Origin of the sequence: Halosimplex halobium (genome assembly GCF_051414055.1) — an archaeon.
GTDB classification, from domain to species: Archaea; Halobacteriota; Halobacteria; order Halobacteriales; family Haloarculaceae; genus Halosimplex; species Halosimplex halobium.
Genome location: NZ_JBLKNX010000008.1, coordinates 1 through 52,962, shown reverse-complemented (window position 1 = coordinate 52,962; position 52,962 = coordinate 1). Strand labels below are relative to the sequence as shown.

Genomic DNA, 52,962 nt, shown 5'->3' with positions numbered 1-52,962 from the left:
CTTCTCTTCCAGCCAGTCGAACTGCGACTCCAGCTCGTGGCGTCGCTGGCGCTTGATCACCGTGGCGTCGAGCACCTGCCCGACCAGGGCGAGGTCGAGTTCGAAGTCGGTCGTCGCCGTGACCTCCGAGCCGCCGTCGACGGCCTCGACGCGGTACTCGGTATCCATGGTCTCGAAGAAGCCGTCGGCCTGCTCGTAGGCCAGGTCGGCCCCGGTGTCGACCAGACGCAGGTCGAGCGTCACCGTCGCGAGCCCGACCTGGTTCTCCAGGTGCATCTCGTCGCCGTCGACGGTCACCTCGGTGAACCCCGCGGCGAGCATGAACGCCTCCAGATCGTCCATCGCGTCGCGCACGCGCTCGGGCGGGGCGTCGACTCGACGCGAGACCGTGACCGTCTGCATGTCCGCCCGGACTCGCTCCAGCCACGTCAGTGTCACGCCGCACCGGTTCGGCGGGGTCGCCGCTCGCGCCCCCGGACCGCGCGGCGCGCGACGCGATGGACCCCCGGGCGGCGACGACCCGCCCGAACGTCTTCGGGACAACGCGCTCGCCCGCGGACCCGCAACTACGGGTATGGCCGACGTATCGGGAGAGGCGACGCGGACGCTCGACGCCCGGGAGATCGACGGCGAACCGTTCGGCGCCATTTTGGCCGCGCTGGAGGACCTGCCGGCGGATGGGACGCTCGAACTCGTCAACAGCTTCGAGCCGGAGCCGCTGTACGACGTGCTCGACGACCGGGGGTTCGTCCACGAGACCGAGCGCGTCGCCGACGACGAGTTCCACGTCTACATCAGCGTCGCGGAGTGACTGCGCGGCCGCGAGCGGTCGGTCGGCCCGCCCGTTCGCTCCGCGTATAGGCCCGAACGTATTCGGGACGGGACATAGCGGGACGGCGACCCAACGGTCGGTATGGTCAACGTTCCGTCGCCGTTCGGCGGGAGCGACGACACCTTCGACCCCTACGACGAGTTCGTCCCCGACCACGCGCCGGCGCCCGGCGACTTCCTCGCCGACCACGACGTGCTCGACGGCCGCGAGCACCTCGCGGTCCACCGGCTGGCGCGCGAGCTGTTCGAGGAGCGGGCGGTCTACGACATGACCTTCGGCTACAACCTCGCGCGGCTGAACAACGACCAGCGCCACCCCGACGCGGGGTACCGCTACGCCGTCGAGCGGGCCGGGGCAGTCGACGACGACCTGCCGACGCCCGACTGGTCGCGCGGAGACGACAGCGGGTCGGCCCGCGTCCTGCGCGCGGAGTTCACGCCGACGACCGCCTTCTGCCCGCAGAGCGACACGCTCACCAGGGGCTCGTTGCGCGCCTGGAACGGCCTGGCCGACCGCCACGAGTTCGACCTCGTGCGGGTCCGCGTCGCGCCGATGCACCAGCGCGCGAGCCAGATCAACGCCGCGCTCCGGGACCTGGAGGCGACGTTCGTCGAGACCGGCGAGTTGCCCGATCCCGACGACGGAGGCGACGCCGGAACGCCCGGCGACGGGTTCGACGACGACGCCGTCCCGGGGTCGGCGGGCCGCGACGGGTCGCGCGCGCCGTTCTGATCGGGGCCGGCGTCCGATGCGACCGTCCCGTCGCATCGGTTCCGACAGTAGGATATCCCACTGGTCCCTTCCGTACGGTAGATGACGGGCTCGCGCGACCGCGCCTGGCTCGCGGCGATGGTCTTCGCCGTCCTGCTCGCGCAGGTGCTGCTGTACCCCGGCGTCGACCGGCTGGTCGGGGCGCTCGGCGCGACGACGGACCTGGACGCGAGCATGTGGTTCCTCGCGGCGGAGTTCGCGGCGTTCGTCGCCTTCGCCGGCGTCTGGGGCGCCGCCAGCGACCGCGCCGGCCGGCGGACACCCTTTATCGCCGCCGGCGCGCTCGGGGGCTCGGCGGGCTATCTCGCGCTCGCCGTCCTCCCGGGGTTCACCAGCCTCTCCTTCGAGGGGGTGCTGGTCGTCCGCGCGGCCCAGGGCGCCGCCACCATCGGCGCCTTCTCGCTGGCGATGACGATGCTGATGGACCTGGAGGGCGGCCACGGCCGGAACATGGCCGCCGCCGGCGCGGCCATCGGCGGCGGCACCGCGCTGGGCGCCCCCCTCGGCGGCCAGCTCTACGAGGTCGGCCCGTTCGTCCCGCTCTATCTCGCGAGCGCGCTGCTGGCGGGCGTCGCGGTCCTCGCGCTGGCGGTCGACGACCGCGCGCCCGACGGCGAGCGCGACTCGCTTGCCCGCGCGCTCGCGAGCCTCCGCGGGACGCCGACGCTGGCCGTCCCCTACGCCTTCGGCTTTCTCGACCGGCTGACCGCCGGCTTCTTCGCCCTGGTCGGCACCCTCTACTTCCGGTCGGCGTTCGGCCTCGGCCCCGGCGCCACCGGGCTGATGCTCGCCCTCTTTTTTGCCCCCTTCGCCCTCCTGCAGTACCCGATGGGTATCCTCTCGGACAAGGTGGGACGGACGGTACCCATCGTCGCCGGGTCGGCGTGTTACGGCCTGGTCGTGATCGGCGTCGGCCGCGCGCCGACCGTCGCGCTCGCCGGCGCCGGGATGCTCGCCGTCGGTATCCTGGGCGCGCTGATGTCGCCGGCGACGATGGCGCTCGTGACCGACCTGGCCGCCGACACCGAGCGCGGCGTCGCCATGGCCGGGTTCAACATCTTCGGCAGCCTGGGCTTCCTGGCCGGCGTCGTCGTCGGCGGGAGCGTCGCCGGCGCCTACGGCTACCCCGAGGCGTTCCTCGTCGCCGGCGGCCTGGAGATCGTCGTCGCCGCCGCGACGCTGCCGGTCTTCCTGCGGCTGGACATCGGGCGGACCGCGACGTTCGCGGAGTGAGCGGACCGCCGCCGGCCACTCTGCCCCGAGAGAGGCTTGGAGCGAACGTTTATACGGGGTCGGAAGACCACTGTTCGGTACTGTGATTGCGGGTACCTGGGCCGATCCGCGGCGGATTTCGCCGCGTGTGCTACTACTGGGTGGGCTCGTCGGTGTCGCCCTGCTCGTCGCGAGTTTGCTGGTCGAGGTCCGCGTCGTCGTCACGAGTCCGGATCTCGGCGACGTTACCGGCGTTCTCCGGACGCTCTGGCGGACCCTTCTCGCCATCGCGACTCTCGGCTCGTTTCTCCTCGCAGTGCGCAACGCCAGAGATGACGGGACATCGTCGGATAGCCCGGCGCGCACGTTCGAGATCAAGGGTGAGAACCACGATATCGACGTCCATCTACACGGGATCGATCCGACCGGAGACGGTGCTCGAACGGACCGAGCGGACGGATCGACCGCGGACGGAAGTGAGCGCCGAACAACCGACGACGCCGAACGAGACGGAGAGAAGCGAGAGGGACGACGGGACCTCGATGAAGAACGAGGAGATGGGACCGATTAGGCCGCCAGCTCTCGTCCGATCCACTCCCGGGCCGCGGCCGAAAGCATGGCTTCCCACGAGTTGAACCCGGTGTGTTCGTCGACGTACGCATCGAACTGTTCCCCGGGAATCCGGTCGAAGTCCGCCTCGCTCTCGACAGTCCAGGGACTCGCTTCGAAAAACTGCCGGATCGACTCGAACTCCGTGTGCGTCTGCATGAAGTCCTCCGGGAACAGTTCTGCGAACGAAACGGCGGTCTCGCCGTCGACGGCCTCCGTGCGGTCCTGTAGCCGGTCGAGTTCGTCGGCGAGTTCTTCGAACCCCCTGATCTCCACGCTCATGGATACGTGTCGGTCCCGAAACCGTATAAATACTTGGAGCGACGGAACCGCGTTTCCGCGAGCTGTCCGGGTCTTGCTGACGCGGTCTCGCGGGGCGCGGTGAAACCTCCCGGTGTGGCGCTCTCGCCCGAACGGCAGACGGCGGGACTATGTACGCGGGAGAGACCTGCCGGGGAGGGTTCGAACGCTCACGATGGCGAGCACACGAGGTGCTCGCCGAAGTTATTCGCGTCAGAAGCGCCAGGACTGGGATTTGAACCCAGAATCCCAAAGGGAACACGCTTTCCAGGCGTGCGCCTTACCGTTCGGCCATCCTGGCTCACCTTGAGATACCGCAGTCGGGTGGTTAAGGGCTTTCGTTCTCGGTCGGCAGCCGGTCCCGGGTGAGGTGGGTCGCCGTCGCGGCGCCGACGGCGACGACCGCGGCGACCCCGAGTTTCGGCGCGAACCCGACGCCCAGGTCGCCGAGGAGTTCGTAGCCCTGCGCGAGCACGAGAAAGGAGAGGCCGCCGACCAGTCCCCACAGCACGCTCGACTTCGTCGCGGGGGCGACCAGCGGGTCGCGGTCGGCTCCCGAATCGTGGTCTGGCGCGCGACCGTCGCTCGGCGCGTCGGTCATCACTTCGTCGCGATGGCCTCGATCTCGACGCCGACGCCCTTCGGGAGTTCCTCGACGCCGACGGCGCTGCGGGCGGGCGGTTCGTCGTCGAAGAACGTCTCGTAGGTGTCGTTCATCTCGTCGAAGTCGTCGATGTCGTCGAGGTAGACCGTCACCTTCAGCACGTCGGTCATCTCGGCGCCCGCCTCGTCGAGGACAGCCTCGACGTTCTCCAGCGCCTGCCGAGTCTGTACGTCGATGGCGGCGTCGTCGAGGAGTTCGCCGTCCGGTGTGAGCGGGATCTGGCCCGCCGTGAAGACCAGATCGTCGGTCTCGGTCGCCTGGCTGTACGCGCCCACGGCCGCGGGCGCCGCGTCGGTGCTGACGATGCGCTTCATACCCGAACGGGCGACCGCGAGCGGCTTAAACTCCGTGGCGCCCGGGCGGAGCGAACGGGCTCAGGCGGTCAGCTTCGGTTCGAGGTCGCCCCGCTCGTCGAGCTGTTTGAGGATGTCGCTGCCGCCGACGAACTCGCCGTCGACGAACGTCTGGGGGATGGTCTCGCGGCCGCTGTGGCGTTCGAGCGCGGCGCGGAACTCGTCGAGCGACTCCAGCGTGTCGACGACCTCGATATCGTCGCGGTACTGCTTGAGCAGCGTCAGCGCGCGGTCGGAGTAGCCGCACTGGGGCATGATCTCCGTGCCCTTCATGAACAGTACCACTTCGTTGTCCTCGATGGCCTCGTCGACGCGCTCGTCGACCTCGTCCTGCGGGAGGCCCTCGTCGGGTTCGAACGTCATACCCGTGGTCTGGGTCCCCTCGTGGATACCTCTTGCGACGGGCGGGTCCGCGCCGCCCTCCCGACCGGAACGCGGCGGACCGAACGGGGCGGCCGCGGCTACGCGTCGAGGACCTCGACCAGGTTGCCCTCGGGGTCCCGGAGGAAGAGGATGGTCGTGCCGGTGCTGGAGGTCTGGGGTTCGCTGACCGTCTCCACGTCGTCGGGCAGGTCCTCGTAGAAGCCCTCCACGTCGTCGACGCCGAACCCGAGGTGTTTGGCGCCGCGGTCGTTGGCCGAGTCGGCGACCGCCTCACCGCCCGACGGCTCGTACTCGACGAGTTCGACGCGGGTGCCGTCGCCGTCGAGGTGGGCGAACCGGCCGGTCGCGTTCTCGACGCCGACGCCCCGCGAGAAGTTCTCGCCGGAGGACTCGAACTCGGCGAGCAGTTCGAGGTCGAAGACCTCGGTGTAGAATTCGACGGCCCGGTCCAGGTCGGCGACGGTCGTCCCGGTGTGGTGGACGCTTCCGGTCATGGGCGAGCGAGCGTGGGCCAGCGCCGAAACGGTGTCGGTCCGGAGCGGGCTGTCGACCCGATCGAACCCCGGCGAGACCGGGCGACTCCAGTCCGGTAGGGACGACCGAATCAGCGGTTATACGCCCCTGATCGCGGGTAACTGACCCGTAACAATGATCGGTGACGGCGTAGGCCGGGCCATGCGAGAAGAACGCTCGGAACCGCAACGGGGCCGGGTCGTCGTCGGGCCGCCGCCGCCACCGACGGCCGCACCCGACGACGTGCTCCCGGCGGTCGTCCGCACGCGCAGCGACGACAGCGAGCGCTACATCTGCTACTCCGCCGCCCCGGAGTACGACGGCGTCGCCGAGACCCGGCTGTCGGTCGACACCGACGCCGTCGTCGAGCGGGAGCTGTGGCGCTAATCAGCCGCCGGAGCGGGCCGAGTCGTCCCGCAATCGGTCGACGGCGGCCTCGACCCGCCGGCGGTCGACCGACCGGATACGGGCGTCGGTCGTCGACAGCTCCGCGAACGGCCACCAGCGCGCGTCGGCGGCCTCCGGACCGGGGTCGATCGATCCCGTCGTCTCGGCCCGCTCGACCGCGAAACAGATAGAGAGGTAGGAGCCGTCGGCCGGGTCGTCGATGTCGAAGCCGGTGCGGACGAGTTCGAGGGCGTCGGGGTCGACTGCGATGCCCGTCTCCTCTTCGAGTTCGCGCGCGGCGCCGACGCGGGCGGACTCGTCGACTTCGAGGATCCCGCCGGGGACCGCCCAGGCACCCCGGTGGGGTTCGTTGGCGCGCTCGATCAGGAGCGCCGCGTCGCCGTCCTGTGGCTTCGCCGCACTGCCCGAGGGACTCCGTCCCCCGCTGTCGAGGACGACGACGCTCCCCCCGGGCGTCGGGTTCTGGAAGATTATCTCCTCGCACTCCGGACAGAACCGCCGGTCCCGGCCCTCGAAGACCGTCGTCCCCAGCGCGGTCCCGCAGTACGGGCAGTAGTCGGCTCGGCGTTTGGTCATCCCTTGAGCCCCGTCCCGGTGAGCGCGACGACCACGTCGTCGTCGGGGCCGACGACGCCACGCTCGCGGTAGTCGGCGAGCGCCGCCGTGGCGGTCGCGCAGGTCGGCTCCACGTGGAAGCCCGCCCGGGCGAGGCGGTCGTGTTCGCGCTCGGTGGCCTCGGGGCCGACCGCGACAGCGTCGCCGTCCGTCTCCTCGACGGCCGCCAGGATCCCGTCCAGCCGGGCGGGCTCGCGGATCTGGATGCCGTCCGCGGCGGTGTTCGAGGGCGCGTTGTCGGGCGCGCCCCGGCCGAGCGCGTCGGCGACCGGCGCCGCCCCGGTCGCCTGCGCGCCGAGGAGCCGCGGCATCCCGTCGGTCCAGCCGGCCGCCCGCAGCGCCCGGAAGCCGCGGTAGGCGCCGAGGAAGAGCGTCCCGTGGCCCAGCGGGGTGACGACGGCGTCCGGGAGTTCCCAGTCGCGCTGGGCGGCGAGTTCGAGCGCGAACGTCGCCGTCCCGCGGAAGAAGGCGGGGTTCCAGGCGTGGCTGGCGTACCAGCCCTCCCCGCGTTCGACGGCTTCGACGCAGACGTCGGTCACGTCGCCCCGGGTCCCCTCGACGCGGACCACGTCGGCGCCGGTCCGCTCGATGGCCCGGAGCTTGCCGGGTTTGGCCTCGGCCGGGACGTAGATCTCGGCGTCGATACCCGCGCGGGCGGCGTAGGTGGCGATGGCGAGGCCGGCGTTGCCCGAGGAGTCTTCGAGCACCCGGTCGACGCCGACCTGTGCCGCCCGCGATATCGTCAGCGCCGCGCCGCGGTCCTTGAAACTCCCCGTCGGGAACACCGATTCGAGCTTGAAATCGGCGTCCCACGCGGGCGCGTCGACGACCGGCGTCCACCCTTCGCCCAGCGTGACCGCGCGTTCGGTATCGAGGAACGGTTCGAACGCCCAGAGGCCGCGGTCGCGGTCGAGGTGGTCGGGGGGGTGGTCGGCGTCGGGGAGCGGCCGGTCGGCGTAGTCCAGTGCGCCCCCGCAGTCGCAGCGCCACGGGGCGTCGGCGCCGTCGTCGTACTCGCGGCCGCAGTCGCCGCAGGTGAGCATACCGGCCGTTCGGGCCGGCCCGACCAGTAGGTGACGGTCCGGCCCCGCTCTCGGCCCGGCGGCCGCTCGTCGGCCCGCTCGGGCTTTACTTTCGCTCCGGCCGGCGGAGGTTCATGTCGGACCCGCCCGTGGGTCCGCTGCCATGGACGACCGCGTCAGGCGCCACGCCGGGATCCTAACCGACTACTGCACCGACGTATCGGCCGACGACGACGTGCTGATCCGGGCTCCGACCCCGGCCGCCGACCTCGTCGAAGCGCTCTACGAGCGGATCGGGGACCGCGGTGCTCGCCCGACGACCGAGTGGCGTCATCCCCGAGCCACCCGCGCCTATGGACGGGCGATCGATCCCGACGACGTCCGGACCGCCGACCACCGGCTGGCGGCGATGGCGGAGACCGACGTCGTCATCCTGATCAAGGGCGCCGAGAACGACGCCGCGGGGAGCGACGTCGACCCGGAGACGCGCGCGGCGCTCCGCCGGGCGAAGCGACCGGTCCTCGACGAGCGCCTCGAAACGCGCTGGGTGATCACCCAGTATCCGACCGCCGCGGACGCACAGCGGGCGGATCTACCGACGCGGGCGTGGGAGGAGTTCGTCTACGACGCCGTCGACCGCGACTGGGACGCCCAGCGCGCCTTCCAGGAGCGACTCGTCGACGTGCTCGAACCCGCCGAGACGGTCCGGATCGTCTCCGGCGACGACACCGACCTCCGCCTCTCGGTCGACGGGATGGGGGCGTTCAACGACGCCGGCGAGGACAACATGCCCGGCGGCGAGGTCGCGACCGTCCCCGTCGTCGACTCCGCCGATGGGACGATCACGTTCGACCTCCCGGTCGTTCGCGGCGGCCGGGAGATCCGGGGCGCCCGTCTCACCTTCGAGGACGGCGAGGTCGTCGACCACGCCGCCGAGCGCAACGAGGCGGCGCTGACGGCCCTGCTGGACACCGACGACGGGGCCCGCCGGCTGGGCGAACTGGGGATCGGGATGAACCGCGACATCGACCGGTTCACCAACAACCTCCTGTTCGACGAGAAGATGGGGGACACCGTCCACGTCGCCCTCGGGGACGCGATGGCCGAGTGCGTCCCAGACGACCGGGAACTGAACGAGAGCGCCGTCCACGCGGACCTGCTGGTCGACACGAGCGAGGACTCGCGGATCGAAGTGGACGGCGAGGTCGTCCAGGAGAACGGGACGTTCGCGTTCGAGTGACGCGGCGGCGCGTGCGGCTACCGGGGGGCGGACCGCGTTACCGCTCGTCGATGTCCGGGAACGCCCGGTCCTCGGGCCCGGTGTACCGCGCACGGGGGCGGATCAGGCGATTGTCCTCGACGTACTCGGCGGCGTGGGCGATCCAGCCGGCGGCGCGGCTCATCGCGAAGATGGGGGTGTAGATGTCGACGGGGATGCCCATCTGGTAGTACGTCGACGCCGAGTAGAAGTCGACGTTGGGCGCCAGTCCCTTCTCCTCGGCCATGAACTGCTCGATCTTCGTGGAGTACTCGTACCACTTGGGGGTGCCGGCGGCCTCGCCGAGTTCCTGGGAGCGCTCGCCGAGGATCTTGGCGCGGGGGTCCTTGACGTTGTAGACGCGGTGGCCGAACCCGGCGATGCGCCGGCCGTCTTCGAGGGCCTTCTCGACCCACGCGACGGGGTCGCGGTCACTCTCGTCGACCTCCTTGAGCATCTCCATCACGTCCTGGTTGGCGCCGCCGTGCAGCGGGCCCTTGAGCGTGCCGATGGCCGAGGTGACGGAGCTGTGCAGGTCCGAGAGCGTCGAGGCGGTGGTGATGGCGGAGAACGTCGAGGCGTTGAACCCGTGGTCGGCGTGGAGGACCAGCGCCATGTCGAAGGTCTCGGCGAGCACGTCGTCGGGCTCCTCGCCGTTGAGCATGTAGAGGAAGTTGGCGGCGTGGCCCAGGTCCTCGCGGGGCTCGACGGGGTCGTCGCCGTCGCGCATCCGCGTGAAAGCGGCGAGAATCGTGGGGATCTTGGCGGTGATGCGCCGGCCCTTGCGGAGCGTCGCCTCGCGGTCGGTGGCGGGCTCGCCGGCGTCGGGGTCGTACGCCGAGAGCATCGAGACCGCCGTGCGGAGCGCGGCCATGGGGTTCTCGTCGGCGGCGGCCAGCTGGCCCACGGTCTCGAGCACGTCCTCGTCGACCGACCGCTCGGCGACCATCGAGTCGGTGAAGGCGTCGAGCCGGTCGGCGTCGGGCAACTCGCCGTGCCACAGCAGGTGGATGACCTCCTCGTAGCTCGCGTGTCTGGCGAGGTCCTCGATCTCGTAGCCGCGGTAGATGAGTCGCCCCTCGTCGCCGTCGATCTGGCTGAGATCGGACTCGGCGACGAGCACGCCCTCGAGGCCTTTCCGTAGCTCGTCGGTCATACCCCACTCGTTCGCCTGGACCGGCCAAAAGGGTTACCGTTCTCCGGTGGACGCGTACGGAATCACCGAACGCTCGCTGGACGAACGTACACCGCCCCGACCGCGACGCCCCGCGCGGATCGCCGCCCTCCGCACCGCAACCTCCGGCGAATTGCCGATCCAGTCGTCGATACGTAGTTCGTCGATCGTCGTTTCGCCGGCGACGGACGCCGGAGATGTTCGATTCTCGCGAACGCCGTGTCGCGGCGAGTCGGACCGGCCCCGCGGGCCGGCTACGTGGGCGGTTCAGGGTCGATTTACCGGCGATTCGCGGGTCGTCGGGCCGGTCGGGCGCGAGCGCGGTCGCGTCGGGGAGAGCGGTCACAGCCGCCGCGAGAGGCGGACGGCGCGACCCAGCGTGAGGAGGAAGGCGACGAGGCCGGCCGTCGACATCGCGAGGACGAACCCGAGGCCGACGTACAGCGCGGGCGAGCGCCGCGACCCCGGGAGGGCGACGAACAGGACGAACGCCGCGAGCGCCAGCGCGAGGCCGGCGGCCAGGCCCACCTTGGCGTTGCGGCGGACCCGGAGCGCGGCGACGAAGGCGGCCTTGCCGCTGTCCGCGTCGGCGGCTTCTGCCGGGACGGCGTCGGCCGCCTCGGTCGGAGCGGCGTCGCCGTCCGGTCGGTCGCCGGCCATACCCGTCCGTTTGGTCACGACCGGCAAAGTCGCGTCGATCGGCGGGCGCAACAGACGGTCGGGCGGCGCGAAGCGCCGCGGTGTGACTGCGGCGGTACCGGTCCCGGCGGCCGGGAGACACCGAACCGCTAAAGAACGGGCGGTCCCGCAGTGATGGTAATGACGACGCTCGGTACGGCCCAGGCGGCTCCCGGCGAGACGGACACGGGGCGCCTGCCGGTCGGCGAGACGCGGGACGGGACCGAGGTGGGCCTCCCGGTCGCGGTCATCAACGGCGCCGACGACGGCGACACGCTCTACGTGCAGGCGGCCAGCGACGGCGACGAACTCAACGGCGTCGGCGTCGTCCAGCGGGTCGTCCCGCAGCTCGACCCCGCCGAGCTGTCCGGGACGGTCCTCGTCGTCGGGGTCGTCAACTACCACGCCTTCCAGGTGGCCGAACACCGCAACCCCATCGACGACACCAAGACCAACCGCGCCTACCCCGGCGACGAGACGGGCACCTCCACCGAACGCATCGCCGCCGCCACCTTCGAGGCCGCCCGCCGCGCCGACCTGATCCTCGACCTGCACCAGGGGTCGACCTCCCGGATGATCGACGAGTGCCGCGTCCGCTGTGGCCCACGGCACCGCCTCCACGACGCCTGCCTCGAACTCGCGAAGGTCTTCGACTGCGGCTACGTCTTAGACCAGAAGGGCCCCGACGGCCAGCTGGCCCGCGCGGCCCCCGACGAGGGCATCCCCACCATCGACCCCGAGTTGGGGGGGTGCGTGGGCTGGAACGAGGAGTCCATCCAGGCCGGCGTCGAGGGCGTGTTCAACGTCCTCTCGTACTACGGGTTCGCCGACGGCTCGGTGGACCTCTCGCCGCAGACCCGCGCCAGCGGCTTCGAGCAGTACGGCGCCCCGGCCGGCGGCCTCGTCTCCATGCAGGCGGAACTCGGCCAGCGGGTCTCCCGCGGCGACACCCTCTTCGAGGTCACCGACACCTTCGGCGGCGTCAAGGAGACCGTCACCGCCGACTCCTCCGGCGTCTTCTGGCGCGCCCGCCGGCTCCCCCAGGTCGCCACCGGCGAGTACGTCTGTTCGGTCGGGACCGACGTGGACAGCTACTAGACCATCTTTTTCCCACCGGGGTTTCCTCGGCGCGCGGAGCGCGCCTGCGGGAACCCCGGCGGGAAAAACATGGGTGAAAAAGCCGGAATCTCGCTTCGCTCGATTCCGGTGAACCGGCGCTCCGCGCCGGATGCTTGCCCGCACCGCCTCCGCTACCGCCCCGGTTCCGCCCACCGCTCCCACGTCTCGACGGTGAAGTGCTCGTACTCGTCGGTCTCGACCAGCCGCCAGTCGGCCTCCTCCCACTCGGGGTAGTAGGTGTCGCCCTCGTACTCGCCGGGAACCCGTGTCAGGACCATCCGGTCGAGGTGGGGCTGGAAGAGCGCATAGATGCCGGCTCCCCCCAGCACGTAGGCGCGCTCGGCGCCCAGCGATTCGAGAATCTCGACGGCCTCCGCGACGGTCGAGGCGTGATACGCGTTCTCCCGGTCGTACTCCCGTTCGGAGCGGCTGAGGACGACGTACGCCGACCCGGGCGGGTCCGAGAACATCTCGTAGGTGCGCCGCCCGTAGATAGTCGGGTGGCCGGCGACGCGTGCGCGGTACTGCTCCGTGTCCGCGGGGAGGTCCCAGGGCACCTCGTCGTCGTCGCCGATGACGCCGTTCTCGGCGACCGCCGCGACCGATATCAGGTCCATGGGGCGAGTTGGAACGGGATCGGCTTAATCGCCCGCCTCCGCGTCGGCCTCGGCGCTCCCGTCGCCGCCGCTCGCGCTCCCCCGCTCGTCCATCATCGCGGCGGCCTTCGCCGCCCAGTCGCCGCGGGCGAACCCCCAGGTGACGACCGCGAGCGCCCAGAACTGCTGGAGCACGACCGCGGCGTAGATGCCGGGAACGCCCCACCCGAGGACCACGCTGGCGAGGTAGCCGAACCCGAGCAGGAAGCCGAACATCCCGGTCGTCCGCGCGACGAAGGGGGTCCGGGTGTCGCTACCGCCCTGGAGCGCCCCCGAGATGGCGAGGTAGGCGCCGATCGCCGGGACTGCGATTGCGTACGCACGGGCGAACCCGACCGCATAGTCCGCGGTCGGCGGGTCGCTCGTGAACAGGGAGACGAGCCAGTCGGCGCCGAGAAAGAGCGCGACAGCGATGGCGCCCATCGTCAGGACCGCGAGGGCGGTCGTCGCCCACCCCTGGAAGCGCGCGGCGGCTACGTCGCCCTCGCCCAGCGACTGCCCGACGACGACGCTGGCGGCGGTGTGGTAGGCCCGCCCCAGCGGCGAGGTGACCTGCTGGTACATCCGCCGGCCGATCTGGTAGGCGGCGTTCACGTCCGTCCCGAACGTCAGCAGCAGCGCGTTGAACGGGAACTCCGCGAGCGTCGTCGCCAGCCCCTCCCCGATCCGGGGGGCGCTGACGGCCAGCAGTTGCCTGGCGATGACGAGGTCGCGGGGCCGGGCGAACGACGCCTCGGTCCGGTCGCTCCAGATGGCGACGGAGAGGACGCCCGCGGTGAACACGTTGCCGACCGCGGTCGCGATCCCGACGCCGACGATGGCGAGCCGGGGCGCGCCGAACAGCCCGAGCCCCAGCACGAGCGAGCCCGCGATGTTGAGCATCGAGGAGGTCACGTCGACGTACATCGGCGTCCGGGTGTCACCGGTGCCCTGGAGCGCCCGCGCGGCGACCAGCGCGACGTGTCGGGCCGGCGCGCTCGCGAAGACGATCGCGAGGTAGGTCCCGCCCATCGAGGCCACGTCCGCGGGCGCGCCGAGCAGCGCGATGGCCTGCTCGCCGAAGAGGTATCCGAAGGCGACGAAGGGGACCCCCGAGAGCAGTCCGAGCAGGACGGCCTGGGTGACCGCCTGGTCGCGGTTCTCGACGGCGGCGTCGCCGGTGTCCTGGCTGGACAGCGCGATGGCGCCGCTGCCGAGGCCGAGGCCGATCCGCAGCGGGAAGCGGGCGTAGAGATCCGCGAGGCCGACCGCCGCGACCGCCGCCGGCGAAAAGAGTCCGGTGACGACCACGTCGGTCGTCCGCATGAGCGTGCGGAAGACGTGCTGGACCATCATCGGCCACGACAGCGAGAGGACTCGCCGCCAGACCGCCAGCACGCGCTCGCGGGCGCTCGCCGCCGACATTGCCCGTGCTCCGGACTCGTCCGGATTCAAGCTATCGATGGCCGGTGCCGTCGGTGGGATCCGCGACCGTCGGGGCCCATACCACCGCAACGCCGATACGGCTCGCCGGCCATCCACCCGCCCATGGACGTGTTCGTCTACGGGACGCTCACCGATCCCGAGCGCGCTCGCGCGGTCCTCGACGACTTCGAGTTCCGCGGGTCGGCCGTGCTGGACGGGCTCCACCGCGTCGACGGGGCGTACCCGACGCTCGCCCCCGGCGGATCCGGCGAGGGCCGGATCCTCCGGACGGACGACATCGCGGCGCTCGACCGCTACGAGGGGGTCGATTCGGGGCTGTACGTCCGCGTGTCGGTACCGCTGGCGGACGAGGGAGCGGACAGCGACGGGAGCGGCGAGGACGCGACCGTCGAAACCTACGTCGGCGACCCCCAGCGGCTGGACGCGCCCGCCGAATGGCCCGGCGAGGAGGGGCTCGCCGAGCGCGTTCGGTCCTACGTCCGTGAGGAGGACGCCGTCGTCCGACCGCAGCGCGGCACGTTCGGTGATTTCGACGTGTACGAGGGGGACGAACCGACCGACGTGACCGCGGATCACGACGAGTGGGGGCTGGAGTAGACGCCGCGAGCGCGGCACTCGACGCGACGGATCCGACCCCTCCGGATTCCCGCGGTTTCACTTTCACTCCGGGTGGCTCGGGTTCAAGTACCATCGCGCGGTAGTCGGCGGTGTCACACGCTCTTTCCCCCACATCTAACTCCCGTCGAGCGGTAGCTGTGGTATGATCGAACTCGCGGACGTGCTCGACGCGCGCGAGCGGGTCGCGGCGACCGCCCGGCACACGCCGCTGGACTACTCGCACACGTTCTCGGCCATGACCGGCGCCGACGTGCACCTGAAACTGGAGACGTTCCAGCGGACCGGCTCGTTCAAGATCCGCGGCGCGACCAACAAGATCGCGACGCTCTCCGACGACGAGCAGGACGCCGGCGTCGTCACCGCCTCGGCCGGCAACCACGCCCAGGGCGTCGCGCTCGCGGCCACCCGCATCGGCGTCGACTCGAAGATCGTGATGCCCGAGCACGCCCCCGTCTCGAAGGTCAAGGCCACCCGCAACTACGGCGCGGAGGTCGTCCTCCACGGCGCGGACTACGACGAGGCGGCCCAGCGGGCCCACGAGATCGAGCGCGACGAGGGCCGCGTCTACGTCCACGCCTTCGACGACCCGATGGTGATGGCCGGCCAGGGTACCATCGGCCTGGAGATCCTCGAAGACCTCCCCGAGGTCGAGACGCTCGTCGTCCCCATCGGCGGCGGCGGCCTCATCAGCGGCATCGCCACCGCGGTCAAGGCGAAAAATCCCGACGCCCGGGTCGTCGGCGTCCAGGCCGAGGGAGCCTCCAGCGTCGCCGACTCCCTGCAGAAGGGCCGGATCGTCGAGCGCGACAGCGTCGACACCATCGCCGACGGCATCGCCACCCGCAAGGTCGGCGAGCGCACCTTCGAGGTGATCCGCGAGCGCGTCGACGAGGTCGTCACCGTCACCGACGACGAGACCGCCGTCGCGCTCACCACGCTGCTGGAGCGGGGCAAGACCCTCGTCGAGGGCGCCGGCGCGGTGCCGCTGGCGGCCCTGCTCGAAGGGAAGTTCGACTACGACGACGACGAGGTGATCGTCCCCTGTCTCTGCGGGGGCAACATCGACCTGAACGTCCTCACCACGGTCATCATGCGCGGGCTCGTCGAGACCGGCCGCTATCTCCGGATACGGACCACGCTCAAGGACCGCCCGGGCGAACTCGAACGGCTCGTCGAGGTCATCAGCGACGCACGCGCGAACATCCACGCCATCGAGCACGACCGCGCCGGCAAGGACGTGGCCATGAACGCCGCCGAGGTGGAACTGGACCTGGAGACGAAGGGGCCCGACCACGCAGACGCGCTGCTGGAAGCGTTGCGCGAGGAAGGCTACGAGGTCGACGTGCTTGTGTAGACCGGCCGAGCGACCGAACGTCTCGGTCACTACGACCCCGACAGCAGGTACTCGACCTCGAACCGCAGCCCGCAACTCGGACACAGCGTCGGCGACGACCCGTCGACCGGGTCCGCGCCGTCGGCGACCGTGCTTCCGGCCGGGAGCGGGACCCCCGTTGCCCCGTCACAGTCCGGGCACGGGACGACCCGTCCGGTGGTTGTCGGGGTCGTCCCCTTCCGACGGCCGTCGGGTGGCGCTGTCATCGGTTCGGATGTCTCCACACGGTGGGAAGGAATGTATACCGACATAGTGGGGTGGTCGTCCGGAGCAGCGACCGTCGGCTCGCCGGTCGGAGACGTGGCGGCTCGGAGTCCCGTGTCGTCACAAGGGGCTCGGAGGGGTAACCATTCGTCATCGCCGCCACGCGGAGCGAGGCCGCGCGAGCGTATGAATCTCCCGTCTCCCGAGCGGGGACAGTGACAAGCGTTTTTCCGCTCGCCCGCCTCGCTCCGGGCATGGATCTCGCCGACATCGAGGCGCTCATCGAGGAGTCGATCCCCGACGCCGACGCCACCGTCTCCCGGGCCCGCGGCGCCGACGACGACGACCACCTCGCCGCAACCGTCGTCTCGCCAGCCTTCGCCGACGAATCGCTCGTGGATCGGCATCAGATGGTCTACGACGCGCTGGGCGACCGCATGACCACGGACATCCACGCGCTGGAGGTCGAGACCTACACGCCCGAGGAACGCGAGTAAGGGGATCCGAGGTTTCCGGTCTGACCGCTACCGCGACTGCCAGCAGTATCGTAGCGCAGAACGGCGTGAAAGCCCCGACGCGCTCGACTCGGGCGTCTCGCTGCGGTCCTCGGCCTTCGGCCTGCGGTCCTTGCGTCGCCGGCCTTCGTCGAGCGCGTCGCCCCTTTCATTCCCGCCCGTTTCGGCTGACCGGCCAGTCTGTGCGGGCGGGAATGAAAGGGGCCGGCCGCTGCGGTTCCGGGGCTCGCTGCGCGCTTCACTCGCTCCGCTCGTTGCAGTGCTTGCGTCGGCCGGGTTCCCGCAGCGGCCGGGGGCTTTCACGCTGTTTGCTGCGGTTGCAGTCGAGACGGTCGCCGTACTAACGACGGAACACCCACCGAGAACTCCGCGTCTCACGACTCAAAGCCGTGGGTACTCGTCGAGCACCCGTTCCAGCTGTTCCGTCGCGTCGCGACAGGCCGCCAGTTCGTCGGCCACCTCCCCGCTCGCCAGTCGCTCGCGCTCCTCGGGCCCCAGCTGGGCGCGGGCCTGCGCGCTGTTCCGGAGGCGCTCGTAGTCCGTCTCTCGGGGCAAGTCCCGCACATCCCGCAGCGCGACCAGCGCGTCCTCCCCGTCCTCGACGCGGTCGGCGAACCGCGCGACGACGCTGGTCAGCTCTCGCGCCCGGAACCGGAGCGTCTCGGCCTCGACCGGGGGCCAGTCGACGGTCAGCGGCTCGGCGTCCAGCCGCCGCAGGTACGTCCGCTGCGTCGAGACGTTGCGCTTCAGCGCCGCCGGGTCGTCGACGTAGTGGTCGAGTTTCGACTGCGAGTACTCCGCGTACTCCAGCAGTTGCCCGACCGACTCCTCGCCGGCGGCGTGGCTCTCGACGTACTCCCGGAGGTCCGCGGGCGGCGACTCGAAGGGCACGAGCGGGTACGCCCCGGTCTTCGCGACGAACGCCAGGAACTCGCGGGCGCTCGCCGACGAGCGGAAGTCGGCGAACGCGTCGCGGACGCGGTCGTTGTAGGTCTCGATGGGGTCGCGCAGCCGGTCGGTCGGGGCGTCGAGGTCGGCGTCACCCAGGCGTTGCAGGTCCTCCAGGTCGTCGATCCGGTCCGCGAAGTCGTCAAGGCGGCGCTCGACGGCGAACCGGGCGTCCTCGTAGCGCTCGCGGGCCTCGTCGCGCTCGTCGATCCGGCGCACGTCCTCGCGGACGGGCTCCAGCGCCGAGCGGACCTTCGCCCAGTCCGAGTCGGTGAGCCGGCGCTGCTGGAGCAGGTCGTCGACCTCCTCGAAGACCTCCTGGTGGCGGATGTCGTCGGGCATCTCCTCGACGACGGCGGCGATCTGGCTCTGGAACTCGATGAACGTCTTGAAGTCGCCGTCGCCGGTCACCTCCTCCTCGTAGCGGTCGAAGAGCCGGGTGAGGTCGTCGTACGTGTCGGCGACGGTCCGGAGTTCGGACTCCCCGACCTCGTCGACGCGCTCGCGGGCGCGCTGGAGGGCGTCGCGAGCCTCCCGCAGGTCGGCGACGAGGTCGTCGGCGACGGCGCGGGGGTCGTCGGCCGGGGACTGGGCGGCGTCGCTCATCTCACTCGTAGACTTCGTCGGGGTCGAAGACCTGTTCGCCGACGGTCTCGCCGTCGACCGTGCGGTAGAAACACGACTCGTAGCCGGTGTGGCAGGCCCCGCCCGTCTGGTCGACGAGATACAGGAGGGCGTCGCCGTCGCAGTCGACGCGGATCTCCTCGATCTCCTGGACGTGGCCGCTGGAGCCGCCCTTCTGCCAGAGCTCCTCGCGGCTGCGCGAGTAGTAGTGGGCCAGCCCCGTCTCGCGGGTGCGCTCGACCGCCTCGGGGGTGACGTACGCGAGCATGAGCACCTCGCCCGAGTCGGCGTCCTGCGCGACCGCGGGGAGGCGCTCGTTCTCGTCGAACGCCAGGTCGATGTCGCTCATACCCCACCTGGGTCCGACCGTCGAATAGGTCTTTTGTCGTCGGCGAAGCCCCCGAGCCGTGGACGGACCGACCGTCACGGTGCGGTCGGCGCGCGCTGGAGCGCGCGTTCATGCGCGCGACGACACCGCGCGAGGGATTCGCGACTCGCGTGTCGCGAATCGGCTGGGGAGGCTCGTGGCCGTCTGCGGTGCTGTGCGGGGCGGTCTGGGGTGCCGTGCTGTGCTGTCCTGGCGGACTGAAAGGGCGAGGCGCGCTCGCGCTTGCCTGGTCGCCTGAGCGGGCACTATCCGCGCGGTGCGAGGCGCTCGCGCCTCGAAGCGAACGGCTGTGTCGTGAGCGGGCGGTGCGGAGAGCGCGGATATCTCGCTTGGTTCGAGAGAGCGAAGCTCTCTCGTCATCCCGAAAATCTTCGATTTTCGGAGACAGCGACCGCGAGCGCGCTGAGGGCTTTCATCGCTTGCTATCGTCTGTGGTCGATCCAACTCCTAGGGAACGCGGCGAGGGCTTTCATCACTCGCTGTCGAGTGCAGTAGAGACGACAGCTAGCGAGCGCACCGAAAGCGTTCAGCGCTCGTCGACGATCGCAGTCGCTGTTGTCTCCCAAAGCAGCGCGAATCGAACAAACCGTTCCGGGAGAGCGACCACACTTATGACGGACGGGGGACAACCGACGGGCGATGATCGGATCCGTCCGGCGGTTCCTCGCGGCACTGGCCGAGGAAGACTCCCGGACGAAGGCCTTCCTGCTGTGGAACGCGAGCAATACCGTCGTCGCGGTCGGGCTGCTCGTCGGCGCGTTCGCCCTGTTGGTCGTGACTTCGGCGCCCGGGTTCCAGCGCGGGGTCCTGCTCGCCTACATCACCGTCGCCGTCCTGTGGCTCGTCTCCATCTTCACCATCGGACCGCTCTACGAACGGCTCGTCCCCGAGGAGTAGCGCGGACAGCCCGTGCAAGCGCCCATTCACACGACCATAGAGACGAGCTGGAAGAAGAGGTCGCCGTAGACGAGGCTGACGACGAGGGCGACGAACATGGGGACGATGAACGGCATCCCCGGGGAGATCCACACCACGTCCTCCTCGGCGAGCACGTCGAGGCCGTCGCGCAGCCCCTCGGGGGTCGTCCCGTAGGCCGACCCCTCGATGTCGTCGAGGAACGCCCCCGCGCCCCAGGGGTCGTCGTAGTCGCCACCCCCGTCGGCGGCCGGCTCGCCGTCGTCGCGCCCGTCGGCGGCCGGCTCGCCGTCGTCGCGCCCGTCGGCAGCCGGCCCGTCGCCACCGCTCGCTTCGCTCCCCCGGCCGCCGCCCGCGGTCGTTCCGCCGTCGCCTTCGGCCGCCCCGCCGTCGCCCTCGGTCGCGAGTGCACCGCTCTCGGGGATTGACCCGTCGCCGGGCGGGTTCGGGTCGTCGGGGAGGCTCGCGGGGTCGCGGTACCGCTCCGGGTTCTCGCGGAGGGCGGCCAGCGTCGTCCCGCGCCAGCGCAGGTACATCCGGAGGGCGTCCAGGTCGAGGCCGCCGCGGGTGAAGCCGTCGGGCGTCTGGAGCAGCGAGCCGTACTCGGCGGTCGCCGCTTCGGCGCGGATCGGCTTGCCGATGAACATGATCGGGGCGAGGTGGCCCGAGACGGCGTTGCGCAGCGTGACGGCGACGGGGTAGGCGGCGCCGACCAGCACCGTGTTCGAGAGGACGGTCAGCGAGAAGACGCCGACGGTCGTCCGGGTCAGCGGCAGCGACTCGGCGGGAAAGTAGTAGGTCGGAAAGGTCGGGAAGAGGACGGCGAGGACGATCAGCGCCTTCGCGTCGGCGCCGCCGAAGCCGCCGAACCAGTAGAAGAGGTAGCCGATCGAGCCGACCATCCCCAGCGAGAGCGCGACGCGGAGGTAGAACCGCTCGCGGGCGACGATCCCCCCGGGGAGGTCGCCGGCCGACACCCGCGAGACGTCCCAGGCGAGCAGGGCGATCCCCAGCAGGGCCAGCGGCAGCCACGTGGCGTTGGGCACTCGCCGGGTGCGGATGTCCCGGTAGGCGGCCCAGGCGAAGACGGGGACGGCCGCCAGCCGCAGCAGGTCCGGCGGCGAGCTCTCCGTCAGGACGGTTCCCAGCCAGTCGAGCACGACCGAACCAGCGCGCCGGCGGCAATTAGTGGTTTCGACGGCGACGGACCGCGACCGGGGACGGCCGCCGGGCCCCGACGGGACGGTCACCCGGCCGCGAACCGACGGCGCGGCCGCTGGGGCGGCGGAGAGTGGGGGCGAGTCGCCCCGCCCAGAAGCGTCGGACCGGCGCGATTATATGACGCGGTTCTGCAGGTAGTCGAGGTGCTTGGCGTTGTAGACGATCTTGACCTCGTCGGTGGCGGCGCTACCGATGCAGGTCAGGCGGACGTTCTTCTCCTCGACCTCCTCGTCGGAGAGGATCTGCTGCATGTCCATGTCGATGTCGCCCTCGACGGCAATGGCGGCACAGTTGGCACACGCGCCGGCGCGACACGAGAAGGGCCAGTCGTAGCCCTGGGCCTCGGCGGCCTCGAGGATGTACTCGCCTTCGTTGACCTCGAGTGTGCCGTAGTCCTCGTCGTCGAGGTCGGCCTCCGCGGCCTTCTCGAAGGTCTCGTCGTCGTACATGTCCCAACCCTTGTCGTCCAGTACTTCGTAATTCAGGTACTCTACGGTGGGCATCACTTGCCAAGTTCGCCCCCCTGACTGTTAGACCTTGCTGTTCGTCGCACCGTTTCGCGGCCGCGATCGCAATATCTGCCGGCCGTGGGGCCCCGTTGCTGGACGTACGTCCGAACGTGTTCCGACCGGGGCGGACCGGTGCACAGGGGAGCGAGCCGGCCGACGGGAAGACGAACCGGGCCGGTCTACAGGGGGACGAACCGGAAGAGGAGGAACGACGCGACGGTCGCGATCCCGGGGACGACGTTCTGGAGGAAGATGACCCGGGCGGTCGTCTCGGGTTCGAACAGATCCGCGGCCCGCGGGATGTCCTCGCTCTCCTCGTCGCCGATGGCCGGCGAGTCGGTCTGCTCGGGCGTCCCGCCCTCGCCGCCGACGGTGGGGGCGTCGGGCGCGTCGGCGGCCAGGGCGCCGACCGAGACCTCCGGGGCGTCGCCCTTCCGGGCCTCGGAGAGCGTGACCGTCCGGGTCGCGCGGCCCCAGCCGAGCCCGACGATGCTCATCGTCGCGATGATGACGAAGCTCGCGGGCACGCCCAGCGCCGAGAGGCCGGTGACGATGGTCGAGCTGACCGCGGCGACGACTAAGGCCGCCAAAAGCGGCAGGTCGGTCAGGTCGTTGCCGACGGTGTCCATCGTCCGGCGGGCGATGGTGAAGGCGCCGAGGCCGATGGCGCCCCCGCCGAGCAGGATGGCGGGGTTCATCCCGACGGACTCGCTGCCGACCAGCGGCGCGACCGCGTTGGCGACGTTCGAGGCGCCCGCGGAGAAGGCCATGTAACAGCCGATACCGACGACCGAGAGCGTCCCGACGAACTCCCGGCGGGTCGTGTTCGGCCCCAGCACCGGCCGCGGGAGCCCGCCCGAGCGGTCGACGACCAGTAGCGCCCCCTCGGTCTGGGTGACGGCGAACCACTCGACGAGCCGCGGGTAGTAGTAGCGGCCGACGACGGCGCTGACCCAGAACGCCAGCACCGGCGAGACGAGCCACCAGGTGACGATCTGGCCCATCTCCGCCCAGTTGAGCGTCCCGCGGGCCAGCCCCAGCCCCGCCATCGCGCCGACGGCGGTCATCGACGTGGAGGCGGGGACGCCGGCGACGTTCGAGAGGAACAGCGCCAGCCCGATGAAAAAGAGGACGCCGATGCTGATCTCAAGGGTGAACGTCGTCGTGACGATGTCGCTGCCGAGCGTGTCGACCACCTCGCGGCCGACGGTCCAGCCGCCAAGCAGCGCGAACACCGTCATCAGCCCCGCCGCCGTCACCTTCGAGATCGTGTCGCTGCCGACCGCCGGGCCGAACGCCACGCCCGTCGAGGAACCCCCGATGTTGAACCCGACGAAGACGGCGACGGCGAGCCCGACGAGGAGGAGGGCCTCGACCATACCGATCCCCTGACCCACCGGCGAATAAAATCTACCGACAGCGAACGGTATCGCGCGCCGGCCGGGCCGGCGGCCGCCGACGGGAGCGAACCCGACCGGTCGAGCGCGGGACGCGGTCGGCTGGGCGGCCGCCCGTCTACGGTGACCCGGCGTCGTCGGCGTCGAGTCGTCCGACCGTCTCCCCGATCTCGCGGACCATCTCGACCTGCTGCTCGCTGGCTGCGGCCACGTCCGACACCTCCGCGGAGACCTCCTCGGCGCGGTCGACCAGGTCGTCGAGCATACTCGCGACCTCCTCGGCGCTGGCGGCCTGGTCGTCGGTGGCCTCGGCCACCTCGGCGATCCCCTGGGCGGCCTCGGCGACGGCGTCGACGATGTCGTCGAGGTTCTCCATCGCCGCCTCGACGCGGTCGATCCCCTCGTCGACCCGCTGGGTCGTCGTCGCGAGGCTGTCGACCGTCTCGTCGGCGTCCGCCTGGATCTCCGCGACCATCCGCTCGATCTCGCCGGCCCGCTCCTGGGACTCAGTCGCCAGCGACTTCACCTCGTCGGCGACGACGGCGAACCCCGAGCCCGCTTCGCCCGCACGGGCCGCCTCGATGGAGGCGTTCAGCGCGAGAATGTTCGTCTGGTCGGCGATGTCGTTTATCACCTCGACGGCTTCGTCGATCTCCCCGATCCGGGTCTGCAGCGCGTCGACGTCGTCGGCCACGTCGTCGACGGCCTCACCGACATCGCCCATCACCTCGACCGCCCCGTCGGCCTCGTCGCGACCGTCCTCGGCCAGCGACCGCGCCCTGGCGCTCGTCGTCTCGACCTCGTCGGCGGTCGCCGCCACCTCCTCGACCGTCGCGCTCATCCGCGAGACTTCACCCGCGATCTCGTCGATCCGGCCGACTTGCTCGTCGGTCAGGTCAGACATCTCACCGGCGCTGTCGGCGATGTCCCGGGACGCATCGAGCAGCTCGTCGACCGGCTCCTCGATGTCGGCTTTGACCTGTTCCTGGAGACGTTCGCGGTGCTGGATCTCGTCCTGGAGCCGCTCGTTGTACGAGTGGATGTAGGTGTCCGCGACCACCTGCATGTCGAGGTTTATGATCCGCAGCACCGACAGCACCTCGTCCATCCCCGCCTCGACCTCCGACTCGACGACCTGCTCGACCGCGTCCATGTCGACGGACGGGTCCGCTGGTCCCGGACCATCGTCGGCCGGTTCGCCCGACGAGTCCAGGGCGTCGTCGGTCTCGGCGTCCCCGGTAGCGACGCCGCCGTCGGTCGCGGTGCCGGTGAGTTCCGCCCGGAGCGAATCGAGGAGGTTCTCCTGCAGTCGCTCCCGGAGCAGGTCCAGGACGAGGTCGTAGTAGACGCCGTACTGGCCGATGTAGTGTTTCATCGGCATCTCCAGCACGTCGTGGATCTTGCCGATCCGCGCGCGGTTGGCGAAGTACTCCTCACCGTAGTCCCCACCCGCGAGCGTCGCGAAATACGCCGACTGCGTGCGCTTGAGCTGTTCGACGGTCTTCGGCGACCGGTCGAAGACGGCGGTGGTCTCCTCGTGGCCGGTGAGGTTGTCGTAGAAGTCCTCCGCTATCCGGTCGGCGTTCTCGGCGAACAGCGGTTCGAGCGACGCGAGCCGCTCGGCGTCGGCCTCGTCGAAGCCGATGAACCGCTTGCGCCAGGCGATCTCCTCGCTGTCGAGCCCGATACCGGCCAGGAGCGAATCAAGGTCGACTTCCGAGTTCAGTCCGCCACGGCCGAATTCGTCAGCGTAGTCGTTCATCAGTAGATACCCGAATATGTACGCGACCGTTCCCCGCTGGTGTCCTTAACACTACCCACCGAGTTTTCGCGCGTGATACTGCCATCGGGCGATTCGAGGGAGCAGTCGCGCGTCGACGCCGGCGACCGACACGCTTTCGCCCCCCGCTCGCCCACGGACGGGTATGTTCCCGGAGTTCGAGGTCGTCCCGGCGGTCGACGTGCAGGACGGGCAGGTCGTCCAGCTGGTCGGCGGCGAGCGCGACAGCGGGACGGCGTACGGCGACCCCGTCGAGGCCGCCGAGGGGTGGGTCGAGCAGGGCGCCCGCACCCTCCACCTCGTCGATCTGGACGGTGCCTTCGAGGGCGAGCGCGAGAACGCCGACGCGATCCAGTCGGTGGTCGACGCCGTCGACGTCGAGACCCAGCTCGGCGGCGGCATCCGCACCGTCGACGACGCCACGAGCCTGCTGGCGGCGGGCGTCGACCATGTGATCCTCGGCACCGCCGCGGTCGAGAACCCCGACATCGTCGCCGAGATCAGCGAGGAGTACCCGGAGAGCGTCCTCGTCAGCCTCGACGCGAAGGACGGCGAGGTCGTCGTCGCCGGGTGGACGGAGGGAACGGGGCTGGACCCCGCCGAGGCCGCCGCGCGCTACGAGGAGCTCGGCGCCGGCGGGATCCTCTTCACCGACGTGGACGTGGAAGGGCAACTGGAAGGGGTCCGGACCGAGCCCGTCGAGCGGGTGGTCGAGGCGGTCGACATCCCGGTGGTCGCCAGCGGCGGGGTCGCGACGCTCTCCGACGTGCGCGCGCTCGAGGACGCGGGGGCGGCAGCCGTCGTCGTCGGGAGCGCGCTCTACGAGGGCGAGTTCACACTGGCAGAGGCGCTTGACGCGGTCTGAGCGGTCGACTGCACCGCAGCTACGCTGCCCGAAGCGTGACCCGCCGGGCGGCGAAGTCCTCGAAGTAGGGGTCGAAGCCCGGCGAGTCGCCGCCGACGCTGACCGGACCGCTGTCGGTCTCGACCACGAGGGCGTTCTCGACGGGGAAGGAGCTGGTGACCGGCGGGACCAGCGTCTGGTTGGCCTCCCGGACGGGGACGCCCTCGAAGTCGAGTTCGTGGTCGCCGCCGGTGTCGGCGACGGTCAGGTCCGCGACGAGGTCGCGGTCGGCCGCCAGGTACTGGGCGGCGGTCGTGACGCCGTTGCGGAAGTACTCGAAGGTGGCCGGCAACTCGGGCGGGTCGGCGACGTGGCGGGCCTCGCCCATCGGCCAGACGTTGCTGACCATGTTGCCGTAGAAGCCGTTGGCGACCTCCGGCTGGCCGACGGTGACGGCGTACTCGTCGCCGTGGCGGCCCGTCAGCACGCCGTGGGAGCCGACGAGGCCGGCGCGGGCGTCCCGGAGGACGAACACCTGCGGGCGGGCCTCCCACGTCCGGACGACGTGGGCGTACCGGCCGAAGTCGTCGACGGCGTCGGCGACCACGTCCGTGTCGGGCGCCAGGAGCAGACAGTAGACGAAGACGCCGCGGTCGACCGCCGCGGCCATCGCGTCCCTGACGCTGGCGAAGGCCGTCGCGGGGACGACGACGAACGCCTCGTGGGTCGCGTCCGCGAGGAAGCGCTCGGCGCGGCGCTCGACGGTCCGCCGCGAGCGCACCACCTCGAAGCCCACGTCGGCCGCGGCCGGCTCGCTGTACACGTCCGCGATGGCCGACTGCAGGTCAGACACCCGCGTCGACAGGTCAGCGACGGCCTCCGCGGCCGGCCGCGCGCGCAGCACGGTCGGGCTCGCGCCCTCGTCGACGGTGACCAGCCCGCGGTCGACCAGGGCCTCCGCCACGTCGTAGACGTACCCCTGTGACACGTCCGCCGCGGCCGCCACGTCGCCCGTCGTCGCCTCCCCCCGCCGGAGCACCGCCAGGTAGGTCTCCACCTCCGTCGCCGACAGCCCGAACGCCTCCAGGTGCTCGCTGATCCGCGTCTCGCTCATCTTCGATGATTCTTGGACTGTCTACAAAAACGTTTTCCGGATCGAACGGGGAGGGAGGGGTATGTATCCGAGGAGCGAGCGGCACGGACCGCGACCGGGGAGGCGCGCCCGGTGAGCGGGTCGACGCCGGACGGCGACGGGACTGGCGGCGCGCCCGCGGACGGCGGCACACCTCCCGGCGGCGACGGCGACAGCGACGGCCCGACCGGGACGGACGCCCGCAACCGCCGGCTGTGGACGGCGGCCATCTTCCTGACGATGGCGTGTACGGGGGCCGTGATGCAGATCCGCGGCGCGGTGTTGCCGACCCTGGAGACCTTCTTCACCGTGCCCGAGTGGCAGCTGGGGCTCGTCGCGCCGGCGGGGACGGTCGGCTACCTGCTGGTCATCCTCGCCGTCGGGTCGAGCGCGGGCCGGGTCGACGCGCGGCGGTTCATCGCCGGCGGCGCCGCCCTCGCCGGGGGCGCGCTGCTCGCGATGGGGCTGGCGCCCTCGTTCCCGCTGTTTCTCGCCGCGCTGGTCGTCCAGGGGGCGGCCGTCGGGGTCTTCCGCGCGCTCGACCGCCCGCTGCTCAGCCACTTCTACCCGAGCCAGCGCGGGCGCGTCTACAACCGCTACGACGGCACCTGGGCGGTCGGCGCGGCACTGGGCCCGCTGGCGGTCGTCCTCGCGCTGCGGGCCGGGTCGTGGCGGCTCGTCTACGGCGCGGTCGGGTTCGCCGTGCTCGCGCTCGCGCTCGTCTTCCGGTCGCTCCGCTCCCCCGCGGTCGAGTCCGACGAGGAGCCGCTCACCCGCGCGGACCTGGCCGAGCTGGTCCGCCGGCCGGAGGTGCTCGCGCTGCTGGCCGCCCTCTTCTTCGTGACCGGCGTCGAGGGCGGACTGTTCACCTGGTTACCCTACTACGCGCAGTCGGCACTGCCCGACGCCTGGGCGGAGCTGACGCTGACGGCGATGCTCGTCGCGTACGTCCCCGGCCGGTTCGTCTGCGGTGCGCTGACCGACCGGCTGGGGGCGCTGACCCTGCTCGTCGGCGTGCTCGGGCTGCTCGTCCCCGCGTTCGCGTTCACGTTCTTCGTCGCCGACGGCCTCGCCGTGCTGGCCGGCGTCGTCGCCATCGGCCTGCTGATCTCGGGCGTGTTCCCGACGATGATGGCCTACGCGACCGACGCCGTCCCCGAGCACAGCGGCCCCGTCAACGCCCTGGCGTCGGCGGTCTCGTCGGTCTCGGTCGGGGGCGTGCCCGCGCTGATGGGCGTCGTCGTCGGCGGCGCCGACGCCGCGACCGCGATGCGGTTGCTCGTCGCGCCGCTGGTGGCCGCGCTGGGCGTGGTCGTGCTGGCGCGGCTCGCCGAGCGACGCCGGACCGCGCGGGCCGCGGGCGGCTCGGCGCCGGTCGACGACTGAAGCGTCAGCGGGGACTGGTCCGACGACCGGACGACAGCGCCGGGAGGAGGAGGGCGGCGGCGCTGACGGCGGCCACGCCGGCGGCGAGCCGGCCCGCGTCGCCGGCGGCGAAGATGACGGCGCCGGCGAGGACCCCCGACAGGGCGACCAGTTCGTGCGTCCAGTGTCGGTCCACGATCCTGTCATCGAAGCAACCCGAAATAAAACCCGGGCAGACGCGCGTCTGACGCGCGGCGGACGGGCCGCCGTCGGGCGGCCGACGGTCGCGGGGGACGGCGAATATCGGGGCCGCCGGCCGGAGCGCCGCTCGAACGAACACAACGGCCAAATAGACGGGCGCGCTTGGTCGACGTATGACCGAGCGGACGGCGGCGGTGACCCGGGAGACCGCCGAGACGGCGATCGAGGTGACCCTCGACGTGGACGGCGACGGCGACGCGACCGTCGACACGGGGATCGGCTTCTTCGACCACATGCTGGAGTCGTTCGCCACCCACGGCCTGTTCGACCTGACCGTGCAGTGCGACGGCGACCTGGAGATCGACGACCACCACACCGTCGAGGACGTGGCCATCACCCTCGGCGAGGCCTTCACCGAGGCACTGGGCGACAAGCGCGGTATCCGCCGGTTCGCCGACCGGAAGGTCCCGCTCGACGAGGCCGTCGCCAGCGTCGTCGTCGACGTGAGCGGCCGCCCCTACTTCGCGTTCGACGGCGCGTTCTCCCAGAGCGAGGTCGGCGGGATGACCAGCCACATGGCACAGCACTTCTGTCGGTCGCTGGCCACGAACGCCGGGCTGACGCTGCACGCCGGCGTCGACGGCGAGAACGCCCACCACGAGGTCGAGGCGCTGTTCAAGGGGCTGGCCCGCGCGCTCGACGACGCCACCCGGATCGACGAGCGCCGGACGGACGTGGCCAGCACGAAGGGCGAACTATAGATGCACGAGGAGCGCGATTCCGCCGACCGCGCCGACGGAACGGCCCCCGAACTGCGAGCGGACGGCGGCGACCCCGCGGTGCGGACGGACGGCGGAACCCCCGACGAGGAGGCCACCTTCGACGCGATCATGGAGAAGTTCGCCGACTCGCCCAGCCAGCAGGCGGTCATCCGGCTGTTGCTCGAACGGGGCTTCTCCGTCAACGACGAGGGACGAGTCGTCTCGGGCGGCATCGAGATCCCCAACACCGGCATCGCACGCGAGGTCGACGTGGACCGCCGCGTCGTCGACGCCACCACCGACGCGATCCTCGACGACGACCAGTTGCGGCGGATCTTCCAGAACATCTCCGCCATCCCGAGCCTGATGGACCTCGCACCCGTCCTCGACCTCTCGGCGCTTGCCATCACGGTGCGGGACGCCGAGGAGACGGGCATCGTCGCGACCGTCACCGGCGCCATCGCCGACCGCGGGATCTCCATCCGCCAGACCATCAGCGAGGACCCCGAGTTCACCGACGAGCCGAAGCTGTACGTCATCACCGACGGCGAGATTCCGGGGGACCTGCTGACTGAGATCCGCGCCATGGAGTTCGTCCACAGCATCGAGCTGCGGTGAGCTTTTGCCGCACCCGGCCGTCGTTCCCGCCGTGAGCGACTCGCCCCCGCTCCGACACCTCGACGCCTCGCCGATAGCCGCGGTCGCCGGCGTCGTCTTCCTGGCCGCTATCGCGGTGTCGACGGCCCTCGGGACGGGCCTCCCGCCGGAGGCGGCCCTGGCCGTCGTCGTCGCAGGGCTGGCTGTCGTCGCAGTCGGCCTCGTCCGCGGGTGGCGGTGACCCGGAGCGACCGACAGAACGGAGCGATCGGCAGGTTCCTGTCGCCGGCGTCCGGAGTACCGGCGTGACCGAGGCTCGCATCACCGTCGAGACACCCGACGGCGACCGCCGCACGGTGACCGCCGAGGAGGGCGCGGTCCTCCGCGACGCCCTGCTGGCGGCGGGGCTGTCACCCCACGGCCGCTACGCCCGGCGGGTCAACTGCGGGGGTCGCGGCCTCTGTGCGACCTGCGGCGTCCGCCTGGTCGACGCGCCCGACCCCGACCACTGGCACGACGACCTGGCGGACCGCTTCGGCTACCCCAGACTCTCCTGTCAGTTACGCGTCCGCGACGGGATGACGGTGAAACTGCTCGACAAGCGGGTGTGGGGCGAGCGGCTGTCCGGCGGGGAGTAGCGCAAGCGCTTTTCGCCTCCCGCCGGAAGCCAGCGGTGTGAGCCAGCGCGAGCCCTACCGGACGGTCGCCGGCCGCGGCGAGGCGCGCTTCGAGGTACGCGGCTCGGAGTTCATCGGTCACGTCGCGCCCGCCCGGACGGTCGAGGCCGCCGAGGACTTCGTCGCCGAGGTCCGCGAGGAGTACGCCGACGCGACCCACAACGTGCCGGCCTACCGCGTCCGCGCGGACCCCTTTCGCGAGTGGGCCAGCGACGACGGCGAGCCCTCCGGGTCGGCGGGCGACCCCGCGCTGAACGTCCTCCAGCAGGAGGAGGTCGAGAACGTCGTCGCCGTCGTCACCCGCTACTACGGCGGGACGAACCTCGGCGTCGGCGGGCTGGCGCGGGCGTACTCCCGCGCGGTGAAAGACGGGCTCGACGCCGCCGGGACGACCACCGAGCGCCCTCACGAGACGTTCGCGGTCGCCGTCGACTACGACGACTCCGGCACCGTCCGCGGTATCCTGGAGAGCGAGGGCGTCGAGTTCGACGCCGACTACGCCGAACGGGTCGCCTTCGACGTGCGCGTCCCGGTCGAGGACGGGGCCCCGCTCCGCGACCGCATCCGCAGCGCCACCAGCGGCCGCGCCGAGATCGACCGGTGACCGGCGGCCGGGCCGTTCGTCGATTCCGGCGGTCGGCCCGGCCGCCGTCGCCGGCGGTCAGTTCCGGGGACCGTCGACGTGGAACACCGACGCCGACCAGCGGCGCGGATCCGCCGCTCTCGGGCGGATCTCCAGCCGAAACGAAGGGCTTCGGGACGGCGTCACACGGAGAGCGACCGGCGGCCGGTCGCGACCCACCGGGCGCCGGAGGACGGCCGGACCGTCGCGGTCACTCGGAGGGGACCTCGTCGGCGTCGGCCTCGGCCTCGTCGACTTCGGTCGTCTCGTCGGGGTCGTACGCCTCGGTGCGGGTGACCCTGGCCTTCATGATGCGGGTGTTCTCGACGCCCTCGACGGCGATCTCGATGCCGTCGTAGTCGATCTCCTCGCCCTCCTCGACGAGGCGGCCGGCGAGGTTGAAGATGAACCCGGCGATGGTCTCGAACTCCTCGCCCTCGGGGATGTCGATGTCCAGCGCCTCGTTGACCTCCTCGATGTTGACCTCGCCCTTGACGACGATGGTGTCGTCGCCCTCGTACTCGATGGGCTCCTCCTCGCCGCCCTCCAGGATCTCGCCGACGATCTCCTCGGTGAGGTCCTCCATCGTCACGAGCCCCTCGGTGGTGCCGAACTCGTCGATGACGATGACCATGTGTAGCCGCTCCTTGCGCATCTCGGTCAGCAGGTCGTCGACGTTCTTCGACTCGGGGACGTGCAGCGTCGGCTCGATGAGGTCCTCGAGTTCGAGGTCGCCGTCCTCGGTCTCGCCGTAGTTGCGGTCCCGGACCAGGTCGCGGATGTTGACGACGCCGATGACGTTGTCCAGGCTCCCCTCGTAGACGGGCAGGCGCGCGTGGCCGCTGTGGATGCACTGCTCGATGGCCTCGTCGATCGAGGCGTCCGTCGAGATGGCGTCCATGTCCAGCCGCGGCGTCATGACCTCCTTGGCGATGGTGTTGTTGAACCGCAGGGTGCGCTGGAGCATCTCCCGCTCCTCCTCGTCGAGGACGCCCTCGCGCTCGCCGGTCTCGATCATGTCCTGGATCTCCTCGCGGGTGACGTAGGAGGTCTCGATGGCCGAGCGGCCGCCCGTCACCTTGTTGACGATCCGGGTGAGGTAGTCGAAGGTGACGACCAGCGGCAGGAGGACGTACTCCGAGAGCTTCAGCGGGCGCGAGACCCGCAGCGCCCACGACTCGGTGTTCTCGACCGCGTAGGACTTGGGCGCGCTCTCGCCGAACAGCAGGACGATCGCGGTGATCCCGAACGTCGCCGCGGCCACGGCCTGCCCCTGGCTCATGTAGAGGCCGAACAGCCCGGTCGCGATCGACGACATCGCGATGTTGACCAGGTTGTTCCCGACCAGGATCGTCACCAGCAGGCGGTGGGGGTCGGACTTGAGGCTCTTGAGCGTCTCGGCGCCATAGCGGCCGTCCTCGACGAGCGCCTCGATCCGGTGGGACTGCAGCGAGAACAGCGCGATCTCCGAGGAGGAGAAAAACGCCGACAGCCCGATCAACACGAGGATCACGAGCGCGCCGGCGATGGCGATATAGCTCTTCGGGACGGCGTTTCCGAACACGTCGATCGTCTGCTGTGCGACCGGCGCCAGTTGCGTCCACGCCGCTGCGGGTATACCCATCGACGACGGGAGTTGTCGGGCGGCGGAATTAAGGCTTGTCATACCGGCCCTTTATATTATCGAGCGGTCGGGGCGGTTCCTGTCCGTCTCCCGCCCGAGTTCCCGCTCCGACCCCGGGATCGTCCACCGCGAACCGCCGGCCGCCCGTACCCCGTCACGACGCGCCCACCTCGGTCCGGACCAGCTGTGCGCCGGTCGGGCGGTGGATCAGGCGGACCACCGCGCGGTCGCCCGGTCGCACGTCGAGTTCGTGCTGTGCGATCCGGACGGAGGCGGTCTCGCCCGCGGCCCACCGACCGTCCGTGTGGGCAGCGTCCAGCGCCCCGTCGACGCCGGCGTAGGTCCGGTCGAACAGGTCCGCACCGCGGACATGCTCGTCGGTGAGCCGCCTGGTCGGGAACCCCGAGAGCCGCGCGCGGTCGCCCGTCCGCTCGAACCCGACGACGAGGGCCAGGTCCGCGACTGCGAGGGTGTCGCCGGCCTCGTGGACGAGCCGGAGCCGCTGGCCGTCCGGCCAGCCGTCGGTCGCCGACAGCTCCGCGTCGACGCGAGCCTGCGGGGCCGTCCCCGGGCGGGCGCCCTCGAACCCGACCGCCGCGGCGGCGACCGCGGCGAGCAGGACCGCCAGTCCGACCAGCAGGACGACGCCCACGACCGGGGTCGCGGCGCGGTCGCTACCGGGCGGCGGACGGTGCGGGGAGGCCGTCGGGTCGTCGGTCACGCGCCGGGCTGGTCGCCCGTTCGGATTTAAATATTCGGCCCCGGTTCCGTGCGGTCGCGGGGGCACCCGGCGTCCGCGCGATTCCGGACGCTAGAGGTGGTCGGTGCCGTCGCGGTCGACGACCGAGCACGCCGCCCCGTCGACGGCGAGTTCGGTCACGCCGCAGTTCGCGGGCGAGAACTCGGGGGCGAGCGCCGCCAGTTCCCGGCCGGTCACCGCCGCCAGCACGGCCCGGATCGGCCCGCCGTGGGTGACGACCGCCGCGGTCTCGCCCCCCTCCAGTTCCTCGACGAGCCGCTCCCAGCCCTCCAGGACGCGGGTCTCGAACGCCGACAGGGACTCGCCGCCCTCGACGGACCGCACCGCGAGCAGCGACCCCTCGCGGTGGTACTCGGGGTGGCGGGTCGCGATGGCGGTCCGGGTCAGCCCCTGGAGCTCGCCGAAGTCCCGCTCGCGCCAGGCCCGGGCCCGTTCTGGCTCGGCCGCGACGCCGGCCGCCCGGAGCAGCGACGCCGTCTCCAGCGTCCGCTTCAGGTCCGAGACCACGAGCCGGTCGAGGTCGTGGGCGTCGGCGAGGCGGTCGCCGACGGCGCGGGCCTGCTCGCGACCCGCCGCCGTGAGCGTCGCGTCGGCCCACCCCTGGATCCGGCCGTCGCGGTTCCACGTCGTCTCGCCGTGTCTGACCAGCAGCACCCGCCCGGTCATGGTCCCCGTCGGTCACCCCCGGTTCTCGTACCAGTCGAGGACCACGAGGACGAACTCGTAGGTGACGATCAACCCGACGGCGACGCCGGCGGCCTCGACCGTCGGGAGGTCGACGGCGTCGACCCGCTGGAGGAGCGCGGGGTCGGGGCTGCCGAGGTAGCCGACGAACAGCGACAGCGGCCAGACGCCGACCCGGGCCCGGGCGAGGTAGCCGTAGACACCCGAGCGGTCGCCGAACCGCCGGTCGACGTAGAGGACCGCCTCGTAGACGGCGATGAGGCCGAGACCGACGAGCAGCGGCGTCAACCGGGTGACGCCGAAGTCGGCGAGTGCCGACGTGACCGCGGGGGGTAGCTGCTCGTAGTAGCTCCCCGGCAGCGGCGCGGTCGAGACGAGGTAGCCGACGAGGGCGGCGCCGAGCCAGACGAACGGCCGGCGGGCGGCCAGGTCCTCGGCCGTGACCGCCGCCGCCTCGCCGGTCCAGTACAGCAGCAGCAGGGTGCCCTCGAAGAGGACGATCATCGTCGCGGCGACGAGGATGGGCGCCATCCCGGTCGGGTCCGGGGAGAAGAGGAAGGCGACCGTGGCGAACCCGCCCCAGAAGTAGATACGGCGGGCGGCCAGCCACCGGCGGGAGGTGACGCCCATCATCACCGCGAGCATGATGAGCAGGGGGATCTGGAAGACCAGGGCGAAGAAGCCGAGCATCATCACGATGAGGTTGAACGTCTCGGTGAGGCTGAACGTGACCTCGGCGGCCTGGGCGGTGTAGCCGGTGAAGTAGACGAACAGCGTCGGGAGGACGAGCAGGTACGCGAAGAGGATGCCGACCCCGGCGAGGACGAGGCTCGTCGGGACGGAGGCGAGGTAGTAGCGGCGTTCGCGGGGGTAGAGCCCGGGGCGCATGAACAGGTACGACTCGTAGACGGTCACGGGGAGGGCGACGACGAACCCGACCAGCGAGGCGACCTTCAGCCGGGCGAACATCAGCGCGAGCGGGTGGAACAGGTACGGACACGCCGCGTCGACGGAGGGCGCGGTCGTCGGGCAGACCTCCGGCGACCCCGACAGGAACGAGTACCAGAGGAAGTTGATGAGCCGGTCGGCGAAGGGGAAGGTGAGCCCGCTGACCAGCGCCATCGCGACGACGACCACGCCCAGCCGCCGGACCATCTCCTCGATGTGCTTGGCCAGCGGCATCTCCTGGTCGTCGGGGGCGCCGCCCAGTCCCTCGCCGGCGGGCGCGGCCGGCGCGCCCTCCGCCGGCCCGCCCGAGGACGGGTTCGCGTGGGGGTTGATGTCGCCGCCGAACTCCGTGGCGTCGCCGCCGTCGGCCGCGGCGCCCTCCTCGACGGTGTTGACCGGCGCCGCCTCCGTCGGGTCCGCCGACGGCGACCCCTCGTCGGCGTCCGCGTCTTCGGCGTTTCCGTCCGCGTCGTCGACCCACTCGCTGGGGTCGCCAGGGGCCTCGTCGTCGTCGACGCCGGGGCGGTCGATGCCGTCCGGAGTGACCCCCTCGGGATCGTCGGGGTCGCCCGAGTCGTCGGGGAGATTGTCCGGCGCCGGGGAGGGGTTGGCGTCGGGCCGGCGCTCGTCGGCAGAGTCGTCGGGGCCGCCCGGGATCGGTTCGTCGGGCGGTCCGTTCTCCTCGGGAGCGGTATCGGACCCGCGTTCGTCGTCGGGCGGACCGGCGGCTCCCTCCCCCGCGTCGTCGTCGCCGGACCGCTCGTCAGTCATTCGTGGCCGGGTTTGCGCTCCCCTATTGTAAGCCTTCTTTTCGCCCGCCCCGTCGACCGGGGCGAGCGGACCGCGCTCGGGCGCTCGGGCGGCCGTCCCGGCCCGCGCGGACTCCCGTGATGAATAGATTGATAACAGTCACTCGGTTACCACTCCCCGAGATGGCTGCCGCGATCGACGAGGACACGAAGCGGACCGTCGCACAGGGTCGCGCGACCCTCGGGTCCATGATCGGCAGCGCCCGCGAGGACCTCCAGAAAGCGTTCATGGTCTTCGTGATCGGCTTCATGGGGACGTTCTACGCACTGCGGCTCTACATCTGGGACCGGCTGAAGGCCGACCTGAACCCCCAGCTCGAACAGACCGGGGAGGGGGTCAGTATCGTCGCGACCACACCGTTCGACGTGATCCTGCTGCAGGCGAAGATCGGGATGGTCGTCGGGATCCTGATGGCGATCCCCGTCGTGATCTACTTCGGCCGGGACGCCCTGCGGGCGCGTGGCTGGTGGCCCGCCGAGGACATCCCCCGCTGGAAACTGGTCTTCCCGGCGGTGCTCTCGGTGGTCCTGTTCGCGGCCGGTATCGCCTACGCCTACTTCCTCTTTTTCCCGCTCATGCTGCAGTTCCTCGCGGGCAACGCTATCAAGGCCGGCTTCCAGCCCGCGTGGTCGATCGTCAAGTGGACGCAGTTCATCGTCTTCCTCGGCTTCTCGTTCGGGCTGGCCGCCCAGCTGCCGCTGGCGATGAGCTCGCTCGCCTACCTGCGCGTGGTGAGCTACGAGGCGATGCGCGACCGGTGGCGCTACGCCGTGCTGGCGATCTTCGTCTTCGGCGCTTTCTTCTCGCCGCCGGACCCGCTCACCCAGATCATGTGGGCGCTCCCGCTGTGTGGGCTCTACGGGTTCAGCCTCGCGCTCGCCCGCTTCGCAGAACTCCTGCGCCGGTCGACCGAGGAGGTCTCGGCCGGGATGGTCGCCCGCCGCTACTGGAACAAGCTCCTCGCCGTCGCCCTGCTGGCCGGCGGCGCCGGCTACCTCTTCGTCACCCGCTACGGCGTCCCCGTGATCAACGACCTCGTCACCTCGATATCGGACCGCGTCGGCCCCTTCCCGACGCTCACGAAGCTGACGGGCCTGGATACCCAGGTCGTCGCCGCGCTCGTCGGCGCGGGGCTGGCGCTGGTCGCGCTCGGCGCCGCCGTCTTCTACTTCTCCATCAGGGAACTCGACGCCGCGCGTGACCCGACGGAGCCGACCGGCTCGCCGACCGACATCGACCTGCTCTCGCTGTCGGCCGCGGCCATCCCCGCCGCACCCCCGGAGCGCTTCGAGGAGATGGACGAGGCCGAGGCGACCGAACTCGCCCGGGAGGCCATGGAAGAACAGGAGGACCCCGACAAGGCCCAGGCCATCCTCGACCGCTTCGACGAGGTCCAGGAGGCACAGGAGGCCCGCGCCGAGGCCGCGGAGGGCGGCGAGGGGGGCGACAGCGAAGCGGCCGCCGGTGACGGCGCGGCCGGCGACGAGGAGGAGGGTGGCGTCCTCACCTCGACGACGGCGGGCGTCGTCGACTCGTTCACCGAGGAGGAGACCAGCGAGGACGACATCGGCGGCTACTACTACGACATCGCCTTTATCCTGGAGAGTCTCACCTCCCGAGCCTTCCGCATCGTCGGCCTGTTCGGGGTCGTCATGGCCGCGACCTTCGCCTTCCTCTACCAGGGCGGGATCGGGCGGCTCCGGCAGATCTTCTTCGGGCGGATGCCCGAGGGCCAGATCGCCCAGGCCGACATCGTGACGCTGCACCCCGCGGAGGCGCTCATCTTCGAGATCAAGTTCGCGACGCTTCTGGGCCTGGTCGCGACGTTCCCGCTGATCCTCTACTACGCCTGGCCGCGGCTGAAAGAACGGGGGCTGGTCGGCGGCGACCGCCGGCTGCTCGGCCTGTGGGCGGTGACGCTGCTGGTCGGCATCGTCGGCGGGTCGGTCGTCGGCTTCCTCTACGTCGCGCCGGCGATCATCTCCTGGCTGGCCGCCGACGCCATCGAGTCGAGCATGGTCATCTACTACCGGATCAACAACTTCGGCTGGCTGGTCGTGCTCACGACCGTCGGCTTCGGCCTGCTCGTCGAGGTCCCCGTGACGATGTTCCTGTTCCACCGCGGCGGCCTGATCTCCTTCCAGACCATGTTCGACCGCTGGCGGACGGTCGTCATGGCCATCGTCGTCTTCGCCGCGTTCATCACCCCCTCCAGCCTGCTGACGATGCTCGTGTTCGCCATCCCCGTCGCCGTCGCCTACATGGTCGGCCTCGGCCTCCTGTGGGTGTACACTCTCGGCGGCCGCCGCACGCCCAGCCGCGAGGGCGAAGCCGCCGACTGAGGCGTGTGAGGGCTCGCGGGGACACCGGGCGCGCTCGCAGGTGTCGCCCGGACGGAAAGGGACTTGTCCGGGGTGTGCGTAACTCGCGGTATGAACACGCGACAGACCGCGGCCGAGGTCGTCGTGGTCGACTACGGGCTGGGGAACCTCCGCAGCGTCACGCGCGGGCTCGAACGCGCGGGCGCCGCGGTCGAACTCAGCGACGACCCGGCCGACTTCTCGGGCGCCGACGGGGTCGTCCTCCCGGGCGTCGGCGCCTTCTCCGAGGGCATGGACAACGCCGGCCCCTTCCGCGACGCCCTGGTCGAGCAGGCCGAGGCCGGCACCCCCCTGTTCGGCATCTGTCTCGGCATGCAGATGCTGCTCACGACCAGCGAAGAGGCCGAACGCGAGGGCCAGGGCGACGTGGAGGGGCTGGACCTGGTCCCGGGCCGCAACGTCCGCTTCCGGGGCGACCTGAAGGTGCCACACATGGGCTGGAACGAACTCGACGTGGCCCGCGACCACCCGCTCGTCGAGGGCGTCGACGGCGAGCACGCCTACTTCGTCCACTCCTACTACGCCGAGCCGGACGACCCCGAGGCGACCGTCGCCACCACAGACTACGGGACGGACTTCGCCTCCATCGTCGCCGACGAGCGCGGCACCGTCTTCGGCACCCAGTTCCACCCCGAGAAGTCCGGCGAGACCGGCCTGCGGATCCTGCGGAACTTCGTCGACATCTGCGTCGACGGCGTGTGAGGCGCGGGTCGTCGCGCCCGGTTCCCGGCCGCGCCGGACGGCCGCGACACGGCCGCATTGGCCGACCGCGACACGGCCGCCCGCCGCGGTGACTACTTGAGGGCAGCCGTCGTTCTTGGCATCCCGCTCGCGCTCGGCCTCGGCCTGCTCGTGTACCTCGTCTGGGCCGTCGGCGCGGCGGTCGCCTTCCTCGCGGTCGCCGAGCGCCTCGTCGACCGCGAGGGCGACGACTGGCTGAAACCGCCCCTCGTCGCCGCCGCGCTCAACGGCGGGCTCGTCCTCACCGACGTCGGCGGGATTCTCGCGTTCTGTGTCGGCGCCGCCGGGTTCGGCGCCGTCCTCGAAGACCGGCTCTGAGCGGTCACTGCCGGATCCGCGCGGTTCTCCCCGTCCCTAACGAGTAAGGTAGTATCTCCATTGAGAATCACGCCGTCGGTACTGGTATGTACGAGATAGAGGCGGACCCGCAGGCGAACCGACTGTACCTGAGCTTCACCGGCCGGCTGGACCGCGCGGAGATGGAGACCGCGGCCGACGAGACGGTCGAGACGGCCGAACGGCTGCGCGACGGGTTCGACATCGTCAACGACCTGGCCGGCTTCACGCCCCCGTCGCCCGAAGCCGCCAAGCCGATCAAGCGCGCCCAGGCGGAACTGAAGGAGATGGGCGTCGACCGCGTCGTCCGCGTCACCGACGAGGAGACGAGCCAGGTCGTCGTCAACGCCTTCGAGCGGCGCTCGCGGGACGTGGGCTACAGCGGCGAGACCGCCGACTCCGTCGCCGAGGCCGAGCGCAAACTCGACGAGACCGAGGTGGCGGGCTACGCGAGCGCGTAGTCGCGCGGGCCTACGACCGGTCCGTCGGGTCCCGGTTCTCGCCGCCCGTCGGGTCCCGCGTCTCCCCGTCGGGCACGGTGAGCGTCGCCCGCGTGCCGTCGCCGGTGTCGAACGCGAGGTCGCCGCCCAGCGCCGTCGCGCCCCAGTCGGCCAGCCACAGTCCCAGGCCCGACCCGTGTTCGAGCGCCGACTCCGCGCCGGCGGTCAGCACGTCGAGTTCGTGGTCGGGCACGCCCGGCCCGTCGTCGGCGACGGTGACCGCCACCGCGCCGTCGCGGGACGCCGCCGACAGCGTCACCGTCGGCGCCTCGCCGGCGTGCTCCAGCGCGTTCTCCAGCAGCGTCCCGACGACGACCTGCAGGACCGCCGGGTCGGTCGTGACCGTCGCGTCGGTCGCCTCGACGGTCACGGTCGCGCCGCCGGCCGTCTCGACCGTGTCGGACTCGCCGTCCACGTCGGCCGCGTCGGGGTCATCGCCCACGTCGGCCGTGTCCGGGTCATCGCCCACGTCGGCCGTGTCCGGGTCATCGCCCACGTCGGCCGTGTCCGGGTCATCGCCCACGTCGGCCGCGTCGTCGACGTGCTCGGCTCGCACGGTCGCCAGCAGGTCGGCCACGTCGACCCGTTCGGCGCGTGGCTCGCTGTCGAGGACCCGCTCGACGGTCCGGGCCTTCTCCCCGAGCGCGACCAGTTCGGTCGCCTTCGCCTCGGCGCGGGCGAGCATGTCGCCGACCGCCGGGTCGTCGACCTCTCTCGCGGCGGCCTCGGTGAACCCCTGGACGACCGTCATGTCGTTGCGGAGGTTGTGGCGCAACACCCGGTTGAGCACGTCGAGGCGCTGTTCGCGGCGCCGCTCGTCCGTCACGTCCTGGAAGACGACGGTGTAGCCGACGTGGGTGCCGCCAGCGTCGGAAAGCGGCGTCGTCGTCACCGTGAAGATCCGGCGGCGCCCGCCCGACTGGACCGTCACGGTCTCCATCTCGGTCACGTCGTCCGTCTCCCTCGTGTCGTCCGTCTCCCTCGTGTCGTCCGTCTCCGTCGCGTCGTCCGTCGCCGTCGCGTCGTCGGCCGCCGCCCGGTCGTCGGCCGCCGTCGCGTCGTCGGACGCCATCCGGTCGTCCGCGACCATCGACCCGTCGCCGTTCGTGCCGAGCAGCGCCGACAGCGGCCGGGTGAGCGCCGCCGACTTCCCGACGCCGAAGGCCGCCTCGGCGGCGCCGTTGAGCGTCACGACCCGGCCGCGTTCGTCGACGATCACCACCGGCGCGCCCAGGTCGTCGATGGCCGCCCGCTCGCCGACGCGGCGGGTCGCCGGGTGGAACTCGAACATGTCGCTGCCGACGAACGCGTAGGCGTCGAGCGCGACGTGCGGGAGGAAGGCGACGGTCACGAAGTTGACCGCCCCGACCGGGCCGACGCCGTGGAGCCAGGCCAGCACCGCCGCGACCGGCGGGAACGTCGACAGCCCCACCGCGACGGCCTCCCGCCGGTACAGCGGCCCGTAGCTGACGACCGTGTCGAACAGCAGCAGGCTCCCGACCGTGATCAGCAACACGCCCGCCGTCGCCGCCAGCAGCGCCCACAGCCGCAACTCGTAGCTCGCGCCCGCGACGCCCAGAACCCGCACCACCTCGAAGTCCGTCCACGCCAGCCCGTGGACCGGGTTGGTCGCCCCGAGCAGCCCGACCAGTCCGGGAAAGACGGCGAACCCCCACCACGCGCGGTCGACGACGCCCCCGCGACCGGTGTACGCCAGCGCGAACGCCAGGAAGTACACGCCCGTCCCGGCCATCGCCGCCCACGACACCACCTCCAGCGCCCACCGTATCGGCTCGGCGAACGTCGCCAGCGCGACCCCGTAGGCGAGGCTCCAGGTCGCCTGCGCCCCCAGGCTCGCCAGGAACCAGCCCGCCCCGGGTTTGCCCCGGTAGCGCCACAGGTAGCGGATCAACAGCAGCGTCCCGCCCGCGGCCAGCAACGAGGCCGCCACCGGCCACGACGGGAGTACCATGGGCTATCCAGCGAGTACAGCCACTTCGGGATTTGGGTCCCGGGGCCCGAGTCTGTCCGGTTCGGCGTACGGATTGGCCGGGTGTTTCGGGTCGAGTTTGGCTCGTCGGTGGTCGAACGTGGTTGCATTCGACGGAGAGTGATGAGATCCCTCGCCGCGCTCGCTCTGAAACGCCTCGACCGCACTCGACAGCAAGCGATGAAAGCCCTCGCCGCGCTCGCTCTGAAACGCCTCGACCGCACTCGACAGCAAGCGATGAAAGCCCTCGCCGCGCTCGCGGTCGCTGAGCGACATATCCGCGCTCTCCGCACCGCCCGCGCGGATAGGGGTCGCTCAGGCGACTATCGGCGCGAGCGCGCCTCGCCCTTTCAGTCCACCAGGAACAGCACAGCACGGCACCGCAGACGGCCACGAGCCTCCCCAGCCGATTCGCTCCTGCCGTCGCTCATCCCTCGCGCGATGCTGTCGCGAGACGAGACTCGCGACAGCGCACGCCGACCGCACCGCGACTCCGTCCTCGAGTGCGCTCTCGGGGACTGGACCGAACGTACTTGCGGCACGGTCACGTACCACACGGTATGCCCCGGATCGGACTGACGGGGGACGTGATGCTGGGGCGGCTGGTCGACGAGCGCTACGGCCAGCCGGGCGTCGCGGCGGCGAAAGTGTGGGGAGACCTGCACGAGCGGCTCCGCGCGCTCGACGGCCTGCTGGTCAACCTCGAGTGCGCCGTCTCGACGCGCGGGCGGAAGTGGACTCGAACCGAGAGACCGTTCCACTTCCGGGCGACACCGGACTGGGCGACCGACGCGCTCGACGCCGGGGGGGTCGACTTCGCCTGCCTGGCGAACAACCACCTCCTCGACTTCGAGGCGCCCGCGCTGCTCGACACGCTCGACCACCTCGACGCGGTCGGCATCGCCCACGCCGGCGCGGGTGCGACGCTGGCCGAGGCGCGGGCACCGGCGCTCGTCGAGGTCGGCGGGCTCGACATCGCCGTGATCGCCGCGACGGACAACACGCCGGAGTACGCCGCCGGCCCGGACAGCCCGGGCGTCGTCCACCTGGACTTCGACCCCGACGACGAGGCGACGCGCGAGGCCGTCGCGTCGATGGTCGCCGACGCCCGGGCGCTGGACCCCGACCTCGTGGTCGCGTCGGTCCACGGCGGGCCGAACATGGAGACCGAACCCGACGAGGCCCTGCGGGCGTTCCACCGGTGGCTCGCCGGGCGGGTCGACCTCGTCCACGGTCACAGCGCCCACGTCGTCCAGGGGGTCGAGGTGGTCGACGGCACGCCGGTCCTCCACGACTGCGGCGACTTCGTCGACGACTACCGCGTCGACCCCGAGTTGCACAACGACCGCGGGTTCCTGTTCGTCGCCGACGCGGACGAGTCGGGCGTCACTTCCCTGCGGCTCGAACCCGTCGAGATCCGCGACCGTGCGGTCTACGCGGCCGAGGACGGGGCCGCCGAGTGGGTCCGCGAGCGGACCCGCGAGCGCTCGGCCGCCTTCGGGACGACCGTCGAGCGCGACGGCGAGGCGCTGCGGGTGCCCGTGGAGTAGCACCGAGCGGGAACGCGTCGCTGGTCTCCATCGTCCGGGGGCGCGGACAATCGGCCCTCTTTTGGTCGCCGGGCGTTCAGGTTCCTCCAATGAGCGCACACCTGGCCCTCGACGAGTCCGAGCCCACCGTCGCCGACGACGGCGTCTGGCTCACCTGCATCGAGTGCGGCGAGACCTTCGCCCCCTTCGAGGCGGTCCGCTACACCTGCGACGACTGCGACGGCCTGCTGGAGGTCCGCTATGCCGACCTCCCGAGCTGGGAGGACTTCGGCGCCGGCGGCTCGCCCGAGAGCGGTCCCTACGGCGTGTGGCGCTATTCGGCCGCGCTCCCGTTCGAGGAGGGCGTCTCGCTGCCCGAGGGCGGCACCCCCCTCCACTACGTCCCCCGCATCGAGGAAGAGGTCGGCGTCAACACCCTCCGGGTCAAACACGAGGGGATGAACCCGACGGGGAGCTTCAAGGACCGCGGGATGACCGTCGGCGTCCGCGTCGCGAAGGAGGTCGGCGTCGACCGCCTGGCCTGCGCCTCCACCGGCAACACCAGCGCCGCGCTCGCCGCGTACGGCGCCCGCGGCGGGATGGAGACGCTGGTCCTGCTGCCCGCCGGCAAGGTCGCCGCCGGCAAGGTCGCCCAGGCCAGCCTCCACGGCGCCCGGATCCTCGAAGTCGACGGTAACTTCGACTCCTGTCTCGACATCGTCCAGGACCTCGCCAGCCGCGGCGAGGCGTACCTCCTCAACTCGCTCAACCCGTTCCGCCTGGAGGGCCAGAAGACCATCGGGCTGGAGATCATGGAGCGGTTCCACGCCGACGAGGGCCGGTACCCCGACCGGATCGTCCTGCCGGTCGGCAACGCCGGCAACACCGCGGCGCTGTACAAGTGCTTCCGCGAACTCCGCAAGGCCGGCGCCATCGACGAGGACGACGTGCCGAAACTCACCGGCGTCCAGGCCGAACACTCCGCGCCGATGGTCGAGGCCATCGAGGAGGGCAACGACGAGGTCCGCCGCTGGGAGGACGTCGAGACCCGCGCGACCGCCATCCGCATCGGCAACCCCGTCAACGCCCCGAAGGCGCTGCCGGGCATCCGCGAGACGGGCGGCACCGCCGTCGCCGTCTCCGACGAGGCGATCACGGCGGCCCAGCGCTCGCTCGCCGAGGAGGGCGTCGGCGTCGAACCGGCCTCCGCGGCTTCGGTCGCCGGCCTCCGCAAGCTCCGCGACGAGGGGGAGATCGACGCCGACGAGGACGTGGTCTGCCTGACGACCGGCCACCTGCTCAAAGACCCCGACGCCGCCTACGAGGCCGGCGGCGACCCCGAGCCCGTCCCCAACGACACCGAGGCGGTTCTCGACCACCTCGCCGAGTAGGCCCGGGATTTCCGACCGGGCGCCGTTCCTGCGCGGCGGGTACACACGACCGGTGGCCTCTTGGCCGTCGAGTCCCGACTCGTCGGTGATGGCGCACCTCGAACTGTACGAACTCGACGGCTGTCCCTACTGCGCGAAGGTCAAGAAGAAACTCGACGAGCTCGACCTCGACTACGAGTCGCACATGGTCCCTCGCTCGCACTCCGAGCGGACCGAGGTCGAGGAAGTCAGCGGCCAGACCGGCGTCCCCGTCCTCGTCGACCCCGACAACGGCGTCGAGGGGATGCCCGAGAGCGACGACATCGTCGAGTACCTCGAAGCGGAGTACGGTAGCTAACGCGACTTTCGGCGATTTTCCGCCGGTGCGCCGCTACGGGTAGTCGACGGGCTGCCCGTCGAGGCCGTCGAAGCCGTGCCGTTCGGGCCTCTCGGGGCCGCCGGCGTCACGGGGCCGGTCTCGGCGGCCGCCTCCGTCCGGCGAACGCCTCGGTGGCTCTCCGTCCGCGACCGGACGCCCACTCCGTCCGCGACCGGACGCCCACTCCGTCCGCGACCGGACGCCCACTCCGTCCGCGACCGGACGCCCACCGCACTTCGCCCGGTATCGTACCGGGGATCCGTCGATACCCACCGGGAAACGTCCGTTCAGGGACTGTCGGCCGACGGGCGGCGTTCCGCCGTCGGTTCGGTTCCGTCGTCGAGGCAACTGCCTCCGGAACACGGACGCGCGACCAACAGAGTCATACGTGTCTGTTCGGGAGTGTGGGGTGTCAGAGCCGCGTCCCGAGTCTCACACAGCTGGTCCACCTATGTCTTCAGTAATCGGGATCGTCGTTGTCGCGCTCGTCGCATCGCTTTTCATGTCGTTCACCGTCGGGGCGAACAGCAACTCCGCCCCGATCGCACCGGCCGTCGGGGCGAACGCGCTGTCCACCCTTCGAGGAGCGTTGCTGGTCGGGATCGTCGCGGCTCTCGGGGCCGTCGCACAGGGTGGCAGCATCTCGGAGACCATCGGCCACGGGCTGGTGACCGGCGTGACGATAACCCCGCTGGCCGCCACTGCGACGCTGCTCACAGCGGCCACTCTCATCACGATCGGTAACTCCCGCGGCTACCCTATCCCGTCGGCGTTCACGGTCACCGGCGCAGCGATCGGCGCGGGCGCCGCTCTCGGCGGCGGCTTCGCAGTCGTGACCTACGCCAAGATCCTCGGGTTCTGGTTCGCGATCCCGGTCGTCGAGGGCGTGCTCGCCTACGGCCTGGCGTGGCTGTTACTGGACGATACGGTCCCGGATACGCTGAGCATCCCGGCCCTCGCCGGCGGTGTCGGCTACGCACTGGCCAACATCCAGCTGTCGTTCCTCCCGGCACCCCGGAGCGACCGGGGGTCGCTCGCGGGCGTCATCACCCGCCAGCTCGGCGTCGCGTCGCGGGCGGGGACCGGCGAGACCGGAGTCGTCCTCGTCGGGGGGGCGATCGGTCTCCTCGCGGTCGCAGTCGTCTACTGGCAGCTCCGGCGCGACGTCACGACCGGGATCAACCGGATGCTGGTCGCGCTCGCCCTCGTCGTCGTGTTCACCAGCGGCGGCTCACAGGTCGGGCTCGCGACCGGGCCGCTTGAGTCCGTCTTCGAATCGTCGCTCGGGCTCCCCTCGCTGTACCTGCTCGGGCTCGGGGGGGTCGGCATCCTCCTCGGCGGCTGGTTCCGGTCGCCGCGCCTCATCCAGGCGGTGGCCCGCGAGTACGCCGCACTCGGCCCCAGGCGGTCGATAGCCGCGTTCATCCCCGCGTTTCTCGTCGCGCAGGCCGCGATCGCGCTCGGCTACCCGATCTCGTTCAACAAGGTGATGATCTCCAGTATCGTCGGCGCCGGACTGGTCGGCGGGTCGTCGAACTCCGACGGGGTGTCTACCACGAAGACGGGGTACACGGTCGGGGCGTGGGTCGCCTCGATGGTCGGCGGCGGCGCGATCAGCTTCGCACTCTACCACGTGCTCGCCAGCCTGCCGGGGCTCGGGTAGTCAGCCGTTCTGGAGCGTGACGAGGTCTTCGACCGCCGCGCTTCGCTCCATCTCCGCCCACGTCTCGAAATCGGTCGTCCGCGCCACGAACGCGTCGCGTTCGTCGGCCGAGAGCCGCTGGACGCCCGCGACCGTATCGTCGTCGCTCGGACAGGCCGCACAGAACCCGTCCACCGAGTCGAACTCCGTGTTGCGACGGATGAACGCGTCCGAGGCGACCCGCTCGCGGGAACGGGACACCCACGTTTCCAGCGTGAGCGCCCGCTGGATCGCCGTCGTGAATCTGCCGTGTAGCGAGCCGTGGGTCTTGACCCCAGAGCCAAGAACCATGCGTCCCGCTCGCGTCTCGAGGCACCTAAGTCCGGCGGCGGGACAGCTTCGATACCACCCTACACGTAGCGAGCGGAAACCCACCCGTTCAGGGGCGAGAGGATGTCAAACGCGTTGCAGTGGCGGGACCCGTCGCGCACTGCAGTCCCGACGGACCGCCACTGTCGGGATCCGACTCCGGGTCGGCCCCGCTCGGTCGGCCGGACTGGACGGTCCCTGCCGACGTACGACGATCACCGCCTACAGCCCGCTCCGGAGCCGCTCGGGCGAGGACGCACTTCAGCGCGGCGAGGGGCGCGCGGACCGCGACGACGGCGAGCGCGACCGCACCGCTGGGGGGCGGGACTGCACCGTCACTGCTGACACCCGACTGGAGGCCCCACACCAGGTCACGGGACTGTACCGTCAGGCTGTCAGAACCCCGTCAGCGAGGAACTTCTCGACCGGGACCCGGTCAGGCGTCGGGCTCGGGGTCGAACACCTCGGGGTTCTCCTCGCCCTCGACGCCGACCACCGCCAGCGCGCCCTTGCGGGCGACCCGCGAGAGGGCGTGGTCGACGAGCTTGATCGGGCCGGGCACCGGGAACTGCATCGTGGCGATGGCGGTGCTGCCCGGCTGGACGGGCGTGGTCTGGATGTTCCGCTGTGGTCGGCCGCCCAGGCCACCCTGAGGGTAGACCTCGTCCCAGACGCTCCCGATTGGGTGGAAGGAACTGGCGAGGTTCGGGCCGCCGACGCAGTAGTACACCCGCGCCGTCTCGCCCGTCCCGGCGGCCATCGCGCCGTAGTTGTCCGGCGTGATGGCGTACTTCTCGCCGTTGATCAGCACGTAGGTGGGTTCCTCGCGGGCCATCGCGCCCATGTCGAAGGTGTGGTGGCCCTCCTGGCCGGCCTCGCCGTCGGTGTACACCTCGTGCTGGCCGAGGTAAAACTCCCGGTCGACCTCGGGCAGGCCCTCCTCGGCCTCGACGAGGATGATGCCGAACATCCCCGCGGAGATGTGGTAGTCCATGTTGGCGACGGCGCAGTGGTAGATGAAGGCACCTGGGTAGGTGACCGTGAACCGGATCCGCTCGGTCTCGCCCGGCCCGACCGTGGTCGCCTCGGCGCCGCCGCCCGGGCCCCGCACCGCGTGCAGGTCGATGTTGTGGGGCATCCGGTTGCCCTCGGCGCTGTGGAGCGTCAGGTCGACGGTGTCGCCGACGCGGGCGCGGATCATCGGCCCCGGGATCTGCCCGTCGAAGGTCATGTACTCGAAGGTGACGCCCGGTTCGATCTCGGCGGTCACCTCCCGGGTGGTGAGCTCGGCCTCGACCGTGGCGGACTCCTCGCGGTCGATGGGGTCGGGGACCGCCGTCGGGTCGGCGGCGACCCGGTCGACCGTCGGCTCCTTCGGGGCGTCCAGCGACCGCGGCTCGCTGTCGACCTCCGTGACGGTGACCCTGTCGTCGGGGATCTCGCCGGCACAGCCGGCGACGGCGGCCGCACTCGCCGCGGCGCCGGTCTTCAGGAACGTTCGGCGGGTGGATTTGCGGGTCATGGCCGGTTCACATGCGGATGTGGGTGGACCGCACGGATAAGGCGGCCGCGGGTTCCCGCCCCGAGGGGGGCGGACCGAACACGTTCGCCGGCACCCGCCGGAGTTCTCAGTCTCCGGGAACCCCCGAGGGGGGTTATTTGAGGAACGCGGCAACGGTCGTGTATGAGCACGGACGACGGTATCGACGAGGGGCGGCGGACGGTCATGAAGACCCTCGCTATCGGGGCGACGGTCGGCGGGCTGGGCGCGGCCGGCGCGCGGCCGGCGGCCGCCCAGTCGACGGATCTCACCGACTGGTTCTCGAACGTGAGCAACGCCGACGGGGTCGTCGACGAGACCGGCGAGAGCGAGGTCACCGTCGAGGTGGGCGTCCAGGGCAACAACGGCGCCTTCGCGTTCGGGCCCGCGGCCGTGCGCGTCGACCCCGGGACGAAAGTCGTCTGGAAGTGGACCGGCGAGGGCACGCCCCACAACGTCGTCGCCGAGGACGGCAGCTACGAGAGCGAGATGATCTCGGAAGCGGGCGCCACGTTCAGCCACACCTTCGAGAGCGAGGGCGTCAGCAAGTACGCCTGTGTCCCGCACAAGGCGATGGGGATGAAGGGGGCCGTCATCGTCGGCGACACCGACGTGACCGTCGCCTCGGGGAGTTCGACCGCGACCGCGTCCGGCGGGAGCGGCGCCGGCAACGAGACGAGCGGGTCCGGCAGCGGGAGCGGATCCGGCGGGGGCGGCGAGTTCACCGAACCCGACTACGACGGGTGGTTCGAGGGGGTCGGCAACTACGACGGCACGGTCGATATGACCGGTCAGGACGAGGTGACCATCGAGGTGGGCGTCGAGGGCAACAGCGGCCCGTTCGGGTTCGGGCCGGCGGCTGTCCGGGTCGACCCCGGGACGACGGTCGTCTGGGAGTGGACCGGCAAGGGTGGCCAGCACAACGTCGTCGGGGAAACCCACGACTTCCAGAGCCCGATGCAGGGGTCGGCGGGTGACACCTACGCGCTCGAACTCGACGGCGAGGGGGTCGTGAAGTACTACTGTTCGCCCCACGAGGCCGCCGGGATGAAAGGCGCCGTCGTGGTCGGCAACCCCGCGGGCGCGTCCGGCAGCGGCGCCGGGATCGACCTCTTCGAGACCTCGCTGTGGGGGCTGGCCGGCGCCATCGTCGCCGCGCCGTTCGTCGCCAGCCAGGTCGTGGCGAACAGGCGCAAGGACGACGACGACGACCGCCGTCGCGGCCCCCGCCAGCCCGCGGACTGACCGTCGGTTCCGGGTTCGAAGCACGGTTGCGGTCACCTTCTCGACCGCGGACGCCCGTTCAGAACTCCACGTCGCCGGGGCCGTCCATCGCATCGCCGAGCGTCTCCCGTTTGTCCACGTCGTCGACAGACAGCGCCCCCTCGACGGCCTCCATCGCCCCCTCGATCGGGTCGTGGGTCTCGACGAAGGCGGCGAGGGCGAACTCCCCGTCCGACACCCCGGCGAGTTCGACGGCCTCGGTCCGGGGTAGCTCGCCGGCCAGCCAGTCGGCGACGACCTCCCGGCCCATCGGGCCGACGGGCGAGACGTGCTCGCCGAACAGGTGCAGCGCCTTCGCGCCGTCGGTGGGCGGGATGCCGGCGACCCGGGCGGCGGCCCCGACGGACTTGCCGGCAGCGTAGGCGTCGACCAGCGTCGCGGCCTCGGCGGGCGAACAGGGCAGCTCCCCCGCGAAGGGTTCGAGCCGCTCGGCCAGCGGGTCGTCCGTGCGGTCGACGGTCGCGACGCCCCCCTCGCGCTGCTCGTCGACGACCTCGACCCCCGCGGCGATCTCGTCCAGCCCCATTGCCGCCGGCTTCTTCCCGCTCCGGTTTAATGGTTGGGGAGCGAACACGACGGCCGGGTCGGTCGCGCGTCTGACGGCCTTTCTTGTCGCCGGCGGCCCCTATCGACCGGATATGCACGACATTCCCGGCGGGAGCTGCGGCTGCTCGGAGCGCTACGGCGGCGACGCGGACGGACACGACCACGATCACGGCGACAGCGGCTCGACGACGGACGCGGAGAGCGGGTCGGCATCGGACGACGACACCTGCGACGACTGCGGCGCGGCCTACGAGTGGCGGCTGGACCTCGACGGCGTCCAGCACTACGACTGTCCGAACTGCGACGCCTAGCTCGTCCGGGCACGACTCTCCGGCGACGGGGGATACTTGTGAGTGGCCGCGGGGAGGGCGTACATGGCTGACTCACTGCGGTACGGGATCGTCGGCTGCGCCGGCATCGGCAACACCCACGCCGAGGCGGTCGCGGCGGTCGACGGCGCGGAACTCGTCGCCTGTGCGGATCTGGACCGCGAGGCGGCCGAGGAGTTCGCCGCCGACCACGGGGTTCCCGAGACGTTCGAGGACCCCGCGCGGATGGTCGAAGATGCCGAGGTCGACGCCGCGAGCGTCTGCACGCCGAGCGGCACCCACGCCGACGTGACGACCGACCTCGCCGGGGCGGGCGCGGGCGTCCTCTGCGAGAAGCCGCTGGACGTGACCGCCGAGCGCGTCGACCGGATGGTCGCGGCCTGCGAGGCTGCCGGCGTGCCGCTGGCCGGCGTCTTCCAGCGGCGCTTCGACCCGGCGGTCCGCCGCGCGAAGCGCGCGGTCGAGGACGGGGAGATCGGCCGGGCCGTGCTGGCCGAGACGCAACTGGAGTGGTTCCGGCCCCAGGCCTACTACGACTCGGCGGGGTGGCGCGGCACCCGCGGGATGGACGGCGGCGCGTTCATGAACCAGGGGATCCACGCGCTGGACGCCCTGCAGTGGGTCATGGGCGGCGTCGAGTCCGTGCAGGCCGAGGCGGACGCGCTCGCCCGCGACCTGGAGTGCGAGGACACCGGCGCCATGGTCCTGCGCTTCGAGAGCGGCGCCGTCGGCACCGTCGCGGTCACGACGGCGACCAAGGGCGGCACCGACCGCACCGAGATCAACGGGACCGAGGGGTCGCTCGGGCTCGGCGACGGGAACGTCGAACTCCGCCTCGGCACCGGCGAGGCGTCGCTGTGGGGCGCCGAGACCGAGACACGGAGCGTCGAGGGCGACCCCCACGACGCCGGCGCCGGCCACGAGGGCGTCGTCCACGACTTCGTCGATGCCGTCCGCGAGGGCCGCGACCCCGAGGTCCCCGCCCGCGAGGCGCGCGCGGCCGTCGACATCGTCCTCGCCGCCTATCGCTCCGCCGAAACCGGCGAGCGCGTCCACCTGGACGAGGTTCGGGACGTGTGATCCGTTCCTGATTATGATGCGCATTGACAACTGAATTTACACATTTGTCCATCTGATAAGATCGAAGATGTTAGCGGCCGACTTATCCGATTTATCGCGTCTGATACTCGGGGGAGTGGATTCATGAGGGAGAATCGGAATCGTCTGCACATGCCGCGCCAGGTCGCAGCGGACACAGAGAAGTACACGATCGAGATCGACGAGGACATCGACGCGATAATCCACACGTGGAACGAATTCGTGGCCGGTCAGGAGTTCCGCGAGGGCTGTCACGAGCTCCTGGACATCATCGAGCGCAACGACAAGTCGAAACTCCTCGTCGATACGAGCGGGATCCAGGCTCACGACGACGCGGACAAGGAGTGGCTCGAAGAGGAGTGGATCCCCCAAACCATCGAGGCTGGCATCGACTACAGCGTCTCGGTCACCGGCGACAGCGTCATCTCGGAGATGGAGATGGAGGAGTTCGTCGACCAGACCCAACACCTCGACTACACGTTCGTGATGGCCGGCAGCAGAGACGAAGCCCGCGAGTGGCTCGACGAACAGTAGCCGCGACTCGCCGGTCCCACCACTGACCGGCGGGCCGCCCCGACGGTTCCGGCCCGCCGACGCAACCACCTATCGGTAAGGCGGCTCTTTCTACTCGTTACAAGTTCCCCGCCTAGAGAGGGGTTCCGTGGCCCGAGGGAGTGCGTTGACTCGCTCGATATCACTATCATAGTACGTATGACTATCGTAGCCGTGGTCTTGGGTGCGTGAGTGGAGTTCAGTTTCGTAGCGATTCCATCAGACTCGATATATATCCCGAACCTCTCCTGAGTTCTTCGTCTTGGGGCTTGGGTGATGGTGGGTGACCAACCTGGGTCTCGAACTATCATGGACTCGATATACTTCCGAGAACTGAGTTACGGGGTATCCCATCGCAGATCGTTACTGGTGACGCCAGCCAATCTGGCAGTATTGGTCGTAACGGAGTACAACCCCCACGAAACTGCAGTACGTGGCGAAGCCAGCAGTTTGAATGCGGTCTTCCCGGATATACAAGGAAGTCACTTTACCGTAGTATAGTGTGGGTCTGTGCCTGATCGCGTCTAGATGACCCGAAATGCGGGGTTAACTTGCCTGGCGGACACCCGGAGGGGCTGAGCCCCGTGAAATCCCGCGCAAGAGGGAGCCTGCGACCGGCTCAATGGCAGAAGTATACGCTGTATGAGATATCGAACACTTAGCAGTAGAGAGGCTCTATTGCTAACTATTTTTGATTCCAGATATGGAGTGAAACGTGGATTTGACAGGCTGCGTTGAATCGCCAGATGGCGTCGGAGTAGTCCGCTAAATCAAAGGAGTTGAAGCGGGAGACTCCGGTTGTCCATGACCCAAATCTCCCGCTTCATTGGGGAAGTTGTCCCGGTT

Annotated in this window: 60 protein-coding genes and 1 tRNA gene (1 of these 61 only partly in view); 30 read left to right on the top strand and 31 right to left on the bottom strand. The window is 70.9% G+C overall.

Annotation, left to right across the window (positions count from 1 at the left end; genetic code table 11):
* Nucleotides 1-402, bottom strand: the 5' portion of a protein-coding gene (locus ACMGFG_RS09580) for an SRPBCC family protein (protein WP_436930119.1). Its footprint begins 12 nt before the window's first position; the window shows 402 of its 414 coding nt (coding positions 1-402); the start codon lies at nucleotides 400-402; its stop codon lies off the left edge, out of view.
* A 172-nt stretch (nucleotides 403-574) separates the two neighbouring features.
* Here ACMGFG_RS09580 and ACMGFG_RS09575 point away from each other — a divergent pair, with 172 nt between their 5' ends.
* The 4 genes from ACMGFG_RS09575 (at nucleotide 575) to ACMGFG_RS09560 (ending at nucleotide 3,386) form a co-directional block, all read left to right on the top strand.
* Entirely contained in the window at nucleotides 575-811 is a 237-nt protein-coding gene (locus tag ACMGFG_RS09575; protein WP_436930118.1) for a DUF2249 domain-containing protein, read from the top strand.
* A gap of 102 nt (nucleotides 812-913) precedes the next feature.
* A complete protein-coding gene (locus tag ACMGFG_RS09570; protein ID WP_436930117.1) occupies nucleotides 914-1,564 on the top strand; it encodes a DUF7998 family protein in 651 nt (216 codons plus the stop codon).
* Nucleotides 1,565-1,645: 81 nt separating this feature from the next.
* Nucleotides 1,646-2,836, top strand: a complete 1,191-nt coding sequence (locus tag ACMGFG_RS09565) for an MFS transporter (protein ID WP_436930116.1) — start codon at nucleotides 1,646-1,648, stop codon at nucleotides 2,834-2,836.
* Between the two features lie 82 nt (nucleotides 2,837-2,918).
* On the top strand, nucleotides 2,919-3,386 hold the full coding sequence (locus tag ACMGFG_RS09560) for a hypothetical protein (protein WP_436930115.1): 468 nt from the start codon (nucleotides 2,919-2,921) through the stop codon (nucleotides 3,384-3,386).
* On the opposite strand, the gene ACMGFG_RS09555 is transcribed toward ACMGFG_RS09560, so the two are convergent.
* From ACMGFG_RS09555 to ACMGFG_RS09530, 6 genes are all read right to left on the bottom strand, one after another.
* The gene (locus ACMGFG_RS09555; protein ID WP_436930114.1) at nucleotides 3,383-3,706 is read right to left on the bottom strand and encodes a hypothetical protein; all 324 of its coding nucleotides are present in this window, start codon (nucleotides 3,704-3,706) and stop codon (nucleotides 3,383-3,385) included. The genes ACMGFG_RS09560 and ACMGFG_RS09555 overlap by 4 nt on opposite strands.
* Before the next feature lie 238 nt (nucleotides 3,707-3,944).
* A tRNA-Ser gene (locus ACMGFG_RS09550) sits at nucleotides 3,945-4,025 on the bottom strand.
* A 27-nt stretch (nucleotides 4,026-4,052) separates the two neighbouring features.
* A complete protein-coding gene (locus ACMGFG_RS09545; RefSeq protein WP_436930113.1) occupies nucleotides 4,053-4,325 on the bottom strand; it encodes a DUF7981 family protein in 273 nt (90 codons plus the stop codon).
* Complete coding sequence (locus tag ACMGFG_RS09540; protein ID WP_436930112.1) at nucleotides 4,325-4,702, bottom strand: Rid family detoxifying hydrolase; 378 nt, start codon at nucleotides 4,700-4,702, stop codon at nucleotides 4,325-4,327. Before ACMGFG_RS09540 ends, ACMGFG_RS09545 begins: the two co-directional genes overlap by 1 nt.
* A gap of 60 nt (nucleotides 4,703-4,762) precedes the next feature.
* Nucleotides 4,763-5,104 (bottom strand): glutaredoxin family protein, encoded by a 342-nt coding sequence (locus ACMGFG_RS09535; protein ID WP_436930111.1) that lies wholly within the window; start codon nucleotides 5,102-5,104, stop codon nucleotides 4,763-4,765.
* A 98-nt stretch (nucleotides 5,105-5,202) separates the two neighbouring features.
* On the bottom strand, nucleotides 5,203-5,619 hold the full coding sequence (locus tag ACMGFG_RS09530; protein ID WP_436930110.1) for a VOC family protein: 417 nt from the start codon (nucleotides 5,617-5,619) through the stop codon (nucleotides 5,203-5,205).
* Between the two features lie 181 nt (nucleotides 5,620-5,800).
* Here ACMGFG_RS09530 and ACMGFG_RS09525 point away from each other — a divergent pair, with 181 nt between their 5' ends.
* Complete coding sequence (locus ACMGFG_RS09525) at nucleotides 5,801-6,025, top strand: hypothetical protein (RefSeq protein ID WP_436930109.1); 225 nt, start codon at nucleotides 5,801-5,803, stop codon at nucleotides 6,023-6,025.
* Here the strand turns inward: ACMGFG_RS09525 and ACMGFG_RS09520 are convergent, their stop codons facing one another.
* Together ACMGFG_RS09520 and ACMGFG_RS09515 are read right to left on the bottom strand one after the other, a co-directional pair.
* Entirely contained in the window at nucleotides 6,026-6,622 is a 597-nt protein-coding gene (locus ACMGFG_RS09520) for an NUDIX hydrolase (protein WP_436930108.1), read from the bottom strand.
* Nucleotides 6,619-7,704 carry a pyridoxal-phosphate dependent enzyme gene (locus tag ACMGFG_RS09515; protein ID WP_436930107.1) on the bottom strand — a complete coding sequence of 362 codons (1,086 nt, stop codon included), beginning with the start codon at nucleotides 7,702-7,704 and terminating at the stop codon, nucleotides 6,619-6,621. Before ACMGFG_RS09515 ends, ACMGFG_RS09520 begins: the two co-directional genes overlap by 4 nt.
* A 142-nt stretch (nucleotides 7,705-7,846) precedes the next feature.
* Here ACMGFG_RS09515 and ACMGFG_RS09510 point away from each other — a divergent pair, with 142 nt between their 5' ends.
* Entirely contained in the window at nucleotides 7,847-8,923 is a 1,077-nt protein-coding gene (locus ACMGFG_RS09510; RefSeq protein WP_436930106.1) for an aminopeptidase, read from the top strand.
* 37 nt (nucleotides 8,924-8,960) lie between these two features.
* Here the strand turns inward: ACMGFG_RS09510 and citZ are convergent, their stop codons facing one another.
* Nucleotides 8,961-10,097 carry a citrate synthase gene (citZ, locus tag ACMGFG_RS09505; RefSeq protein WP_436930105.1) on the bottom strand — a complete coding sequence of 379 codons (1,137 nt, stop codon included), beginning with the start codon at nucleotides 10,095-10,097 and terminating at the stop codon, nucleotides 8,961-8,963.
* Nucleotides 10,098-10,457: 360 nt separating this feature from the next.
* Nucleotides 10,458-10,775, bottom strand: a complete 318-nt coding sequence (locus ACMGFG_RS09500; RefSeq protein WP_436930104.1) for a DUF7536 family protein — start codon at nucleotides 10,773-10,775, stop codon at nucleotides 10,458-10,460.
* A gap of 159 nt (nucleotides 10,776-10,934) precedes the next feature.
* On the opposite strand from ACMGFG_RS09500, the gene ACMGFG_RS09495 reads away from it, so the two are divergent.
* A complete protein-coding gene (locus ACMGFG_RS09495) occupies nucleotides 10,935-11,891 on the top strand; it encodes a succinylglutamate desuccinylase/aspartoacylase family protein (RefSeq protein ID WP_436930103.1) in 957 nt (318 codons plus the stop codon).
* A 152-nt stretch (nucleotides 11,892-12,043) separates the two neighbouring features.
* Here ACMGFG_RS09495 and ACMGFG_RS09490 read toward each other — a convergent pair whose 3' ends face one another.
* Both ACMGFG_RS09490 and ACMGFG_RS09485 read right to left on the bottom strand, forming a co-directional pair.
* Complete coding sequence (locus ACMGFG_RS09490) at nucleotides 12,044-12,529, bottom strand: dihydrofolate reductase (protein ID WP_436930102.1); 486 nt, start codon at nucleotides 12,527-12,529, stop codon at nucleotides 12,044-12,046.
* A gap of 24 nt (nucleotides 12,530-12,553) precedes the next feature.
* Entirely contained in the window at nucleotides 12,554-13,972 is a 1,419-nt protein-coding gene (locus ACMGFG_RS09485; RefSeq protein WP_436930101.1) for an MATE family efflux transporter, read from the bottom strand.
* A 123-nt stretch (nucleotides 13,973-14,095) separates the two neighbouring features.
* On the opposite strand from ACMGFG_RS09485, the gene ACMGFG_RS09480 reads away from it, so the two are divergent.
* Nucleotides 14,096-14,590: a gamma-glutamylcyclotransferase family protein gene (locus ACMGFG_RS09480; protein WP_436930100.1), complete on the top strand. Its 495-nt coding sequence runs from the start codon at nucleotides 14,096-14,098 to the stop codon at nucleotides 14,588-14,590.
* A 163-nt stretch (nucleotides 14,591-14,753) separates the two neighbouring features.
* The gene (gene ilvA / locus ACMGFG_RS09475) at nucleotides 14,754-15,965 is read left to right on the top strand and encodes a threonine ammonia-lyase (protein ID WP_436930099.1); all 1,212 of its coding nucleotides are present in this window, start codon (nucleotides 14,754-14,756) and stop codon (nucleotides 15,963-15,965) included.
* A 29-nt stretch (nucleotides 15,966-15,994) separates the two neighbouring features.
* On the opposite strand, the gene ACMGFG_RS09470 is transcribed toward ilvA, so the two are convergent.
* Entirely contained in the window at nucleotides 15,995-16,210 is a 216-nt protein-coding gene (locus tag ACMGFG_RS09470) for a hypothetical protein (protein ID WP_436930098.1), read from the bottom strand.
* Between the two features lie 252 nt (nucleotides 16,211-16,462).
* Here ACMGFG_RS09470 and ACMGFG_RS09465 point away from each other — a divergent pair, with 252 nt between their 5' ends.
* Entirely contained in the window at nucleotides 16,463-16,705 is a 243-nt protein-coding gene (locus ACMGFG_RS09465) for a BolA family protein (protein WP_436930097.1), read from the top strand.
* A 399-nt stretch (nucleotides 16,706-17,104) separates the two neighbouring features.
* Here ACMGFG_RS09465 and ACMGFG_RS09460 read toward each other — a convergent pair whose 3' ends face one another.
* Nucleotides 17,105-18,277, bottom strand: a complete 1,173-nt coding sequence (locus tag ACMGFG_RS09460) for a DUF7118 family protein (protein ID WP_436930096.1) — start codon at nucleotides 18,275-18,277, stop codon at nucleotides 17,105-17,107.
* Nucleotide 18,278: 1 nt separating this feature from the next.
* Nucleotides 18,279-18,644: a phosphoribosyl-AMP cyclohydrolase gene (gene hisI, locus ACMGFG_RS09455; protein ID WP_436930095.1), complete on the bottom strand. Its 366-nt coding sequence runs from the start codon at nucleotides 18,642-18,644 to the stop codon at nucleotides 18,279-18,281.
* Between the two features lie 678 nt (nucleotides 18,645-19,322).
* Here hisI and ACMGFG_RS09450 point away from each other — a divergent pair.
* The gene (locus ACMGFG_RS09450; protein ID WP_436930094.1) at nucleotides 19,323-19,580 is read left to right on the top strand and encodes a hypothetical protein; all 258 of its coding nucleotides are present in this window, start codon (nucleotides 19,323-19,325) and stop codon (nucleotides 19,578-19,580) included.
* Nucleotides 19,581-19,606: 26 nt separating this feature from the next.
* On the opposite strand, the gene ACMGFG_RS09445 is transcribed toward ACMGFG_RS09450, so the two are convergent.
* The 4 genes from ACMGFG_RS09445 to ACMGFG_RS09430 all read right to left on the bottom strand — a co-directional run bounded on the left by ACMGFG_RS09445 (nucleotide 19,607) and on the right by ACMGFG_RS09430 (nucleotide 24,487).
* Nucleotides 19,607-20,758 (bottom strand): prepilin peptidase, encoded by a 1,152-nt coding sequence (locus ACMGFG_RS09445; RefSeq protein ID WP_436930093.1) that lies wholly within the window; start codon nucleotides 20,756-20,758, stop codon nucleotides 19,607-19,609.
* A 174-nt stretch (nucleotides 20,759-20,932) separates the two neighbouring features.
* Nucleotides 20,933-21,322 carry a ferredoxin Fer gene (gene fer / locus ACMGFG_RS09440; protein ID WP_436930092.1) on the bottom strand — a complete coding sequence of 130 codons (390 nt, stop codon included), beginning with the start codon at nucleotides 21,320-21,322 and terminating at the stop codon, nucleotides 20,933-20,935.
* A gap of 185 nt (nucleotides 21,323-21,507) precedes the next feature.
* On the bottom strand, nucleotides 21,508-22,707 hold the full coding sequence (locus ACMGFG_RS09435; protein WP_436930091.1) for an inorganic phosphate transporter: 1,200 nt from the start codon (nucleotides 22,705-22,707) through the stop codon (nucleotides 21,508-21,510).
* Between the two features lie 136 nt (nucleotides 22,708-22,843).
* Nucleotides 22,844-24,487 carry a globin-coupled sensor protein gene (locus ACMGFG_RS09430; RefSeq protein ID WP_436930090.1) on the bottom strand — a complete coding sequence of 548 codons (1,644 nt, stop codon included), beginning with the start codon at nucleotides 24,485-24,487 and terminating at the stop codon, nucleotides 22,844-22,846.
* Nucleotides 24,488-24,650: 163 nt separating this feature from the next.
* Between ACMGFG_RS09430 and hisA the strand changes: the two genes are divergently transcribed.
* Nucleotides 24,651-25,370 carry a 1-(5-phosphoribosyl)-5-[(5-phosphoribosylamino)methylideneamino]imidazole-4-carboxamide isomerase gene (hisA, locus tag ACMGFG_RS09425; RefSeq protein ID WP_436930089.1) on the top strand — a complete coding sequence of 240 codons (720 nt, stop codon included), beginning with the start codon at nucleotides 24,651-24,653 and terminating at the stop codon, nucleotides 25,368-25,370.
* A gap of 19 nt (nucleotides 25,371-25,389) precedes the next feature.
* Here hisA and ACMGFG_RS09420 read toward each other — a convergent pair whose 3' ends face one another.
* The gene (locus tag ACMGFG_RS09420) at nucleotides 25,390-26,463 is read right to left on the bottom strand and encodes a TrmB family transcriptional regulator (protein WP_436930088.1); all 1,074 of its coding nucleotides are present in this window, start codon (nucleotides 26,461-26,463) and stop codon (nucleotides 25,390-25,392) included.
* 111 nt (nucleotides 26,464-26,574) lie between these two features.
* Here ACMGFG_RS09420 and ACMGFG_RS09415 point away from each other — a divergent pair, with 111 nt between their 5' ends.
* Nucleotides 26,575-27,867, top strand: a complete 1,293-nt coding sequence (locus tag ACMGFG_RS09415; protein ID WP_436930087.1) for an MFS transporter — start codon at nucleotides 26,575-26,577, stop codon at nucleotides 27,865-27,867.
* 4 nt (nucleotides 27,868-27,871) lie between these two features.
* Here ACMGFG_RS09415 and ACMGFG_RS09410 read toward each other — a convergent pair whose 3' ends face one another.
* On the bottom strand, nucleotides 27,872-28,042 hold the full coding sequence (locus tag ACMGFG_RS09410; RefSeq protein WP_167837387.1) for a hypothetical protein: 171 nt from the start codon (nucleotides 28,040-28,042) through the stop codon (nucleotides 27,872-27,874).
* A gap of 178 nt (nucleotides 28,043-28,220) precedes the next feature.
* Here ACMGFG_RS09410 and hisB point away from each other — a divergent pair, with 178 nt between their 5' ends.
* The 5 genes from hisB (at nucleotide 28,221) to ACMGFG_RS09385 (ending at nucleotide 30,686) form a co-directional block, all read left to right on the top strand.
* Nucleotides 28,221-28,808: an imidazoleglycerol-phosphate dehydratase HisB gene (gene hisB / locus ACMGFG_RS09405; protein WP_436930086.1), complete on the top strand. Its 588-nt coding sequence runs from the start codon at nucleotides 28,221-28,223 to the stop codon at nucleotides 28,806-28,808.
* Between the two features lie 129 nt (nucleotides 28,809-28,937).
* Complete coding sequence (gene trpY / locus ACMGFG_RS09400) at nucleotides 28,938-29,426, top strand: TrpY family transcription regulator (RefSeq protein ID WP_436930262.1); 489 nt, start codon at nucleotides 28,938-28,940, stop codon at nucleotides 29,424-29,426.
* Nucleotides 29,427-29,457: 31 nt separating this feature from the next.
* On the top strand, nucleotides 29,458-29,646 hold the full coding sequence (locus ACMGFG_RS09395; RefSeq protein ID WP_436930085.1) for a hypothetical protein: 189 nt from the start codon (nucleotides 29,458-29,460) through the stop codon (nucleotides 29,644-29,646).
* A 64-nt stretch (nucleotides 29,647-29,710) separates the two neighbouring features.
* Nucleotides 29,711-30,043 carry a 2Fe-2S iron-sulfur cluster-binding protein gene (locus ACMGFG_RS09390; protein ID WP_436930084.1) on the top strand — a complete coding sequence of 111 codons (333 nt, stop codon included), beginning with the start codon at nucleotides 29,711-29,713 and terminating at the stop codon, nucleotides 30,041-30,043.
* 37 nt (nucleotides 30,044-30,080) lie between these two features.
* Nucleotides 30,081-30,686, top strand: a complete 606-nt coding sequence (locus tag ACMGFG_RS09385) for an IMPACT family protein (RefSeq protein WP_436930083.1) — start codon at nucleotides 30,081-30,083, stop codon at nucleotides 30,684-30,686.
* A 229-nt stretch (nucleotides 30,687-30,915) separates the two neighbouring features.
* Here the strand turns inward: ACMGFG_RS09385 and ACMGFG_RS09380 are convergent, their stop codons facing one another.
* The 4 genes from ACMGFG_RS09380 to tatC form a co-directional block, all read right to left on the bottom strand.
* A complete protein-coding gene (locus ACMGFG_RS09380; protein ID WP_436930082.1) occupies nucleotides 30,916-32,328 on the bottom strand; it encodes a hemolysin family protein in 1,413 nt (470 codons plus the stop codon).
* Between the two features lie 154 nt (nucleotides 32,329-32,482).
* Entirely contained in the window at nucleotides 32,483-33,049 is a 567-nt protein-coding gene (locus tag ACMGFG_RS09375; protein WP_436930081.1) for a type IV pilin domain-containing protein, read from the bottom strand.
* Nucleotides 33,050-33,139: 90 nt separating this feature from the next.
* A complete protein-coding gene (locus ACMGFG_RS09370) occupies nucleotides 33,140-33,754 on the bottom strand; it encodes a histidine phosphatase family protein (RefSeq protein ID WP_436930080.1) in 615 nt (204 codons plus the stop codon).
* Nucleotides 33,755-33,766: 12 nt separating this feature from the next.
* Complete coding sequence (tatC, locus tag ACMGFG_RS09365) at nucleotides 33,767-35,491, bottom strand: twin-arginine translocase subunit TatC (protein ID WP_436930079.1); 1,725 nt, start codon at nucleotides 35,489-35,491, stop codon at nucleotides 33,767-33,769.
* A 161-nt stretch (nucleotides 35,492-35,652) separates the two neighbouring features.
* Between tatC and ACMGFG_RS09360 the strand changes: the two genes are divergently transcribed.
* The 4 genes from ACMGFG_RS09360 to ACMGFG_RS09345 all read left to right on the top strand — a co-directional run bounded on the left by ACMGFG_RS09360 (nucleotide 35,653) and on the right by ACMGFG_RS09345 (nucleotide 39,449).
* Nucleotides 35,653-37,872, top strand: coding sequence for a twin-arginine translocase subunit TatC (locus tag ACMGFG_RS09360; RefSeq protein WP_436930078.1), 2,220 nt, complete (start codon nucleotides 35,653-35,655; stop codon nucleotides 37,870-37,872).
* A 90-nt stretch (nucleotides 37,873-37,962) separates the two neighbouring features.
* On the top strand, nucleotides 37,963-38,613 hold the full coding sequence (hisH, locus tag ACMGFG_RS09355) for an imidazole glycerol phosphate synthase subunit HisH (protein ID WP_436930077.1): 651 nt from the start codon (nucleotides 37,963-37,965) through the stop codon (nucleotides 38,611-38,613).
* Between the two features lie 57 nt (nucleotides 38,614-38,670).
* Nucleotides 38,671-38,970, top strand: coding sequence for a hypothetical protein (locus ACMGFG_RS09350; RefSeq protein WP_436930076.1), 300 nt, complete (start codon nucleotides 38,671-38,673; stop codon nucleotides 38,968-38,970).
* A gap of 86 nt (nucleotides 38,971-39,056) precedes the next feature.
* Complete coding sequence (locus ACMGFG_RS09345) at nucleotides 39,057-39,449, top strand: hypothetical protein (protein WP_436930075.1); 393 nt, start codon at nucleotides 39,057-39,059, stop codon at nucleotides 39,447-39,449.
* A gap of 10 nt (nucleotides 39,450-39,459) precedes the next feature.
* On the opposite strand, the gene ACMGFG_RS09340 is transcribed toward ACMGFG_RS09345, so the two are convergent.
* Both ACMGFG_RS09340 and ACMGFG_RS09335 read right to left on the bottom strand, forming a co-directional pair.
* A complete protein-coding gene (locus ACMGFG_RS09340; RefSeq protein WP_436930074.1) occupies nucleotides 39,460-41,460 on the bottom strand; it encodes a sensor histidine kinase in 2,001 nt (666 codons plus the stop codon).
* Nucleotides 41,461-41,463: 3 nt separating this feature from the next.
* The gene (locus ACMGFG_RS09335) at nucleotides 41,464-41,754 is read right to left on the bottom strand and encodes a hypothetical protein (RefSeq protein WP_436930073.1); all 291 of its coding nucleotides are present in this window, start codon (nucleotides 41,752-41,754) and stop codon (nucleotides 41,464-41,466) included.
* Between the two features lie 284 nt (nucleotides 41,755-42,038).
* On the opposite strand from ACMGFG_RS09335, the gene ACMGFG_RS09330 reads away from it, so the two are divergent.
* The 4 genes from ACMGFG_RS09330 (at nucleotide 42,039) to ACMGFG_RS09315 (ending at nucleotide 46,419) form a co-directional block, all read left to right on the top strand.
* Entirely contained in the window at nucleotides 42,039-43,028 is a 990-nt protein-coding gene (locus ACMGFG_RS09330) for a CapA family protein (protein ID WP_436930072.1), read from the top strand.
* An 89-nt stretch (nucleotides 43,029-43,117) separates the two neighbouring features.
* Nucleotides 43,118-44,398, top strand: a complete 1,281-nt coding sequence (gene thrC / locus ACMGFG_RS09325; RefSeq protein WP_436930071.1) for a threonine synthase — start codon at nucleotides 43,118-43,120, stop codon at nucleotides 44,396-44,398.
* Between the two features lie 88 nt (nucleotides 44,399-44,486).
* Nucleotides 44,487-44,735, top strand: coding sequence for a glutathione S-transferase N-terminal domain-containing protein (locus ACMGFG_RS09320; protein ID WP_436930070.1), 249 nt, complete (start codon nucleotides 44,487-44,489; stop codon nucleotides 44,733-44,735).
* Nucleotides 44,736-45,207: 472 nt separating this feature from the next.
* A complete protein-coding gene (locus tag ACMGFG_RS09315) occupies nucleotides 45,208-46,419 on the top strand; it encodes an inorganic phosphate transporter (protein WP_436930069.1) in 1,212 nt (403 codons plus the stop codon).
* Here ACMGFG_RS09315 and ACMGFG_RS09310 read toward each other — a convergent pair whose 3' ends face one another.
* Together ACMGFG_RS09310 and nirK are read right to left on the bottom strand one after the other, a co-directional pair.
* Nucleotides 46,420-46,749: a hypothetical protein gene (locus ACMGFG_RS09310; RefSeq protein ID WP_436930068.1), complete on the bottom strand. Its 330-nt coding sequence runs from the start codon at nucleotides 46,747-46,749 to the stop codon at nucleotides 46,420-46,422.
* A gap of 454 nt (nucleotides 46,750-47,203) precedes the next feature.
* Entirely contained in the window at nucleotides 47,204-48,289 is a 1,086-nt protein-coding gene (gene nirK, locus ACMGFG_RS09305) for a copper-containing nitrite reductase (RefSeq protein ID WP_436930067.1), read from the bottom strand.
* A gap of 162 nt (nucleotides 48,290-48,451) precedes the next feature.
* Between nirK and ACMGFG_RS09300 the strand changes: the two genes are divergently transcribed.
* Complete coding sequence (locus ACMGFG_RS09300) at nucleotides 48,452-49,552, top strand: halocyanin domain-containing protein (RefSeq protein WP_436930066.1); 1,101 nt, start codon at nucleotides 48,452-48,454, stop codon at nucleotides 49,550-49,552.
* Nucleotides 49,553-49,610: 58 nt separating this feature from the next.
* Here the strand turns inward: ACMGFG_RS09300 and ACMGFG_RS09295 are convergent, their stop codons facing one another.
* Complete coding sequence (locus tag ACMGFG_RS09295) at nucleotides 49,611-50,117, bottom strand: DUF7858 family protein (RefSeq protein WP_436930065.1); 507 nt, start codon at nucleotides 50,115-50,117, stop codon at nucleotides 49,611-49,613.
* A gap of 112 nt (nucleotides 50,118-50,229) precedes the next feature.
* On the opposite strand from ACMGFG_RS09295, the gene ACMGFG_RS09290 reads away from it, so the two are divergent.
* The 3 genes from ACMGFG_RS09290 to ACMGFG_RS09280 all read left to right on the top strand — a co-directional run bounded on the left by ACMGFG_RS09290 (nucleotide 50,230) and on the right by ACMGFG_RS09280 (nucleotide 52,098).
* Nucleotides 50,230-50,448: a hypothetical protein gene (locus ACMGFG_RS09290; protein WP_436930064.1), complete on the top strand. Its 219-nt coding sequence runs from the start codon at nucleotides 50,230-50,232 to the stop codon at nucleotides 50,446-50,448.
* A 63-nt stretch (nucleotides 50,449-50,511) separates the two neighbouring features.
* Nucleotides 50,512-51,546 (top strand): Gfo/Idh/MocA family protein, encoded by a 1,035-nt coding sequence (locus ACMGFG_RS09285; protein WP_436930063.1) that lies wholly within the window; start codon nucleotides 50,512-50,514, stop codon nucleotides 51,544-51,546.
* Nucleotides 51,547-51,696: 150 nt separating this feature from the next.
* Nucleotides 51,697-52,098, top strand: a complete 402-nt coding sequence (locus ACMGFG_RS09280) for a hypothetical protein (protein ID WP_436930062.1) — start codon at nucleotides 51,697-51,699, stop codon at nucleotides 52,096-52,098.
* The last annotated feature ends 864 nt before the right edge of the window (nucleotides 52,099-52,962 follow it).

Bases quoted from the DNA above. Each gene is read 5' to 3' on its own strand.
- hisH (WP_436930077.1), top strand. From the start codon at position 37,963: ATGAACACGCGACAGACCGCGGCCGAGGTCGTCGTGGTCGACTACGGG.
- ACMGFG_RS09370 (WP_436930080.1), bottom strand. From the start codon at position 33,754: ATGACCGGGCGGGTGCTGCTGGTCAGACACGGCGAGACGACGTGGAAC.
- ACMGFG_RS09360 (WP_436930078.1), top strand. From the start codon at position 35,653: ATGGCTGCCGCGATCGACGAGGACACGAAGCGGACCGTCGCACAGGGT.
- ACMGFG_RS09575 (WP_436930118.1), top strand. From the start codon at position 575: ATGGCCGACGTATCGGGAGAGGCGACGCGGACGCTCGACGCCCGGGAG.
- ACMGFG_RS09280 (WP_436930062.1), top strand. From the start codon at position 51,697: ATGCCGCGCCAGGTCGCAGCGGACACAGAGAAGTACACGATCGAGATC.
- ACMGFG_RS09545 (WP_436930113.1), bottom strand. From the start codon at position 4,325: ATGACCGACGCGCCGAGCGACGGTCGCGCGCCAGACCACGATTCGGGA.
- ACMGFG_RS09285 (WP_436930063.1), top strand. From the start codon at position 50,512: ATGGCTGACTCACTGCGGTACGGGATCGTCGGCTGCGCCGGCATCGGC.
- ACMGFG_RS09460 (WP_436930096.1), bottom strand. From the start codon at position 18,277: ATGAGCGACGCCGCCCAGTCCCCGGCCGACGACCCCCGCGCCGTCGCC.
- ACMGFG_RS09520 (WP_436930108.1), bottom strand. From the start codon at position 6,622: ATGACCAAACGCCGAGCCGACTACTGCCCGTACTGCGGGACCGCGCTG.
- ACMGFG_RS09300 (WP_436930066.1), top strand. From the start codon at position 48,452: ATGAGCACGGACGACGGTATCGACGAGGGGCGGCGGACGGTCATGAAG.
- ACMGFG_RS09500 (WP_436930104.1), bottom strand. From the start codon at position 10,775: ATGGCCGGCGACCGACCGGACGGCGACGCCGCTCCGACCGAGGCGGCC.
- ACMGFG_RS09380 (WP_436930082.1), bottom strand. From the start codon at position 32,328: ATGGGTATACCCGCAGCGGCGTGGACGCAACTGGCGCCGGTCGCACAG.
- ACMGFG_RS09450 (WP_436930094.1), top strand. From the start codon at position 19,323: ATGATCGGATCCGTCCGGCGGTTCCTCGCGGCACTGGCCGAGGAAGAC.
- ACMGFG_RS09420 (WP_436930088.1), bottom strand. From the start codon at position 26,463: ATGAGCGAGACGCGGATCAGCGAGCACCTGGAGGCGTTCGGGCTGTCG.
- ACMGFG_RS09485 (WP_436930101.1), bottom strand. From the start codon at position 13,972: ATGTCGGCGGCGAGCGCCCGCGAGCGCGTGCTGGCGGTCTGGCGGCGA.
- ACMGFG_RS09495 (WP_436930103.1), top strand. From the start codon at position 10,935: ATGACGACGCTCGGTACGGCCCAGGCGGCTCCCGGCGAGACGGACACG.
- ACMGFG_RS09315 (WP_436930069.1), top strand. From the start codon at position 45,208: ATGTCTTCAGTAATCGGGATCGTCGTTGTCGCGCTCGTCGCATCGCTT.
- ACMGFG_RS09465 (WP_436930097.1), top strand. From the start codon at position 16,463: ATGGATCTCGCCGACATCGAGGCGCTCATCGAGGAGTCGATCCCCGAC.
- ACMGFG_RS09430 (WP_436930090.1), bottom strand. From the start codon at position 24,487: ATGAACGACTACGCTGACGAATTCGGCCGTGGCGGACTGAACTCGGAA.
- tatC (WP_436930079.1), bottom strand. From the start codon at position 35,491: ATGACTGACGAGCGGTCCGGCGACGACGACGCGGGGGAGGGAGCCGCC.
- ACMGFG_RS09295 (WP_436930065.1), bottom strand. From the start codon at position 50,117: ATGGGGCTGGACGAGATCGCCGCGGGGGTCGAGGTCGTCGACGAGCAG.
- ACMGFG_RS09525 (WP_436930109.1), top strand. From the start codon at position 5,801: ATGCGAGAAGAACGCTCGGAACCGCAACGGGGCCGGGTCGTCGTCGGG.
- ACMGFG_RS09565 (WP_436930116.1), top strand. From the start codon at position 1,646: ATGACGGGCTCGCGCGACCGCGCCTGGCTCGCGGCGATGGTCTTCGCC.
- ACMGFG_RS09535 (WP_436930111.1), bottom strand. From the start codon at position 5,104: ATGACGTTCGAACCCGACGAGGGCCTCCCGCAGGACGAGGTCGACGAG.
- trpY (WP_436930262.1), top strand. From the start codon at position 28,938: ATGGAGAAGTTCGCCGACTCGCCCAGCCAGCAGGCGGTCATCCGGCTG.
- ACMGFG_RS09470 (WP_436930098.1), bottom strand. From the start codon at position 16,210: ATGACAGCGCCACCCGACGGCCGTCGGAAGGGGACGACCCCGACAACC.
- ACMGFG_RS09435 (WP_436930091.1), bottom strand. From the start codon at position 22,707: ATGGTCGAGGCCCTCCTCCTCGTCGGGCTCGCCGTCGCCGTCTTCGTC.
- ACMGFG_RS09530 (WP_436930110.1), bottom strand. From the start codon at position 5,619: ATGACCGGAAGCGTCCACCACACCGGGACGACCGTCGCCGACCTGGAC.
- ACMGFG_RS09320 (WP_436930070.1), top strand. From the start codon at position 44,487: ATGGCGCACCTCGAACTGTACGAACTCGACGGCTGTCCCTACTGCGCG.
- fer (WP_436930092.1), bottom strand. From the start codon at position 21,322: ATGCCCACCGTAGAGTACCTGAATTACGAAGTACTGGACGACAAGGGT.
- ACMGFG_RS09570 (WP_436930117.1), top strand. From the start codon at position 914: ATGGTCAACGTTCCGTCGCCGTTCGGCGGGAGCGACGACACCTTCGAC.
- hisI (WP_436930095.1), bottom strand. From the start codon at position 18,644: ATGAGCGACATCGACCTGGCGTTCGACGAGAACGAGCGCCTCCCCGCG.
- citZ (WP_436930105.1), bottom strand. From the start codon at position 10,097: ATGACCGACGAGCTACGGAAAGGCCTCGAGGGCGTGCTCGTCGCCGAG.
- ilvA (WP_436930099.1), top strand. From the start codon at position 14,754: ATGATCGAACTCGCGGACGTGCTCGACGCGCGCGAGCGGGTCGCGGCG.
- ACMGFG_RS09335 (WP_436930073.1), bottom strand. From the start codon at position 41,754: ATGTCGCTCAGCGACCGCGAGCGCGGCGAGGGCTTTCATCGCTTGCTG.
- ACMGFG_RS09510 (WP_436930106.1), top strand. From the start codon at position 7,847: ATGGACGACCGCGTCAGGCGCCACGCCGGGATCCTAACCGACTACTGC.
- ACMGFG_RS09340 (WP_436930074.1), bottom strand. From the start codon at position 41,460: ATGGTACTCCCGTCGTGGCCGGTGGCGGCCTCGTTGCTGGCCGCGGGC.
- ACMGFG_RS09515 (WP_436930107.1), bottom strand. From the start codon at position 7,704: ATGCTCACCTGCGGCGACTGCGGCCGCGAGTACGACGACGGCGCCGAC.
- ACMGFG_RS09310 (WP_436930068.1), bottom strand. From the start codon at position 46,749: ATGGTTCTTGGCTCTGGGGTCAAGACCCACGGCTCGCTACACGGCAGA.
- ACMGFG_RS09290 (WP_436930064.1), top strand. From the start codon at position 50,230: ATGCACGACATTCCCGGCGGGAGCTGCGGCTGCTCGGAGCGCTACGGC.
- ACMGFG_RS09490 (WP_436930102.1), bottom strand. From the start codon at position 12,529: ATGGACCTGATATCGGTCGCGGCGGTCGCCGAGAACGGCGTCATCGGC.
- thrC (WP_436930071.1), top strand. From the start codon at position 43,118: ATGAGCGCACACCTGGCCCTCGACGAGTCCGAGCCCACCGTCGCCGAC.
- hisB (WP_436930086.1), top strand. From the start codon at position 28,221: ATGACCGAGCGGACGGCGGCGGTGACCCGGGAGACCGCCGAGACGGCG.
- hisA (WP_436930089.1), top strand. From the start codon at position 24,651: ATGTTCCCGGAGTTCGAGGTCGTCCCGGCGGTCGACGTGCAGGACGGG.
- ACMGFG_RS09555 (WP_436930114.1), bottom strand. From the start codon at position 3,706: ATGAGCGTGGAGATCAGGGGGTTCGAAGAACTCGCCGACGAACTCGAC.
- ACMGFG_RS09330 (WP_436930072.1), top strand. From the start codon at position 42,039: ATGCCCCGGATCGGACTGACGGGGGACGTGATGCTGGGGCGGCTGGTC.
- nirK (WP_436930067.1), bottom strand. From the start codon at position 48,289: ATGACCCGCAAATCCACCCGCCGAACGTTCCTGAAGACCGGCGCCGCG.
- ACMGFG_RS09480 (WP_436930100.1), top strand. From the start codon at position 14,096: ATGGACGTGTTCGTCTACGGGACGCTCACCGATCCCGAGCGCGCTCGC.
- ACMGFG_RS09540 (WP_436930112.1), bottom strand. From the start codon at position 4,702: ATGAAGCGCATCGTCAGCACCGACGCGGCGCCCGCGGCCGTGGGCGCG.
- ACMGFG_RS09345 (WP_436930075.1), top strand. From the start codon at position 39,057: ATGTACGAGATAGAGGCGGACCCGCAGGCGAACCGACTGTACCTGAGC.